Below are 56,080 nucleotides of genomic sequence, written 5' to 3'. Positions count from 1 at the left end.
GGACGGCAAAGTGAATCACGGAGCCTCTTGGCGCTTCGTTGCCGATTTGAGTGATCTGACCGGAGCCTATCATATCGTTGGACCAGGGCTTAGCGGACATATGAAATCGGATTTCTACCATAACCAAGTGGATGACTGGGCAGAAGGCGACTATCATAGAACGGAAATCGAAGAGAAAGCAAAAGGAACAGAGTTAATTTTAACCGCCGATTAAGCTATACTGAAGAAAAACGATGCGAGGCGGTTGGAGTGAAAAGGTTTTTTGCAGTAGGCGTTGGCGGAATGCTCGGGGCGATGGCGCGTGCCGGGGTTTTCGAAGCCATTTCGTCAATGGCTGGACTATGGGCAGTCAACTTAATGGGAAGTTTTATCATAGGATACGCAGCTGCTCGTTTCCAAAAAAAATCTGCTGAATTCCGGCTGTTCCTTTCAACCGGTTTCGTTGGCTCTTTTACCACATTTTCAGCTTTTTCAGCCGAGTGGTTTAGCCTGCTCGAAAAACAGTACTTGCTTGGGATAGGATTTGCCCTCGTGATGACGGGAGCTTCTGTCTTGATGGCAGCAGGCGGACTGCTTGTTGGAAGGCGGGCGGTGGCGAATTGATCTCCATTGCAGCGGGCGGCTTTTTTGGAGCCATTGCCCGGTATGTTTTTTACCTTGCAGCAGAAAGCCATTCCAAACATCCAAAATGGGCGACATGGGCCGTCAACAGCCTTGGGTCTTTTTTGATCGGTTGGCTGCTCGGAAACGGCAGTTCATCCGCTTTTTGGCTCACCGGTTTTCTCGGGGCCTTCACGACATTTTCAACGATGGCACTCGATGCCGTTAAGGATATGGAAGATGGGAAGTGGCTGAGAGCTCTCGCGTATTTAAGCGCAACGTTGATCAGTGGGATTTTGCTGTTCAGCCTCGGCTATTTATTTTTATAGAAAAAAGGTCTTTCCGACTCAAAACCGGAAAGACCTTTTTCTTATTTCACGATGATGACAGGAGCTTGGACGCGTTTGGCCACTTTATGGCTGACGCTGCCGAGTACCATTTCCTGCAAGGCATTTAAACCGCGGCTGCCGATAAAAACGACATCATAGCCGGTTTCGTTGGCATGCTTTACGATGGTCGGCCCTGGCGTTCCGTGCAAAGTTTTCGTTTCGAACTGGACACCCGTGGAACGGAAAATATCTTCTAACGGCTGCAAATGTTTGCGGCGTTCGAGATGAAGTTCGTCCGGGCTCTGGGTATGGAGGATTTCATTGCGTGCTTTTCCGTAGTCGACGACATAGAGAAGCGTCACTTTTGCTCCCGGATTTGTTTTGGCCATTTTCACCGCTTCTTGCACGGCACGTTTTGAATGGTCCGAGCCGTCAGCGGCTACGAGAATTTTCTCATACATGTAAGATCCCCCCTTAATGCTGGCTGGCATTTCCTCTTGAATTTGCATAGGTAGCCAAGGTCTTAACCAATTTTTCACTGGATGGATTCAAACCGGTGATCTCAATCGATTTCGCTTTTGATTGAAGCCTGCCCATGACCCGGTCGATGGCGCCTACTCCGGAATCGTCCCAAATGGCAGCATCCGAGAAGTCGATGATGATGCGTTCAGCAGGTTCGATGGCATCAAAGGCTGAAACAAAATCCTGGGAAGAAGCAAAGAACAATTGGCCGTGTACGGTATAAACATTCGACGCGTCGGCATTCAATCCTTTATTTCGGACTTCAACCTTTGAAATTTTAGCAGCGAATAAAATCGCGCTTAATAGAACGCCGGCGAGTACCCCTTTGGATAAATCGTGTGTGTAGACAACAACAACCACCGTCAGCAGCATGACAATCGCGTCTGATTTTGGAGCAGTGACCATGTATTTAAACGAACCCCAATCAAAGGTTCCGATGCATACCATCACCATGATGCCGGCAAGCACGGGCATCGGAATTTGGACGACCCAATTGCCAAGGACGATGATCAGGAAAATCAGGACGACACCTGCAGTAAAAGTGGAAAGGCGTCCACGTCCGCCAGACTGGACATTAATGCCAGACTGGCCGATCATTGCACAGCCCGCCATCCCGCCGAAAAAGCCGGTGATGAAGTTAGCAATGCCTTGCCCGCGGGCTTCCTGGTTCTTATCGGAATCGGTTTCCGTTGCATCATCTAATATAGATGCCGTCAACAGCGATTCGAGCAGGCCGATAATCGACAATGCCAGGGCCGTCGGGAAAATGATCTGCAAAGTTTCAAGATTAAAAGGGACATCCGGGATAAAGAATGTTGGCAGGGATTGTGTGATCGTCCCTAAACTGCCGACATTCTGCATGTCGATTCCGGTATACATAACGATGCCGGACAATACCAATATGGCGATTAACGGTGCCGGAATGGCAGTGAAGAAACGAGGCAGGATATAAACGATTGCCAAAGTGACTCCAACAAAAATATAGGTGGTCATATTAATGCCGAAAATGAACGGCACTTGTGCCATGAAGATGAGGATAGCGAGCGAATTCACGAAACCGATCATTACGGCCCTCGGGATAAACTTCATGAAGCGGGCGATCTTCAAAAAGCCGAAGATTACTTGCAGCACGCCGGTTAAAATAGTCGCGGCCAGTAAATAGTCGAGGCCGTGGTCACGGACGAGCGTGACCATGGCGAGGGCCATCGCACCCGTGGCTGCAGAAATCATGGCAGGCCTGCCGCCGACAAAAGCGATAATGACCGCAATCGAGAACGAAGCATAGAGGCCGACCATCGGATCGACACCAGCGATGATGGAGAAGGCGATGGCTTCAGGTATTAAAGCAAGGGCAACGACAATGCCGGAAAGAATATCTGCGCGGATATTGCCGAACCACTGCTCTTTATAAGACATGGTTTTCAAAATTCCACTTCCTTTATAAAATTCGTTTAGCATCTGCAAACAATAGCATTTTTTCGAAAAACCGTAAATAGGAGTCATTCAAATATTCGTTTGATTATTATTGTCCGAAGATTTATACTACAAGTAACAATCAAAGCAAGATTTGAATGAAGGTGGGATCGCGATGAAAGAAATTTGTGAAGTGACAAAAGTCCATCCGGAAGTGGTGGACAATGTTCAAAAATACATGCCGGATTTATCCGAAGTCGTCAATCTATTTAAAGCGTTGGCCGATGAAACACGCTTGAATATCGCCTATGCCTTAACGATCGAAGAAGAAATGTGCGTCTGCGATATTGCAGCAGTCATCGGCTCTTCAACAGCGACTGCTTCCCACCATCTAAGATATTTGAGAGAACGGGGATTGGCGAAATCCTTGCGCAAAGGCAAGCAAGTCTATTATTCCTTGTCGGACCGCCACGTTCACCAACTCGTGACCATTGCCCATGAACATGCGAAAGAAGGTGCAGAGCATGCAGAAGACATACCGTCTTGAAAACTTATCGTGCACAAGCTGCGCTGCCAAATTCGAAAAAAATGTACGGGAACTTCCTGATATTAAAAATGTCACTTTAAACTTTGGCGCTTCTAAATTGACGGTGGATGGCAATGTTTCCATTGAAGCATTGGAAAAAGCGGGTGCATTCGACCATATCCGTGTTTTTCCGGAAAAAGAGAAAGCCGTGCATACGCCATTCTATAAACGGCGCCAAACTATCGAAGCCGCTATTTCCTTTATCTTGCTAATCATTGGAACAGTGATTTCTTTCCAGGCTTCTGAAACACATCCGGCAGCGATCGGATTGTTCGGTGCTTCTATTTTAGTCGGAGGCTATCAGATGTTCTGGACAGGATTGCAAAATTTAACGAAATTGCAATTTGATATGAAAACATTAATGACCATAGCGATCATTGGTGCCGTAATCATTGGCGAATGGCGGGAAGGGGCGGTCGTAGTCTTCTTGTTTGCAGTCAGTGAAGCATTAGAAGCCTTTTCCATGAATAAAGCCCGCCAGTCGATTCGAGGATTGATGGATTTGGCACCGGCAAGAGCGTTGATCCAGCGCCAAGGCGAGCTGCTTGAACTGGATACGGAAGATATTCGCATCGGCGATATCCTGATCGTCAAACCAGGGCAGAAAATTGCCATGGATGGAACTGTGCTCCGCGGCACCAGTTCTGTGAATCAGGCAGCCATTACAGGAGAATCGATTCCAGCGGATAAGCAGCCGGGAGACGAAGTGTTTGCAGGAACCTTAAATGAAGAAGGTGCACTGGAAGTTACGGTGACCAAACGGGTGGAAGATACCACGATTGCTAAAATCATTCATTTAGTGGAAGAAGCGCAGGCAGAAAAAGCGCCTTCCCAAAAGTTCGTCGACCGTTTTGCGAAATATTATACGCCGGCCATCATTGCCATCGCTTTTTTAGTGGCGATCATTCCAAGCCTCCTCACGGGCAACTGGGAGTTGTGGGTTTACCAAGGGCTTGCAGTCCTTGTGGTCGGCTGCCCGTGTGCATTAGTTGTTTCGACGCCAGTAGCCATCGTTACGGCTATCGGGAATGCTGCACGGCAAGGTGTTCTCGTAAAAGGCGGCATCCACTTGGAAGAGACCGGCCATATCAAGGCCATTGCATTTGATAAAACGGGCACGTTGACGAAAGGCTATCCGGAAGTGACGGATGTCTTTGCAAAAGAATCGTATTCAAAGGAAGAAGTCTTGAAAATCGCGGCCGCAGTTGAAACGATGTCGCAGCATCCTTTAGCGCGTGCCATCCTTGATGAAGCGGGCGAAGCCTATCCTTCCGAAGGGTTTGGGTCGGTGACAGGGAAAGGTGCTCATGCAGTCGTTAAGGGAGTGCGAGTCCACGTAGGAAGCTTTACTTGGACAGAAGAATTCGGCTTTAAGATTCCTTCGAGTTACCGAAAGTTGCAGGAATCTGGAAAATCAGTCGTTGCGGTCTTTTCGGAAAAAGAATTGATCGGTGCGGTGGCTGTGGCGGACGCTATCCGAAACGAAAGCCCGGAAATCATCCGCCAGTTGAACGCAATGGGCATTGAGAGAACCATCATGCTGACAGGCGATCATCCTGCAACAGCCGAAGCGATCGCAGCTCAAATCGGTGTCACGGATGTACGTGCCGGATTAATGCCGGAAGATAAATTAGCTGCCATCAAAGAACTCCAGCTAACTCATGGCCGGGTTGCCATGGTCGGAGATGGAGTCAATGATGCACCTGCGCTAGCAGCCTCGACGATCGGCATTGCCATGGGCGGCGCCGGGACAGATGCGGCTTTGGAAACAGCTGATATTGCTTTAATGGCCGATGATTTAGAAAAACTGCCCTATACAATTCGACTCAGCCGAAAGACTTTGCGTATAATAAAGGAAAATATTATTTTTGCATTAGGTTTAAAAATTATTGCTTTGCTTTTAATCATTCCAGGGTGGCTGACATTATGGATTGCCATCTTTGCAGACATGGGCGCGACGCTTCTCGTTATCCTCAATGCGCTGCGTTTAGTCAAGATTCAAAAGTAAACGAACATGGGGGACAAAGTGTTGAAGCTGACAGAATGGACGATGGAAGAACAAGAACAATTAATTGAATTTATGACCACTAACTCATGGCCGTTCCACGGCATTGAACATCCTGTCCGGGAATTGATCGAGAAGACGATTGAAGAAGGCGGATATAAATCAGACCAAGTCAGAACGTTCTGGATTGAAAATGATGAGGGGCAGCAAGTGGGGGTCGTGAAGATTTTCGATTTGCAGGATGACATTCCGCTATTCGATTTGCGGATTGCTGATCCATATCGCGGGAAAGGCTATGGCCCAAAGGCCTTGAAATTGATTGCTGATTTCGTCTTCTCTTTGCCTGAAAAGAAAATCCGTCTGGAAGGCAACACGCGCCATGATAACTTTGCGATGAGAAAAGCATTTGAGCGGACCGGTTTCGTAAAAGAGGCGCATATTCGCCAAACCTGGTTTTCGCCGAGAGAAAACCGCTATTACGATGCGGTGACTTACGGCATGACGAGAGAAGATTGGGAAGCGGGCATCACGACGCCAGTCCATTGGGATGATGCACTCGTAGAAGAAAAGAAATCTCAATTCAATCCGGTTCTGTTTCAATTTCCAGACCAATTCGAGTCGGAACGCTTAATCATCCGTAAGCCGAAAAGAGAAGATGCGGCGCTCAGCTATGAAGCGGTCATGCGCTCGCTTGCTTCACTGCGGCCGTGGATGCCATTTGCCCAGAAAAAGCCGGTACTTTCTGAAATGGAAGCAAACTTGGTGGAAGCAGAAGCGGACTTTATGCTCCGCAAAGATTTACGCCTGCATTTCTTTTCGAAAGAAACGGGCGAATTCATCGGTTCGTCAGGGCTTCACCGCATCAATTGGGATGTCCGCAAATTTGAAATCGGCTATTGGGTTGATAATCGCTTCGAAGGCAAAGGCTATGTAACAGAAGCGGTAGAGCGCATTACCCGTTTTGCTTTTGAAGAGTTGGAAGCCAATCGCGTCGAGATTCGCTGCGATCCTGACAATGTCCGGAGCCGTGCAGTCGCTGAACGTTTGAACTTCGAACTTGAAGGCATCCTTCGCAACGACACCCTTTCAAAAGTGAGCAACAAATTGCGCGACACATGCGTTTATGCAAAAATCCGGAAACAATAAAAAAAGCTGAGGACAATTGTCCTCAGCTTTTTTTATTCACTTAGGCTATATGCCTTTTCTTCCAGAAATCAAGTTAATGACTAAAATGATAGCTGCGATGATAAGAAGAATGTGGATCAATCCACCAGCGACGTCCATTAAGAATCCAACTAACCAAATTACAATAATAACTGCTAAAATAATCCAAAGAATACGTCCCATGTTCCTCACCTAACCTTTCTATGTCGATAGTATTAAGTACCCCCAAAATACACAGCCCAAACATGCAGAAAATTGAATTACTACTGGATTGCCGGAAGCTCAGTTGTTTAGCGGGTTGGGGTATAGTAAACTGAAGAGAGTCATGTTAGGGAGGAACGAATTTTGCCTACTCCAAGTATGGAAGACCACATTGAAATCATTTATTCATTAATAGAACAAAAAGGATATGCCCGAGTGTCGGATATTGCAGAAGCTTTGTCAGTTTTGCCTTCATCTGTCACCAAGATGGTGCAAAAACTTGATAAAGATGGGTACTTAATTTATGAGCGTTACCGGGGGCTTATGTTGACGCCGCGCGGCCAGAAACTTGGAAAACGACTTGTGAAGCGCCATGATTTATTGGAACAGTTCCTTCGGTTGATCGGAGTCGAGGAAGAACGGATCTACGGCGATGTAGAAGGCATCGAGCATCACTTAAGCTGGAATTCCATTAATCGAATCGCTGATTTGGTTCAAGTGCTGGAAGAAGATCCGGCATTGCTCCAGAAACTTGAAAAACTAAAAAACGACCAAAAAGAAAACTAAGTTGAATTTAAGGAGGCTGCATGATGGCATTGCATCCAGGAGAAAAAACCACATTACGCATTATTGACCGTTCAAGCTCCCAGTGGGTCTTGACGAATAGTTCGGGTGATGAGGTATTGATGAACGCATCAGAGATCGAAGAAGGGCAAGAAATCGGTGAGGAAATTGAGGTATTCCTTTTCCGCAACCGGCAAGGCGGTGTTTCCGCTACTCCGATGATTCCCCATATTTTACCGAGCATTTACGGCTGGGCGAAAGTATTGAAAGTATCGAGACGTGAAGGACTGGTCGTTGATATCGGGACTTCCCGGGAAGTTTACGTGCTTCCGGAAGACCTTCCACAAATCGAAGAATTGTGGCCGCAGCAAGGTGACCATATCTTCATGACCTTGCGTACGGACCGCTATGGCGATTTATACGGACGTTTGGCAACAGAAGAGAAAATCGGCGAATTATACGTACCGGCTCCAACTTCTGTTTTCAATGAAAACATTCAAGCACGTGCTTATCGTTTGTTGCCAGTCGGCACATTCATGCTTTCAGTGCCTGAAATGTATCGGATTTTCGTCCATGAATCGGAAAGAGAAGAAGAACCGCGTTTAGGCGAAGAAAAAACCGTGCGCATCATCGGCATAAAAGACGATGCGACATTGAACGGTTCATTGCTTCCGCGTAAACAAGAGCGCCTATCAGACGATGCACAGAAAATTATGGATTTCCTAGATGAGTCTGGCGGGCAAATGCCGTTCACAGATAAATCGACTCCAGATGAAATCCAGGAAATTTTCGGCATGAGCAAAGCGGCATTCAAACGCGCGCTCGGCAGACTGTACAAAGAACGCAAAATCATCCAGGAAGACGGATGGACCAAATTAATACGTTAACGCAACCTTTTCAAATTAAAAGCGTATTAATTTGTGGAAGGGGGCAATAAATTATGAAGAAAATAATTCCAGTACTATCATCTATATTAGCACTGTCACTTATGCTGCCAAGCATCGGTTCTGCGAATGTCGGCATCAACGAAAAATTCGGTTTGCCGATCGTCGTCTATGGAGGCAATCTATCTGAAGCTGAAAAAGAAAGTGTCGCGGAAAGCCTGGATGTAGCCGGTGAAGCAGACGTGGAAGAAATCGAAGTGACCGGCCAAGACCTGATTACTTACATTAAAGACGGGGATTCACGTGCGAATATGTATTCTTCGGCAAAAATCACCCGCAAAGATGCTGGGGAAGGTTTGGTTATCCAAATCGTTACGCCGGATAATATCACACAAGTAACAACAGAAATGTACGCGAATGCCATGCTGACTGCAGGCATTGAAGATGCAACAGTTGAAGTTGCTGCTCCAAAAGCGGTGACGGGCCATTCAGCGCTCGTCGGCATTTATAAAGCTTACGAAGTGAACGGCGAAGAATTGGATCCTGAACGGACAGATGTTGCTAATGATGAATTGACAGTAGCGACAGAACTTGCTGATAGCGGAGTTGAAGACGCAAAAGTAAGTGAGCTTTTGACAGAGATCAAAAAACAGATCGCTGAACAAAATCCGGCTACCCGTGAAGAAGTGGAAAAAATTGTCGAAGATCAATTGACGAAGCTTCAAATCGAGTTAAGCCCGGAAGACCGCAAATTGTTGACGGATCTAATGGATCGCATCCGTAAACTGGATATCGACTTTTCCAAATGGTCGACTCAATTGGAAGACTTGAGCAAAACCATTGAAGACAAAATTGGCACAATCGTCAATGACGAAGGTTTTTGGCAAAGCGTGAAAAGCTTCTTTCAAAAACTGGCGGATTCTGTCCGTGGATGGTTTAACTAATTCAAACGAACAGCCAGGCAGTAAATTGCCTGGCTGTTTTTATTTTGAGCCGGTTCAGTTGCAGCTCAGAAGAAGCGGTGATAGAATAAATTAAATATCTCGAATTCAAGATAATTAAAGGAGGAAGAAATAATGAAACTAGAAGGCATTCACCACGTTTCCGCAATTACCGCAAATGCGGATAAGAACCATGATTTCTTTACACGGATTTTAGGCATGCGTTTAGTGAAGAAGAGTGTTAATCAGGATTCGACTTCGTCTTATCATTTGTTTTATGCCGATGCAGTAGGGACTCCTGGAACTGATATGACGTACTTTGATATTCCGATGGCAGGCCGCACCTATCCTGGTGTTTCTTCCATCAGCAATACTGCCTTGCGAATCAAGAATGAAGCGGCGCTCACGTATTGGGTCGAACGTTTTGATCGCTACGGCGTCCCGCATGGCGAAGTGGAAGAAATTTTTGGACGGCCATCCCTGACTTTCCAAGACTTTGAAGGATCCCGTCTGATGCTGGTAGTGGATGACGGAAAAGGAATCGAATACGGCATTCCTTGGACGAAAGCGGGAATTCCGGAAGAATATGCGATTGTCGGTTTAGGGCATGTTCGGTTGACTGTCCGCAAAAATGGCAAGACAGCAGCTGTGTTAAGCGACATCTTAGGATTTGAGCAAATTGGCTCTTATCCGTCAAAAATAGAAGGAATGAAAGATATTTTGGTGTTTTCAACAGGAAAAGGAGGGCCGGCTGGCGAAGTACACTTAGAGGAACGGACAGATTTGCCGCCTGAACGTCCTGGGAGAGGAAGCGTCCATCACGTCGCTTTCCGTGTGAAAACGTATGAAGAGTACAGCAAGTGGAACGCTTACTTGCGCTCAAATGGCTTTATGACTTCAGGTGAAGTAGATCGCTATTATTTCAAAGCCATCTATTTCCGTGAGCCGAATGGCATTCTTTTTGAATTGTCGACGGATGAACCGGGCTTTGCTACAGATGAGCCATTGGAAACTTTGGGAGAGACGCTTGCTTTGCCGCCGTTTCTTGAGCCCAAACGGGCTGAAATCGAAGCATCGTTGCGTCCGTTGTCTATCAATCAATAAGTAGGGGGAGAAAAATATGGAATTTCAGCTAGTAGAATTGGGAAATGATGAATTCGCTTATCGCCAGGAAGAAGCGGGAATGCTTAAGGCGGAAATTACATGGACGGAACTGGCGAATGTCATGGTGATTGAGCATACTTTTGTAGATGAATCGATGCGCAACCAAGGCATTGCGAAAAAATTGCTTGATCGCGCGGCCGACTATGCCCGTGAACATAATTACAAAATGGAGCCGGTTTGTTCGTATGCAGTTGTTGCATTCGACCGCTATAAAGACTACGATGATGTGAAAATTTAAGCATACAAAAAGCAATCCTCTTCGATTTCGAGTGGATTGCTTTTGCTATGTTGCCAATATGTAGTTTTCCATCCTCATCCTCCGTATTATAGGCTTGTCATAAAGAAAACAATAGCAGTTAAAACAGAAGCGCCGCCAATTCCATACATAAAGTCTGCTTGATTAAAAATTAACTTCTTTTCCATTAATTTCATCTCCTTTAAAATCTTTGTTAATAATTAACTACCCCTATCACAAAAGCTTAAACAGGTTTTATTAATATTAATCAGGGAAACTGTTTAAAGAGGGCTTTCAACCAAGCCAGAAGAAAAGTGAGAAAGAGGTGCATGAAATGAACAATGGAGTTGTCAGCAGAGGTGCAGAAAAAACATTAGGTGTAATAGGCATTATCTTTAATCTTTTAACCATCGCCCTATTGGTAATCGGTATCCTTAGTTTCGACAGTGTGCAAAACACGACAGAATTCCAGGATTTTGAACAAGAAATCTTGAATGATTCAACATTTGCAAGTCCGCAAGACGCCCAAGCCTTTTTGGATACTTTTATTTCCAGCTTTAGCATCATTGGCTGGATAATCGTCGCACTGCTTGCGATCAGTACCATTTTAGCGATTTTAGCTATCGCGAATCTGCGAAATAATCGCAATCCTAAAGCAGCAGGAGTGCTTTTCATCATTGCAGGGCTATTTGCAGGGTTGCTTTCGTTAACATCGATCTTATTCTACATTGCGGCAATTATGTGCTTTGTACGGAAAGGGACCAAACGTGACGATTTCTCGTCAGGACGCGATGACTTTAATGGACGCAATGATGATGTGAAGCTAAAAGAAGAACAGCGAATTCGTGAAGAAGAACGGATCCGCCAAGAAGAGCGCCTTCGCCAGGAAGAACAGCGGAGACAAAACGATACGACCAATAATCCGCTTCATAAAGATGACGATACGTATCGTCCGCTATAAACAAAAAACACCCGTTCTTTTAAAGAACGGGTGTTTTTAAGTAATAAATATATTTGGCAGTCTGTAAAGGGTAGCCTTCAAAGACTTCTTCGAATTCTTCTACTAATTCAAAGCCATTGCGTTCATAGAACTTCCGGCCTTTTTCATTTTTGCATTCCACATAAACGAATAATTGCGAGCCATCTTTTAACTGGGATAGTCCGCTCGACAACAATTGTTTGCCGTAGCCATTGCGTTGAAATTCAGGTTTCAAGTAAAGCGCAATCAGCTCAGCATCGCCGTCTTCGTCTACTCGGGTGAAGTTGGCAAATCCAACGGGTTCGCTACCATGAAAAGCAAGCAAAACAATGGTTCTCTCGAGTCTCATTTCCATCATTGGCGTAGAGTACGATTTATCTAAAAATTGTTTTTGGACAGTTGGAGGAATAATGCCTTCATAAGTATCAACCCAGCTAACGTGTGCGATTTCCTGGACAGATGCAATATCATCAATCGTGCCTGCACGAATCATTTGCTCACCTCTAAAATTCTTTCCGTTATCATATCAAAAATACATCCAAATAGCCACTAATGTGAAATAATGAAAAGAGAGAGGGAGGCGAAGAATTTGGAGTGGAATACCTATCATTTTGATGAATTGACTGCCCGAAAGTTATACGAATTTTTGAAATTACGGGTGGATGTATTTGTAGTGGAGCAGAATTGCCCGTATCCTGAGTTGGATGATTTAGATCAAGAATCCATTCACATCGCCTATAGCGAGAATGGAAAAACATTGGCGTACGCTAGGCTGGTTCCGGCGGGGGTGAAGTATGAAATCCCTTCTATCGGACGGGTCATCGTCCGTGCCGAAGCAAGAAACCGGGGGCTCGCTAAACAATTGATGATTCAGGCAATGGACTATATCTTGAACGAATGGCAATCCAATGAAATTCAATTGCAAGGGCAAGTATACTTGCAAGAGTTTTATGAGTCTTTCGGTTTTCTGCCGATTTCAGAAGCGTACGATGAAGATGGAATTCCACATGTGGATATGAAATTCACCAACAATAAAATGTAATGCTTTTGACATGTGAATGTTGCATAAGTTTAGTAAAATAGGGTAAACAAGTTTTAATAGAGAATAGGAGTGAAGTAAATGGCAAAAAGAAGAGGGATATTATTGGCAGGTTTAGCTGCCGGCGCATATGCATACTTCAAGAAACCAGAAAATCGTGAAAAAGCCACTGTAGCTTTTAATAATGCGAAAACGAAGGTGAATTCATTTATGGAATCTCAAAACTTGGACAAACTAAACAAAACATCAACTGACGGACAAGAATCGACAAAAGACCGCGAAAAAGAAATGGTCAATGAAGGCGGAGAGCCAGGCGTCCAATATTATAATGAAGATAAAAAAGCAGATGAAAATGCGAAGTTATCTTCAAACGATACGAGCGAAGAAAAATCAGAGAACACGAAGACCGTATCGCCGGAGCCGCGCATTGGCACCGATAATATCTAAATGAGTGGCCGAAAAAGAAGGATGGTTAAAAACCATCCTTCTTTCCTGCGTTTTATCTTCTAGCCACTATTCCATTCAGCCCTGCTATGATGAGCAGCAAACTTCCACTTAAGATAAATCCTTCATTTGCGGATAATTCCAGAGCTCCAGTAACACTGGATCCGGCAACCACACCAAAAGAAAAGAATGCATAGAAATAGCCATAAGCTCTTCCACGCGATTGCAGATTCGTCGAATCGATCAAGAGCGAGTTGATGGAAGGAAAAAGAAGGGCAAAACCGATTCCATAGCTTGCCATGGCGATATACATAAGTGCTGCAAGAGAAACCGCACTTAAAAGAAAAAGGGAAAGCGCCATACACGTAAAGCCGGCGATTAATGTATAGACAGGTTTTACACGGTCGAATAAGCGATTGACTGGCAGCAGAAATACCAAAATGGCAGCAATGCCGAAAGTACTTAACAGCAAGCCGCTCATTTCGGAAGGCAATTGAAGCGCATCGATTTTAAGGGGCAGCATGTAAGCAAGCACCCCTTGAGAAAACATTAAGAAAAAAGCGCCGATAAATGCCTGAAATAAGCCGCGGTTGCGAATGGCGACCATAAATGGAATGTTAGCAGCTTGGACAGATTCTTGCTTGGCAGGTTCTTTCTTCAGCAAAAAGTAAGAGATGGTCCCCAGCAACAGAAGAATGGTACCTGTAACTCCCATCATTTCCGGGACACTTGTACGGCTCGCGTAAATGGCACCGAAAGCTGGGCCAATAATGGCGGCTAATCCGACAAAGGCTCCGGAAACTGCAGCCCCTTTTCCTCGCCGGTTCTGCTCGGTTTTATTGGCCAGAAAAGTGAAAGCGGCGGGCACCGTGAAGCCGGCAGCCAATCCGTGGAAAAAGCGGATGATCAGCAAACTGTACGGACCGGCTGCTAAATGATAAGAAAACAAAATTACACCTGTGGAAACGAGGCCGAAAATCAGTATGGCTAAAGGCCCGCGGCGGTCAGCGAATATTCCTGAAATCACATTGCCTACCACATTCGACAACGAATACATGCCTACAGCAAGCCCGGCTAAAAAAGGCGTGGCTCCTAAATCGACGGCAAATGGGCTCATGATTGGCAGCTGGGCAAACAAGTCAAAAAACGCGAAGAAAATAATCAAATAAATAAAAATGCGCATTGTCACCCTCACTTTCAGTAATTGAAGAACAGTGGGATTAACTTGACCCTAAGAGAGGGTAAAGATAAATATGGTTATATCATACCACCGGAGGTAACTAAATGAAAAAAGCGATGTTTATCTTGAATCCATCTGCAGGAAAAGAGAAAGCGGCCCAATATCGTGCCCAAGTAGAACAAACATTAGTAGATATGAGCTATAGTGTAGACACAAGGACCACAGAAAAACAGCATGACGCCACAAATTTTGCCCGTGAAGCCTGTGAATTAAAATATGATTTCGTCGTAGCGATGGGGGGCGACGGAACCATCAACGAAGCTGTTTCCGGTTTAGCGGAACAGCCTCACCAACCGCTGTTTTCCTTGATCCCGCTTGGAACCGTCAATGATTTTGCCCGGGCACTGGGGATTTCATTGGATCCGCCTGAAGCGATTGAAGCTTTAAAAACAGGATATGAAAAAAGAGTGGATATCGCAAAAGTGGGCGATCATTATTTCATGAATATCTTGGCGCTCGGACAAATTGCCGAATCGACTTATGAAGTGTCACCGGAACAGAAAACTCGATTAGGGGCCTTGGCTTATTTCATAGAAGGAGTTAAGGCGATTACTTCGGATGCGGAACAATATTTTAAAATCAAACATGACCACGGTGAGTGGGAAGGCGAAGCAAAATTGGTGTTGGTCGCTTTGACCAATTCGGTTGGCGGATTTGAAAAGCTGGCGCCAGAAGCCTTAACGGACGATGGGCTACTGCATGTCTATATTGTGAAAAATGCAGCTTTGCCTGCTTTTATCCGAATAGCAGGTGCAATGTTAAGAGGGAAGCTTGAAAAAGACCCGGCAGTAGAAGTGGTTCATACCACCCAAGTCTCAATTGACACAAGTGAGCCAATTTCATGCAATATCGACGGCGATGAAGGTTCACCGACTCCTTTTACAATTGAAGTTCTTCCGCGGCATATACGTGCTTTGATCCCGCCGGATAAAGAATAGAAACGAGAGAGCAAAAGCCAGCCTTTCTTGGGAAAGACTGGCTTTTAGTCATGAATTTTAAAATATTGGAAATTTATTAGTTTCCAGAGAAACCCTTTTGACAGATATTCGTCATTTGTAGTATAGTTTTAGGGAAAATATTTCCTTTAATAAGGTATTAAAGGTAAAATGGTAATAAACCATATTACATAAAAAATTTAATAAGTTCTACTTTGAGCTATGTTCATCTTGAGCGATTCAGTATATAGTTGAAGTAACTGCTTAAAATTTAGAACTTAGAAAGACGGGGAAAAAATGAATATACTAGCTGCGCCATCGATTCAAGAAACAATTTCCAAGATTTTTATGAATGAAAGTGAAAATCTGAATCAATATGAGGGAATTGAGAAGTTTTTTGAAATCGAAACACAATTAATTTATGAAATCCACCATCTTGAAAAAGACCGGGCGAAGCAAACTTTGCGCCTTTTGATCGATTTAATCGGTATTAAAGCAGGCAAAGATACCATTCGCCAAGTCCGCAACTATTACATAGTCCTCTCATCTGTAATGGCTCGTAAACTTTATGAAATGCGCGTGCCGCCTAAAAAAGCGTTTGCTTTCAATACGGCTTGCATCGAATTGGTTGAAAAGCATATGAACGATTCAGAGTTTCTTTACGTAGCGGATGAGTTGATCGAGTTCTTTGTGTCGGTCATTTCTGAACGCAAACAGCCTTCTTTTGGCCATCAAACCGTAAACAAAGTAGTCATGTTCATCAATGATGAAGTCGAACGAGATTTGTCAGTAGAGGACATTGCGAAGCATTTCCATATCTCAACAAGCCATTTGTCCCGTATTTTCAGAGAGCATGCCGGCATTACACTCGTTGAGTATTTGAATGTGCGCCGTGTAGAAGAATCTCAATATTATTTACGCCACTCGGACAAAGGGATTTCAGAGATTTCGAAGCAATTCCATTTCTGCAACCAAAGTTATTTCACGCGCATCTTCAAAAAATACACAACTGTCACACCAAAACAATTCCGCGACAGCCAGCACATTCCGTATTTCCGCTACAATCTGCCAAACTCGAATTAAGGAGAATTTTTTCTCCTTTTTTTCTTGCCTGAAAACTTTTATAGCATTCGCTATTTTGTCACACAATGCAATAAAGTTTGCTAATTCAGAGTCACTGATTGAAATTTATCAATCATATAGGTATACTTCTTTATAGTTGAAAAAGGTGAAGGTGACTAAATTGAAAAAGAAAATGATATTGCTGTCCTTTCTGGCAATGGCGGTTCTCGTATTAAGCGGCTGTTCGGCTGTTGAGAATCAAGAAGGGTTTTTCTATAGTGTTTTTGTAAAGCCATTTGCTAGTTCGTTAATTTACTTGGGTGACTTGTTCGGTGGAAGCTATGGTTTAGCGATTGTAGCGATTACTGTAGTAATTCGTCTAGTCTTGATGCCATTTATGCTGCGTACGTATAAGCGCCAGCAAGGCATGAAAGTCAAAATGGATAAATTGCGCCCGGAAATGGAAGACATTCAAAAGCGCTTAAAAGAAACAAAAGACAAAGAGGAACAAATGAAAATCCAGCAGGAAATGATGGGTCTATACAAAAAGCATGACGTTAACCCGTTGAATATGGGCTGTCTGCCAGTTGTCATTCAAATGCCAATCATTATGGGTCTTTACTTTGCGATTCTCTACGCCCCGGATTATGTAAAAGATCATGAGTTCCTATGGTTCACATTAGGCTCGCCGGATATTTTAATGACTTTGATCGCTGGAGCAGTTTACTTCTTCCAAGCAAAAGTCTCATTATGGACAATGCCGGAACAGCAGCAAAAGCAAATGAAACTTTTCGTTTATATCTCACCAGTGATGATCATGTTCGTATCATTTTCATCCATGGCTGCATTGCCAGTATACTGGGCAGTCGGCGGGATCTTGCTGATCATCCAAACGTTTATCGGACGCAAGTTCTATTCTGAACATCCCGAAAAAGCATTGGAAGCTGTAGAAGATAAAAAATAAAAACAAAAAGCCGGCATACTTTGCCGGCTTTCTTTTTTAGGAGTGAAAAAAGATGAATTCGAAATGGGTACAAGGAATTGCGATGGCTGTATTAAGTCTAGCAGCGCTCGCTTTTCTCGTTATGGGAAATTTAGAAATCACTGTATTATTCATGACCTTGCTGTTTGTGTTGACTAATTCGTTCCGTTATCGCCAGATGAAAGCAAAAGGCATGGACCGCGAAGCAAAATGGATGCGTGGGATGGCCATTATTTTTGCCGTACTGTTTGTCATCGTGTTGGTTACAATTCTCGTATAATCCAGTAGTTAAAAACAGCAGCAGCCTAATTGGCCGCTGCTGTTTTTTTGTATTGGTATTTTTCTTTTTGGCGTTCTTCAAGTAAGGTATCTAAGCGTTCCATTAAGCTTGCGATATCCTTTTGTGAAATTCGTTTCAATATACCCAGCTCCCTGTGACAGTTGATACTCATTTATTCGCAGTCATCTCGAAGATTATGGGGGTAGTTTGTAGGAATTTTTATTTAATAAGAAAATCTTCTTCTAGTGAGCAATACCAACAAAATTGCCGGGCCGGAGAATAGAACCATTCCAAGGAATGAAAGGCCGGGAGAGATTTCGTAAAGAAAACCTCCGAGAATGGTCAAAGCCGCAACGCTTAAACTCATGGCAATGGCTGCATACATTCCTTGGGCAGCTGGAATGTGCAAAGGATCAAGCTTTTGGAAAATATAGCGGATGAATGCGAAATGCGCCAGCCCGAAAGACAAGGCGTGGAAAACTTGGCTGAAGATGAACACCCAAACAGATGGAAAAAGGAAAATCAACACCCATCGCAATGTGGAGCCGATACCAGCGGCTAAGAACATCGACGAAACGGACCAATTGGCGAACCATGAATCGGCTTTTGCAAATATCAGGATTTCAAAAAGGATCGCTACATTCAAGATAAGGCCGATGTAAAAGCTGTTGACGCCGACGTCCTGCAAATAAATAAAGCCGTAATTATAGTAAGCTGCGTGTGCTCCCTGCAGCAAAGTCGTGATCAACAACATGAGCATGAACGGTTTTGAACGCAGCAATTCTTTCATGACGCTTCCGGAATTCGTTTTTTTGGATTCAGGTTTAGATTGTAAGGGAATAGGTGAAGTAGCTGATTGGGTGAAAGCCATGAATAGCAACCCGCCAAGCATTACCCAGTAAATTGCGCTTTCCTGCCATATTGCCGTAGCACCGCCGACAATCAATAATGCAATGGTATAACCGACAGATCCATAAGAACGGCTTTTCCCGTAATGGATATGGTCTGTTTTCATCAATACGGTTGCGCCGCTCTCCATCGCCGGCAGCAAGTTCGGATAGACAAAGCTGAAAGCGAAAGTTAAGATGAATAGCCACACATAAGAGTTAGCGGGCATATGTAGGAGCATGAGGACAAAAGATAGAATGGCCAGTAGCTGCATAAGCTTCCCTAACGAAAAGATGCGCGTCATGAGCGGGAAGAAAATCAGGGTGGAAAGCGATCGGGCGAACATGCCGGCACCCATGATGAGGCTCGCTGCTGAAACGCTGATGCCTTTATCGTTGGTCAACCATCCTGTCCAATAAGGCAGAAAGACTCCCCATGTGAAAAAGAAAGCGAAAAAATTAAGTGAAAGCCATTTTTGATTGTTCATATTCTTCCCTCATATCTTGTAAAAAATTCTATTTAAAGTATACCGAATGTTCATTTGTTTAGGGAGAAATTATGCGAGAGTAATGGTAGAATAAAAAAGAACTTTAGAGAAAGAAGGAGAACCATGCAATCGCGGTATTCGATGAATCAGAAAAATAAGAAGCCTTATATAAAGTGGATCCTCATTAGCCTTGGAATTGTAGTCGTTTTAGCTGGAGGGGTTTCTGCTTACTGGATGTCTCTCCACAATTGGGATATAGAAGAAAGTTTAGAGGCTTTATCGCCATCTGAAACAGATATCAAAACAGTTGAACCGAATGAAGATGTCTCATCACAAAAAGGGGAAACGCCTATGCCTGAAGAGCCGCAAACTCCGGTAGAATCAGAAAAGCCGACTGAACCGGAAACGCCGGAAAAAACGGAAACCCCGCCAGCAGAAGTTCCTTCCGCTGATAAAGAAGAGAAAGCGCCGGAGCAAGAAAAGGCGCCTCCCGCAAAAGAACAACCAGTAAAAGACGCAACGAAATATCAGGACAATTTAAAATTGCCGGCTAAACCGACAGTCATTAACAATGTCTTGATCGCCAATAAACAGCATCCGCTGCCGCAATCATACGCGCCGGGTGAAAGCAAAGAAGCAAGAGCCGCTTTTGAATCCATGCGGACAGAAGCGTTAAAAGCGAAAATCGATTTGACGGCATTCAGTACGTATCGTGATTTTGCACGCCAGAAAGTTTTATACGAAGGCTATGTTGCAAAAGATGGCCAGCAAGCGGCAGACCGCTATAGCGCACGCCCGGGATATTCGGAACATCAGACAGGACTTGCCTTCGATATCGGAGAAACGGGGCAAGAGCAGCATTGGGCTTCCGCTAGCTTTGGTGACACGAAAGGCGGCAAATGGCTGATGGAGAACGCGCATCGCTACGGCTTTATTCTTCGCTACCCACAAGGAGCGGAAAAGATTACCGGCTATATGCACGAATCCTGGCATTACCGTTATGTCGGCAAAGAAGTAGCTGCTGATATCCATGCTAAAGGTGTGACATTAGAAGAATATCTGGATGTACATTAAAAAAGCGTTTCCTTCCAACTAAGGAGGGAAACGCTTTTTGTATATTTTCTGTTAGGTCGCAGTCTTATAGAATAGGCGCCAACAGCCGAGCAATTGATTCTTTTGTTTTAATCATTTTGGTTCTGGATAGATAGATGTCTACTGTCAGTTCCGTAGAGAGCTCCACATCTTGGTGGAACAATTCTGCAAGGTCCGAGGAAACTTTTTCATCATAGATGAAGGCGTTTATTTCAAAGTTTAATTTAAAGCTCCGTACATCGATATTAGCAGTCCCGACGGTAGATGCTTTTCCATCGATCACAATCATTTTCGTATGGATAAATCCATTATCGTAAATATAGACCCGCGCGCCTGCTTTTAATAACTGTCCGGCATACGAATAAGTCGCCCAATAGACGAAAGGGTGGTCCGGTTTGTTTGGAATCATGACGCGTACATCGATGCCGGATAAGGCGGCAATCCGAATAGCATCATAGAAGCTTGCATCAGGTATGAAATACGGCGTCTGAATATAAATCGATTCTTTCGCCATATTGATCAGTTTCAGGTAACCGTCTTTAATCTGTTCCCATTCTTCGTCAGGACCACTCGAGACAATTTGCATCGTTGTTTTGCCTTTTTCAGGAATGGCAGGGAAGAAGATTTCATCGTATTCAATATCATGGCGTGCAGAGGCTTGATTCCAGTCCAAGATGAAACGGGTTTGCAGCGGGTGTACCGCACTGCCTTCTACACGCAGATGGGTGTCTCGCCAGTAGCCGAATTTCCGGCTTAAGCCGATGTATTCATCTCCAACGTTAAATCCGCCAACATACCCAACCCGGCCATCGATGACTACAATTTTTCGGTGATTCCGGTAGTTGAGGCGTGGATTGATAATCGGCAAGATGGACGGGAAGAAAGTTTCAACTTCTCCGCCCGCATCGATGAATTCTTTAAAATGTCTCTTGCTGAGCCGTCGTGACCCCATGTCGTCATAAAGCAGCCTAACTTTGACGCCTTGTTTCGCTTTGGCGGTTAAAGTCTTTAAAAGACGGGTGCCTAGGCCGTCCAAGCGGAAAATATAGTATTGGATATGTATATGGTCTTTTGCTTGCTCCATATCGGCAATCAATGCATCGAATTTCTGGCGGCCGTCATTGAAAATTTGGACAGCATTGTCCTGAGTCAGCACGGCGCCGTTATTTCGTAAGTGAAGGTAAACTAAATCCTTGTAGTCGTGGGCATTATCGTCGCGAAAATGAAAATCGTCCTCGTCCAAAGCGTGTAATTGATGTTTGATCAAACTATCAATACCGATTTTTTTTCGGCCTTCCCATTTGAACAAGGTTTTCTTACGAAGTTGGCGGCCGAGAAGAAGATAAACAAAGAAGCCGAATATCGGAATGAAAAAAAGAACCAACAGCCATGCCCATGTCGAAGAAGCATCCCGGCGCTCTAAAAAGACAAGCGCTGCAGCTAGAAAAATATTGAGTACGAAAGTGGCTGCGGTCAATACACTAATAATGGAAATCGTCATTTTTCTCCCCCGTTTATAGTTGCTTCGCTTTTTTAAGTATAGCCTATTTGGTCGAAAGGAAGAAGGGAAGTGAAGCCGAAAGTAAGTATCTTTTCCTATAACAGCCCATACAAAAAAGACGCATTTGATAAGCCATCAAATGCGTCCATTGCCTAATTGATCTGTTCTTCTTGCTTGAGCTGTTCCACGATTCCTTCAACTTCAGACCGTGTAATCTTCTCTTTTCCAGATTTCAATGCTTTCAACGTACTGTGCGCTAAAGCCAACGGCACTTTGCAGAACATCAAAATTCGTTTGTTTTTAATCGATTTTACGTATTGGTTGGCTTGTTCCAAATTGCCGTTTGCGTAATTGAACATGTCTTCACGCGTCCAACCATCTGGTACAAAAGTGACACCGCGTTCCAAGTCTTCATCGTAATTGCGGAGCATATTTACAGCCTGTAGGCCCCGTCCAAAAGCGATGGCCAGTTCCGGATCAGTTTCCGTATTGTCATGCCATTTCCATAAGTCGGAAAGCATCGTACCGACAAGCCCAGCCACGTAATACGTGTAATCATCCAGATCTTCCTTCGTTTCGATAATCCACTTTTTCTCCACCCATTTTGCCATTCCGGCTGCCATGATGGAAGTGGATTCTTTCACTTTTTCCACGATTTCCGGAGGACAGACGCTGATCCAATCGGCTAAACGTTTTGTAACCGGCGGCAGAAAGTTGTCGTAAGGTTTGATCATAGCTTCGTAAGCAAAGCGGTCGAATGGAGCTTTCAATAATTCACTGGTTGTTGACAAAAGGTGGATTTTCACTTCATCATCCAATTCCGGATGATCTTCAATTTCATCAATTGCCCGCATGCATAAATAGGCAGAAGCAACCGTCTTTTTCAAATTAGATTCTAAAAAATTGATTGGGATGAAAAAAGTCCGGCTCGTTTCCTTCAACATGACCATGGACTCTTTTTGCAAATTCGCGACTTTACTCATCTCAATTTCCTCCTGTTCATAGGCAAATCTGTTTTTTTCATCTTGAAATACGCAAACATCTTTGGAAATCACGAAACTGCCTTTCCTTTAAATATAAACGAATTGGCTAAAAAAACAAATGTTTGCTTGAATGCGCATAAAGTATGTATAAAAATAGCCTTCCAAGGCCGTAGAAGCGGCTAGAAGGCTATTTGGAGTGGAAGTGTTTCCAGGCTTCCTGAATTCCGCCTGCATATCCTTTAGTGGCGCGGAAAATGAGTGGGTGTTCTTCACTTTCCAACAGTTCCGGAAGGGCATTGCCGACAATGACAGAAGGAAAACCAAGTGTCAGCATTTCCAGGTCGTTTCCGGAATCTCCAGCTACTAAAAGTTTTGCGTCGCGAATATTGTATTTATCCAATAGATATTGCAAAGCTTGTCCCTTGCCACTTGGCAACGGCACGATATCGACATCGCGTCCACCGCTAAATATCAATTTATACGGAATGCCTGAGGCTTCCAGCTTAGTTTGGAATTCTTCGACAGGTTGTTTTTCTTCAACATAATAGGAACAGCGATTTTCAAGCAAAAGCGGCTGTTTCGTCAAACCGGAAACAGTGGCGGCAATTGCGTCAATCGCATCTGGGTCCCAAGTTTCCAGCATTCGGGCTTCCCAGTCCTTGTCTTGTTCGAAATTTTCGCCAATGTGGATGGTCGTACCGACATCTGTCACTAAAATATCCGGCACTGGCAGGTTCTCGCTTTCAATTAATGACAAAGCCGAATCAAAATATCGGCCCGTAATATAGATAAGCGAGACATCGTAAATTTGTTCATCGTAGAATTTCAGCAATTGCTGAAGACCTTCGGAATCACCAACCAGTGTTCCATCCAGGTCTGTTGCTAATATATGCTTTGCTTCGTGCACTGCTAATCACCTCATACATAGAATCAATGCGTTCGGAAATTGAATCCCAATCGAAATCTTTCTTTGCAATTCTGACGGCTTGACGGCTCAAGCGTTCAACCAATAACGAATTGATTGATAAGACTTCCATGGCAATTCCTAAATCGATTTCGTTTTTTGTTTCGACAAGCAATCCGGTGATGCCATCTTGGACGACGTTTTTCAAACCGCCAACATCCGATGCGATAACAGGGCTGCCGCATGCTTGCGCTTCTGCAGCCACCATACCGAACGATTCGTAATAACTAGGAACGATGGTGGCAGTGGCAATATTAAACAACCTTGCCAGCTGTTCCTGTGATTGCGGCCCAAGAAATTCCACATATTTTTCAATGCCTTTGACAGCTTCACGCAGTTTAGGGTCGAGCGGCAAGCGCGTTGCGTGATCGATTCCATCTTGTTCTCCGCCAGCAATCAAAAGTCGAGGCTTAAATTTGGCTTCGGTCTTATTGACCAATAGCTGAAATGCATTCAGCAGCGTGAAGATTCCCTTGGTTTCTTCCAACCTTCCGGCAAAAACGAAGAGAGGAGCCTCAAAGCCGGATTTTTTTCTGAGATGTGAACGGATTCCATGCACGGTAAATGCCTCGTCCACCCCGATGGGGATCACTTTGATAGGAGAAGGCGACTCAAGGTTTTCCTGAATCAATTGTTTCTCATTATTTGTAGTAGCGATTACTTGATCTGCTGTTTTTAAAATAGACTTTTCAGCTTTGATACGCCGTGCATCTGTGACGCCGGTCGCTTTTGCTTTTGCCCATCCGAGAGAATGGGAAGTATGGATAAGGGGGAGTCCGAATTCTTCCTTCAGTTTTTTCCCGATTAAGCCGGAAAGCCAGTAATGTGTGTGAACTAAATCATATGAGGAAAGGTTCAGCGCACTTTTCATCTCTTTGTAGAAAGCTGGAAGCATCGTAAACATCTCATCTTTAGATACAAATCCTTTATGGCCAGCTTCGACCCGGATGACGCGGCAAGCAGTTCCGAATTTCTCGATTCTTGGCGCTGAAGCGTCGCACCAATGGGTGACAACATCTATTTGCCAACCTCTTTTTTCAAGGGCAAGGGCTAATTGTTTAACGTAATTATTTTGACCGCCGGCTTGTTTACCTCCTAATTTTGCTAAAGGATCGCCGTGGTCTGAAACAAAAAGCGCTCTTTTAATCATTGTGCTCATCTCCATTCGATGTCATTTCAGTTTCTATAAAAAAACGGAACTGGACTATTTTTATACCCGTTTTCTGAAATATTAAAACATATTTTTGAATTATTCGGTTAAATCGTATTTATTTGCGTTGCCCATAGAAAACCTCTTGGAAAAAACTTTTCCAAGAGGTTTTTTGTTTAAGGGTGCAGTGTATCGATAAACTTCCCGTATTTTGGAACTGCGAGATCCGGAAAGTTCTCAGCTAATTCCACTAAACCTTTTGCTAAAACGGAACCTCTTATCGGCTTGCCATGTCCTGTAGCTGCTACAGAAGGACGAAGGTCAGCAAGTTTTACGACGGATTCCCAAGCGGCTCGCCAGTCTGGCGTCAAATATACGGGTGGACCGTACACACCCTTCTTTTGCGTCAGGACCCGGTAAAGCGAATCTTGCTTGACTGTTACAAAAGCGTCTCCCGCAATAAGAATGCGTCCATGTTCCCGGAACAGAGAAACGTGGCCTTCTGTGTGGCCTGGCGTATGAATCCAGCGCCATCCAGGCATATCCGGCACTGTGCCGTCCTCAGGCAATGCATGAAGGCGAGTTGAGATATCAATGGCTTTCACGGGGAATTCTTTTGACATTTTGACGATCCATCCGCCTTCTGCTTCAAAATCCGGTTCAGGATAGTCAGTGATTCCTTTTAAATAAGAGAATTCCAATGGGTGGGCATAGACCGGCACATCATGCGTTTCCAAAATTTCAATCAAACCGCCGACATGGTCGAAATGGCCATGCGTTAAAATAATGGACTTTAATTTATGGCCGGGGCCAAAATGATTTTCCGCTTCTTTTAAAATACGTTGTCCAGAAGCCGGCATGCCTGCATCAACGAGTACCCATTCATTGCTGACGGCAGGATTTCCGATAAAATACACGTTTGCCACTTGAATGGTATAGCAGTATATATCAGGTGCGACTTCATAACCGGATCCGCTTCTGAATGAGGTCACCGGCAATACTTTTTCAGTGGAAGAACTTTTTTCCATAAAAACGCCTCCTTGATTTCCAGATAAATTTTCTTTCTAATCTCTACCCTCATCCCGAGCTTTTAAATCCATGGAAAGACAGAGGCATTTGAGTATGATTGCCAACTCCAGTAAAATGAAGATAAGAAATTATAGAGACTGGGTGTTTAAATGAAGTCAGTAATTATTATCGGCTCCGGAATTCTAGGGGCTTCTACTGCATACGAAGCTGCGAAGCGCGGTGCAGAAGTGACGTTGATCGATCGAGGTGATGCAGGGCAAGCAACTGGTGCAGCAGCGGGAATTGTTTGTCCCTGGATTTCACAGCGAAGAAATAAAGCTTGGTATGGACTTGCAAAAAACGGAGCAGCTTACTACCCTGAATTGATCCAAGCATTGGAAGCGCTTGGCCAGCAAGAAACAGGCTATAAGCAAGTCGGCATCGTCAGCATTCACGAAGACAGCAAACTGGATAAAATGGAAGAAAAGGCACGTGAACGCCGGGAAGAAGCGCCGGAAATGGGAGAAGTTAAGAGGCTTTCCCCGGAAGAGACGCAAGAACGGTTCCCTTTCGCAACAGGGCCGTATGGTTCTCTTTACGTCAGCGGCGCAGCAAGAGTGGAAGGGCATTCTGTCCGAGATGCTTTAATCGGAGCGGCAGTGAAATTGGGCGCGAAAAAAGTGCATGGAAATGCAGAATTGATCTTAGAAGGAACGGAAGTGGCAGGAGTAAAAGCAGACGGTAAGGAATTTTATGCAGAGAGTATCGTATCCACAGGGGGGGCTTGGGCAGCTGGACTATTCGAACCGCTCGGTCTGAGATTTAAAGTCGTGCCGCAAAAAGCGCAAATTCTTCACTTGCATTCGGAAGAAACACCGACTGAAGAGTGGCCGGTAGCGATGGTGCCTTATGGGTTGTATATTGTACCGTTTTCAGAAGGGCGCATCGTCGCTGGCGCCACGCATGAAAATGATGCGGGGTATGACACTAAACTGACCGCGGGCGGCATCCATCACATCCTGGATAAAACACTCGATGCAGCTCCTGGGCTTGCGGCGGCTGAGTTGACGGGAGCCGCGACCGGTTTTCGCCCCTCGACTCAAAGTGCACTGCCGGTCATCGGGCCGGTGCCAGGCTATGCCAATCTCTTTGCAGCGAACGGCTTAGGGTCCTCAGGGCTGACAGCAGGCCCGTATTTAGGCATGCAATTAGCGAAGCTAGCAATAGGGGAACCTCTGGATATTGATTTGAGTCTCTATGAAATAGAAGAGATTTTCGAACGCGAATAGAAGGGGGAATAGCTGTGTACTGGTGCAAAATTGCCCGAAGCGAGGAAGAGTTCCAAGCGATTGCCCAATTGAATTATGAGACCTTTGTCGAGGAGATTCCCCAGCACGAAGCAGACGGTTCAGGGGTAAGGGTAGATTCTTTTCATGCACAGAATACGTACTTGATTGTTTTAGCGGATACGCTCCTCGTGGGTATGATTGCGCTGCGATCTGAACGTCCTTTTTCATTGGATCTGAAAATCGGTGAGGTAGAGCAGTATTTGCCGAATTCCCGCAAAATCTGCGAAATCAGATTGATGGCGGTCCGGAAACAGCATCGGAACGGCCGGGTGTTTTTCCTGATGGCCCGGGCACTTTCGGATTATTGCTACGCCGAAGGGTTCGATGCCGCCGTCATTTCAGGGACCACACGGCAATTGAAATTATATGGCCAGTTGGGCTTTAAAGCCATCGCAGATCCTGTAGGAACAGGGGATGCGGTGTTCGTGCCAATGGCTACGACGCGCAGCCAATATGCTGAGTCTGTAGCTGCGCGCCTCCAAACCGGACGGAAATTATTTTTGCCGGGACCCGTAAAGTTAACGGGGCCGCTTTCGGCACCTTTTACGGAAGACCCGGTTTCCCATCGCTCGTCCACTTTCCAGGCAGTATTGGAAGAAACGAAAGAAAAGCTAAAAGAGATGACCGGATCTTGTCCGCATTTTTTATTCGGCAGCGGAACGCTTGCCAATGAAGCGATGCTTGCCCAAATAAGCCGGCTTCAAAGCCGCGGCTTAATCTTAGTGAATGGTGAATTTGGCAGACGGCTAAAAGATCAGGCAAGCAAGTGGAAACTGGATTTTGAAGTAGAGGAGCAGGAATGGGGCAGCGCTTTTTCGCTGGCTTCCATTCAAAAGCGTCTCCAGCAGCAAAGTTTTGGCTGGCTTTTAATGGTGCACGGTGAAACTTCGACAGGCATGCTGAACGATATCGGAAGTTTTGCATCAATCTGCGATCAGCTGCAAGTGAAACTTTGCGTCGATGCCGTCAGCAGTTTTGGGGCGGTTCCGCTTTCCTTTGAAAATATTTGGCTTGCGACGGCCGTAAGCGGAAAAGCAATCGGAACAAGCAGTGGACTCGCCATCGTTTTTGCCAACCGGAACATATTGCCGGATCCAAAGCTGCCTGCGTACCTCGACTTGGGCCATTATAGCAATCAAGTGCCGTTTACTTTGTCCTATTCATTGTTAAAAAGCTTCAAAATTGCGCTGGATGCTTATCCGGAGCGGTATGAACGATTGGCCGAACGTCTAGAAAAGTTGAAACGGGACACCGCAAGTTGGCCAAAGCTCGCAGAAGGCTTTCCGACAGCGATTACCTTTAAAGGTGAGCGCGATTACAAACATTTCGCACTGGATGCGCATTTGTCCGGATTGGAGCTTCATAGTACAAGCGCTTACCTCCAGGAAAGAGAACTGTTCCAAGTGTCTTGTATCCAGCCGGATTTTGAGGCGGACTGGCAGCAGCTCATGAAATTCCATGAAGGCTATTTTAAGCACCTAGCTAAATAAAAGCCTGGCCGAATTTTTATTCGGCCAGGCTTTTATCTTTTTATCGGACGATTTGCTGATGCACGTCCAGGATGAATTTTTTATAAGGTAAATCCAACAGCGGTAAAATATTGTTTTTGGCGATGTCCGCATGCTTTACCGCCAGCTCGTGTTGGCCTTGCTGCTCGTATATCAAAGCGATATAAGCGTCTTTTTCATAATTCATCGCGAGGTCATACGGGTGGTGAAGAAATTCCCAAATCTTATGGCGCTTCAACCAGTCGAGCGCTTCCTCGAGGCGGCCTTGTCCGTATAGAGCTTTTCCTTTCTCAAGGAAAAATTGAGAAATCTCATCTTCTTTATATTTCTCCAGATTTTTATCGACAATCGCTTCCGCTTTTTCATATTCATGGACAAAAGAATTTAAATAATGGGCTTCCAGCAAATCCAACGTGATGTCAATTTTTTCGTCATCTGAAAACTCGGCAAACAGCCGGAGCTTATGGACGTAATAGTTTTTCATTTCCTGATTGTTTTTTAAAATGGCATGGAAACTCATGACACGGTAAAGATCGTTCATCTTATAAAAAATTTGGTGCTCTTTTGAATATTCGACCGCTTCATTAATAATGCGTACGGCATCCTCATCATTGCCGATAGCAAAATACAAGATTGCTTCTACAAAATCAAAATCCAATTTTTTCAGCGAATCAAGAACAGCATCCCGGGCTTCAAAAGATTTCCGTGATTCTTGAAGCATAGAAAGGGCATCGCTGTAAAGGTGTTCATTGAATTTAAGGGTTGCACGGAACATATGGATTTCGGCGCTGTTGTTCATCAAATGCAAGCCTTCATACATTTCTTCTGCTTGCGAAAGAGGGGCTTGCCAGCCTTCTTTTTTAGCGTAATACAGACTGCGGCTATAAAGCTCAAGCAACCGGGCAGATTCATAGCGATAAGGCAATGAATCGACATAGGGTTCAATCTTTTCAGCGATTTTTGGAAAGCCTTCACTGAAATTCTCTGCTTCGATCCGGTACATCTTCTCAACTTCCTGCAACAGTTCCCGTAATTCACTCGTCGGTATTTCCGCTAATAATTCATTCTTATCGATGCCTAACTGCTCCGCTATATAAGACAAGCTTTCCATGGATGGATTGGCTTTATTGTTTTCGATTAAACTCAGCATTCCTTTAGTCAGGCCGCTGCCGGCGAGTGTCTGCAGCGTTAGGCCTTGTTCTTTGCGCAATTTCTTGATGCGTTCTCCTAAAGTCTCCACTTCATTCACCTCATTTTAAAATTAGTTTAATTATATTAAACTTTCTCTTGCAATGCCAATTTAACCGTGATATATTTTGTTTAATTAAATTAAACTTTTTTCTAAGGGGATGGAAAAAATGTCAGAAGCAGCAAAGATGAAACGGGCCGGCTACCATTTATACACCTTCACGATCAGCAAGCTCATTTCTACATTCGGCAGCAGCGTGTACGCGTTCGGAATCAGTTTATATGTGTTGGCACTCACAGGGTCCGCTGCCAGTTTCGCTGTCAATTTGATTTGCAGTATTTTGCCGCGCACAATTCTAGCGCCGTTTGCGGGATATGCCGCAGACAATTATTCGAAGAAGAAATTGATCATCTTATCCCAGCTCGGCGGAATTTTAACAGTCAGCGGATTGTTGGTGTATAGCTTGGTTATCGGTTTATCGTTGCCTGCAATTTATGCAGCGACTGCCTTAGTATCGGTATTCTCGATGTTCAACGGCGTCACTTTTTCCGCATCGATTGCGAATTTAATTGATCCGGACCGCATTCAAAAAGCGATGGGCTTCAATCAGTCGGCGGTTTCGATTGCTGCCATCGGAGGGCCTGTCATTGGCGGTATGCTGTTCGGCTTCGTATCGATGAATGTTTTTCTCGCAATTGAAATTGTAGCTTACGCCATTGCCCTTGTTCTCGAAGCGACGATGAATTTCAGGCTCTTCACGACCGCTGCAGCGAAAACAGCGGATGAACCGAAACAATCGGTCATGCAGGGAATGAAAGAAGGGATCGCTTATCTTCGGACGAACCGGGTCATTATGGTGATTGTCACGACGGCCATCGGTTTGAATTTCTTTTTCTCCGCTTTGATGATCGGTTTGCCGTTCATTGCAGTACAGCAATTAAAAGTAGAAGCGACGCATTTCGGCATTATCGAATCAATGATTGCAGTAGGCATGCTCGCAGCATCTGTTTATTTCTCGATTCGAAAAGAAGTCAAGTTTCCATTATTGTTTTCAAAAAGGGCGATTCTCGCCATGTCCATTATTTTGGCAGCACTTGCGTTGCCTTTGGTTTTGAATATGTCCTATACCATGAATGTCTTGTACTTCATTATCTTAATGCTGGCTTTCGGCTTGTCGAATGTTTGTGTCAATACCCCTATCGGAGTCATGATGCAAAAAGACGTGGCCGAAGAATACCGGGGCCGCATATTCGGTATCTTGGAATCGATGGCCATGGCGATGATGCCGCTTGGCTACTTATTATTCGGCTTATTATACGATTTCGTGCCTGCGCAGTATGTCATATGGGGATGCAGCATCTGCCTCGTGCTTTTGACAGCCTATATGATGCGTGCAAGTATTTTGAAAGAAGCTTATCCAGAACTTGCCGGCACCCCGCCGGCTAAACCGGTCATTTAAACTGAAATGCCGCACACCTGAGGAGGATTCGGGTGTGCGGCATTTTACTTATTGAGGATGTTTAGGGAAGAAAAGAACGGGAAAAGTCTAGAACACGAAACCAAATCTGAAAGGATGACGAGACGATGGAAAAAGACAAGCCAGAAAACTTACCCGCACAAGAGCAGGAGCGCCAACCAGGATTTGAATCAGAAATGACCCCAGAACCGGACTTTACTGGAAACCTTGCAGGCAAAGCGCAGCGGCTTCCAGGAAAAACGGCATTAATAACAGGCGGCGACAGCGGAATTGGACGGGCGATAGCCGTTGCTTTTGCAAAAGAAGGAGCAGACGTTGCGATTGCGTATTTGGATGAACATGAAGATGCCGAAGAAACGAAAAAACATGTGGAGCAGGAAGGGAAGCGCTGCTTGTTGATTTCGGGAGATATCGGGGATGAAGCTTTTTGCCAGGAAGCCATACAAAAAGTGATTTCTGAATTTGGAAAGCTGGACGTATTGGTCAATAATGCTGGCGAGCAGCATCTTCAAAATTCATTGAAAGATATTACAGCGGAGCAATTAGAGCGGACGTTCCGGACCAATGTCTTTGGAATGTTCCATTTAACAAAGGCGGCACTTGACCATTTGAAGCCAGGAAGTTCAATTATCAATACGACTTCCATCACCGCTTATCAAGGAATGCCGACATTGATCGATTATTCATCCACAAAAGGCGCCATCCTTTCGTTTACGCGCGCCCTTTCAGGATCGCTCGCTGAAGAAGGGATCCGGGTAAACGCAGTAGCGCCAGGCCCAATCTGGACACCGCTCATTCCGGCTTCATTCCCTGCGGACCAAGTAGCGGAATTCGGCAAAAATACGCCGCTTGGCCGTGCCGGGCAGCCGGATGAATTAGCGCCGGGCTATGTCTACTTGGCGTCTGATGATTCTTCTTATGTCACCGGGCAAGTCATTCACATCAATGGCGGTACGCCTCTTTAAACTGTATAAGATATCAAAAAAGCAAGCACCTCATGAAGAGGTGCTTGCTTTTCAAATTGTCGTGAAACTGGTTGAAACAAACCCGTGCTCCTGCGCAAGCTCGTCGCAAAGCCATTGACCTCGCAAGCGTCGGTCAACAAACCCGTGCTCCTGCGCAAGCTCGTCGCAAAGCCATTGACCTCGCAAGCGTCGGTCAATGGCTTCGCAATGTTTTAGCGGAGCTGCGGTAAATAACGATAAGCAAAATACTGAGCAGCGCTATAGCTGCGGATAGATAATACACAGAGCCGGATTGGATGGTCAATAGCCATGTGAAAAAGAGGGGGCCGATGATGCGCCCCATATTATCCATGGAGTAAGTCATACCGGCTGCTGTGCCGTACTTCCCGCCGGATTCTTTGGAAGTCAGCGAGACGAGCACGGTTCTGGCCAATGCGTTGCCGGCAGTGAACACGCTCAGTGCAACACCTGCAAAGATAAGGCTGCTCGTGAATGGCAGCATCAAGAGGCCAATTGCCGTCACAATTTGAGCGCCGATAATCCACTTGGTTTCAGACCCGTCTTTGACTCTGCGCACCACGCCTCCTTGTATCGCTGCATCTACGAGCCCACTTGCCATGAAGAGGTAGCCTAACTGCAGCGGCGTGATTTCGATCTGGTCAATTTGGAACAATTGGAACGTCGATTCAAGTCCCGCCAATAAAAATGTGACGGCAAATGAAAAGAGGAATAGATAGCGGATCCGGTATTGCCAAAGAATGCTGCCGCCTTTCGGCAAAAGTTTCCGCTTTACGGCTTCGCCTTGGCGTGCCGGCTCTTTTAAAACGAGGCTCGCATAGACCATCAACAGCAACACTAAAATAGCGGAAGCTGTAAAAGGAAGCGACAGGGAAACCGCACCAAGCAGTCCGCCGATTGCCGGTCCGAAGATGAAGCCGAGCCCGATTGACATGCCGAGCAGCCCCATGTATTTATTGCGTTCATCGTCTGTTGTAATATCCGCGACACAGCCGGTGACGGCCGTGTAAAGTGCCCCGGAGAACAACCCGCCGATAATCCGCGATGCATAAAGCAAAACGAGATGATCAAGAAACAGGGAAAAAAGAAAAAAACTTAGGCTAAAACCAGCCAAGCCGATTAAAATCAGTTTTTTTCGGCCGGTCTGGTCAGACAAACGGCCCCATAATGGTGCTGTGAAAAAAGAGGAAAGCGCATAAATAGTAATGAGTCCACCGACATGGATATCGGAATAACCTTGCTGCACTACGACTTCCGGCAATACGGGGATGATGATGCCAAAACCCAAATAAACAAAAAATTGCACGGACATCAGTAATAAAATGGTTTTCTTCATAAATAAAACTCCTGCTTTCTAAATAAAGGCTTTGGTGCCATTTTACCCTTGTTTTAATGCCGCGACAAACGAATTTGTAAAGAGTTGTGGAGTGCACGTGGGAGCTATTTGAAAGATGGATGAGGTCCGTAAATAGAGTAAACTCTTTTCTTCACAAATTATTTACTTTGTCATCAAAATGATAAGTTTAAAATCTTGAAATGATGGTATTATAACAGAGACACAGAAAAGTCAAACATTATGTAATTTAAACGAAACTAGACAAACTGGCCAACGTCTTAATAAATATCTAACACATAAAGAGGTGATCTGGATGGCGAAAAAAGTAGAAGTTCGCAAAATCGTTTCAAACTTATCGAAACTGGGAATCCAAGCAAAAATCACAAAACCGCGCGTAGAACTCTTTAGAGCATTAGCATTGCCGCAAACACAATCGCAAACATAAAAACTCCGGCGCAGGGCGTCGGAGTTTTTATGTGGAAAATATAATCGATAGTTCGTTATTCGGATTCTTTCTCGTTTCCGAACATATAGGTCTTGTGGTGGAATTTCATACTGAAGACGATGCCGAGTGCGAGCATATTCCCGATCAGCGAGCTTCCTCCGTAGCTGATGAACGGAAGAGGAATCCCGGTTATCGGCAAAATCTGGATGGTCATGCCGATATTCTGAAAAACGTGGAACGTGATCATGGCGATGATCCCGGCACATACATAGGTGCTGAATGTGTCTTTCAGCTCCAGCGTAATTTTAGTCAAATGATAAATCAGCATGAAGAATAAGATAATGACGGCACTTGCACCGATGAAACCGAAATCTTCTGAAATGACCGTAAAGATAAAATCTGTGTGGTTTTCTGGTACGTACACTTCGCGCCCTTGAAACCCTTTGCCGAAAACTTCGCCAGAACCGATGGCATTCATGGCTGCAATCAGGTTATAGCCCTCGCCCTCAGCGTAAGAATAGGGGTCGAGCCACGTATAGATCCGGGCAAGCGCATAAGGCTTGATCCCTAATACATTGGAAAGGAAGTCCTGCATGTAGACGGCCATCCATAAAAGGGTTCCTCCAACGACCGCTACTCCGCCAAAGCTTGGCACAATGATCTTCCAAGAGATGCCGGCAACGACAATCAAGGCGAGCGTAATTGCGATAAATACAAGGGCGGTCCCGAGATCGGGCTGTGTCATGATAAAAGCCAGCGGAATAAACAGCATGACGCCGATCTTGCCAAGAAGGACAAAATCAGTTTTTAAGGTTTTTAACGGATTTTTTTCATGGTGTGCAGAAATCATCTTGGCCATCGCGAGTATATAGAAGGTTTTCATGAATTCAGCAGGCTGAAGATTGACAACGGGTGTATGGAACCAGGCTTTCGCTCCGTTGACCGGCTCGGCAATCTGGCCAGGGCCGCCTGGGGAAATCATCAAAACAAACAATAGGAAAATCCCGAAACCATATAGATAATAAGACATTTTTTTATATTGGTCCGAATCAAAATACATAAGAACAGAAATCATGCCAATCGAAACAACGTAGAAAACTGCTTGGCGCGGAACAAAGTTCGTTGGGTATATGCCAGCGGTTTGAGCGGAAGATATAGCCAATAAACTGACGACGAAAAATAGAAATAATATGAAAGCTAACGGCCAATCAACGCGATCGGCGAAGCCTTTATTTGTTTGCATGAGCGTTCACCTGTACTTTTTTATTATTATAAGCCGGATTACATTATAACGTATTCCCTTCGAATATGCCTATACCAAAAGTAATGACGCAAATAGAGCTAGGATGTTTCATATTTCAGTGGAATGGTCGTATAATAGTTGAGAAGAATGGAGTGGGGAATATGGTGAAAAAACCGTTAAACGCGGATTATTATATACAGCACTTATATATTTATTTAAATGACGCGGATCAATTCGCTCTTTTCAGCGGACTCACCTTTGCTCATTTTATCGATGCGATGAAAATGCCAAAGAATCTTTTATTATTAAAGCATTCTTATGACGATGCTTCGTTCAATATGCATACTTATATGGAGTTTGTTGCAGAGGAAGAATATGCGCAGCTTCGGAAAGCCTGGCTCAATAAGAAAAGTGAGTTTTGCTGGATCGATTTTAGGAGCGAGAAGCAGTTAAATTCATTGACGCCGCAAGAACAGGCGGAGCTTCTCTACATCGGACATAAAAAGGAAACCGTGCGTCCTCCTTTTTATTCGACGCTGCAAAACGAATTTGTTTATCTATCCAGTGAGGAAGAGCAGACCACGAAGATTTACTTCCGCCATTTGGAAAGGCTGAACGAATTAGTCGGAAATTATTTTACTCAAGTGATCCGCAGAGAAACATCGGGCCAGAACTTCTGGCGCCGCAAGACGCGTGACTTGGTGCCGGAATTGCCGAGGGAAATTCTGGAGTCGCTGAAACGCGACTACCGTGAAGGCGCTTTAATTTCTTTGGCCGATCCTGAAAAAACGAAAAACACGATTGAATTGCATATTCGATCTGTTGAGGAAATTTCGTTTCTGGATGAATTCTGGTCAGATATCAAACATTATACAAAACAGGACGTTAGCCGGAAAATTGTGTTTGACCGCAAAACAAAGCAATGGAAATAACGCTCGGAAACGAGGGTTATTTTTTTTGAAAAGGCTCAGAACTGAATAGCGTTGAATGAGGAAGGAATGTGTGGAAAATATGGCGTGGATTTATTTAACGATTGCCGGATTGACAGAAATCATCTGGGCAATCGGTTTGAAGTTTGCGGACGGCTTTACAAATGTCGGGCCATCGATTGTCACTTTGCTATTTATCGTGGTCAGCTTTCTATTGTTCGCAAAAGCGATGGCTGTCATTCCGATTGGCACCGCTTATGCTGTTTTCACAGGAATCGGAGCGGCAGGCACTGCCGTGCTCGGAATTTCACTGTTTGGCGAAAATGCCAGCTTTGAAAAAATCGCGTTTTTAGGGCTGTTGATTTTCGGGATTATCGGATTGAAAGTCGTGGACGGCAAAGAAACGGCGAATGAAGGAGGCGATTCTTGATGGCATGGCTGACCTTAATAATTGCCGGATTTTTTGAAGTGGCTTTTGTAACGACCATGAAATTATCAGAAGGCTTTAAAGTGAAGAAGTATACGGCCTTGACCGTTTTAAGCGGAGCGCTCAGTTTCTATTTGCTGTCACTAGCTTTGACGGAAATTGCTGTTGGCACCGGTTATGCAGTTTGGACGGGAATCGGTGCAGCCGGCAGTGTAGTCGTCGGGATGCTGTTTTTTAAAGAAAGCAGACAGCCGGCAAAATTATTTTTCTTGACGTGTATAATTGCAGGTGTAGTTGGATTGAAAATCTTCGGCGGTTGACAGAAAAAAATTTTCGTCTTCCGTGGTTCGTGATAAACTAGTCATTATGCAAAAAGAATTCAACAAAATGAAAAAGCCGGAATTTCGGGCTTACATACTAGCGGAGGTTTTTCAAAATGAAAAAACGAATCGGTTTATTATATGGTGGCAAGTCAGCGGAACATGAAGTCTCGCTATCCACTGCGCAAGCCGTGACTCAAGCATTGAACTTCGAGAAATACGAAGTTTTTCCTATTTATATCACCCATGAAGGCGAATGGAAAAAAGGTGCGATGCTTGAAGGGCCTGTCCAAAGCATCGAGCAGCTTCAATTGAGCGAAAAGAGCTCTTCTCCAAATGACATTTCAGGGTTTCTTCCATCTGAACAAGAGCAGAATCTGGAAGTCATTATCCCGCTTCTTCACGGGCCAAACGGTGAAGACGGTACCGTACAAGGTTTGCTTGAAGTTTTGAATCTACCTTATGTCGGAAATGGAGTACTTGCTTCATCAGCGGGTATGGATAAAGTAGTCATGAAGCAATTATTCGAAATCGCTGGATTAAAACAAACGCCTTATGTTTATTTTATTCGCAGGGATTGGATGGCTGATCAGAACTATTGGGTAAACAAAGTGGAGAGCGAATTGCAATGGCCGGTATTTGTCAAACCGGCGAATCTCGGATCAAGCGTAGGCATCAGCCGGGCAGAAAACACGGAGGAATTGATGGCAGCTGTTGAAGAGGCCTTGAAATTCGACCGCAAAATCGTCGTGGAACAAGGCGTCGTGGCCAGAGAAATCGAAATCGGCGTACTCGGCAACGATGTTCCTGAATGTTCGGTTGCCGGAGAAATCAAGCCGCTAAAAGCCTTCTATGATTACCAGGCGAAATACAAAGATGGCAATACGGCCATGATCATTCCGGCTGAACTGGACGCAGAAGTCTATGAAGAATTAGTGATTGCAGCTAAAAAAGCGTTTAAAATTCTGGATTGTTCCGGCCTTGTCCGTGCGGATTTCTTCGTTACCGCTGAAAATGAAATATTGATCAATGAAGTTAACACATTGCCAGGGTTTACGCCTTACAGCATGTTCCCGCTATTATGGGAAAATACAGGATTGCCTTATCCAGAGCTGATTGAACGCTTGATTAAACTTGCGGTCGAACGCCATGAGGAAAAGCAATTACTACAAGTTAAAATAGATTGAGTGGAGAAGCCGAATGAAAAAAAAGATTGAACAAATTGCCAAATGGCTTGGAGTTAAGACGAGTTTTAAAGGCATCGAAGTGACAGGGGCCTCGATCAATACGAGAACGCTTAAACCGGGAGATCTGTTTATCCCGTTCCGCGGCGAAAATGTCAACGGACATAAATATGTGGTGCAAGCATTTGAGGCGGGAGCCGCTGCAGCCTTGTGGCAGCGCGACGAACCAAATCCGCCTGAAGATCTTCCGCTATTGCTAGTGGACGATTGTGAAGTCGCTTTGCAGGAAATGGCCAGAGCCTATCGCGACGAATTGTCCGTCACGGTCATCGGCATCACTGGCTCAAACGGGAAAACTTCGACAAAAGACTTAGTGGCGAGTGTCTTGAAGCCCTATTTCAAAGTCCAGAAGACCCAGGGCAATTATAATAATGAAATCGGTTTGCCGCTTACGATTCTGTCGCTTGACGAAGATACGAAATTCGCTGTCCTGGAAATGGGCATGAGCGGATTTGGGCAGATTGAGTTCTTGTCGGAACTTGCGCGCCCGGATTATGCCATCATCACCAATATTGGTGAAGCGCATATGCAGGATCTTGGATCAAGAGAAGGAATTGCACAGGCGAAGTTTGAAATCACTGCAGGGCTGGAAAGCCATGGCAAGCTTTTTTATGACGGCGATGAGCCGCTGCTGCTTCCGTTCGTGGAGAATTTCCCGCAAGCCGTGTCTTTCGGTTTTGACGATAATAACGAATTGACCGTAACCGACATCAAAGCAACCGAGAATGGCAGCAGCTTCCTCGTCAGTGGAATTATTGATGCAGCATTCACCATTCCGGTGCTGGGCGAGCATCAAGTGAAGAACACCTTGTCAGCGATTTTAGTGGCACTTGAAGCCGGCCTTTCGGAAGAAGATATCCGCAAGTCGCTGAAAGATGCAGCGCTGACTGATATGCGCATGCAAATCATTAAAACCGAACAAGGCGCTACATTCATCAATGACGCTTATAACGCTGCACCGTCTTCGATGAATGCGGCTTTGAATTTTATCCGTGAAACCACGATGAAAGACGATAAGTGGGTAGTCTTAGGGGACATGCTGGAGCTTGGAGAAAATGAACAATCCTATCACGAAGCTTTAGTGAAAAACATTTCAGACGATATTGCAGGTGTTTGCTTGTATGGACCGCGCATGAAATGGCTTTACGATAAAATGCTTCCTTCTTTTAAAGGGGAGCTTTTATGGAGCGAAGACGATTATGTACCTATCGTTTCATTGCTCAAAGAAAAAATCACGCCGGATTCCATCATCTTGGTCAAAGGTTCACGCGGCATGGCCTTGGAAAACATCATCGAGCCTTTTACTGGGCAATAATAGACTCTGCTTGGCGGGAAGCTTTTCCCGCTGAGTAGAGTTTCTGTTTATCTTGAAGCGAAAGTGGGGAGCGGTTTTGAAGACAGGCGTTTTATGCATCCATGGCTTTACAGGCGGCCCTTTTGAAGTGCAGCCGTTTGCCGATTATATAAAAGAACATACCGACTGGATTGTGGAAGTGCCGACATTACCGGGGCATGGCGAAAAACTCAACCTGAAAAAAATGACTGCGGAGCATTGGATGATGGAAGCTGAGCTTGCAATGCGCAAGTTGAAAAAAAGAGTCGACCGCGTCATCGTTGTCGGATTTTCCATGGGCGGTTTGATTGCGATGTATTTGTCGCTGCGCTATAAAATAGAACGCCTTGTTCTGTTGAGCGCTGCTGTTAAATACATCAGTGCTGCCCAGATGTTAAAAGAAGTCAAAGAAGCGGCAGCGGATACCATTAACGGCCGGCTGGCTCAAAATCCATTGTTTCATCTTTATGAATACAAGTTGACGCATACCCCTATCGGTTCAGCTATTGAATTTCTGCGGGTGGTTAAAATGGTGGAGCCGTATTATAAAACCATCAAAATCCCGGTTTGCATCGTCCAAGGCAAAGAAGACGGAATCGTTCCGGTTACTGCTGCAGACTTCATTTACGAGAATATTGGCTCTCTTGATAAACAGATCATCCATTCGGATTCAGGGAAGCATTTGATTTGCTACAGCGACGATTGCGAAGACTGGTTTAGCGAAGCGCTGTATTTCATGAAGCAGCAAAAAGAGTAAACTGATTATTAGAACCTTTGCGTATTGATTGCAAGTAGGGGGAAATCGTGTTATTCTGTTGAAAGCAATGGATACATTTTTGAAGCACTCTTCCCTGTGAAGAGTATTTTTTTGAGCAAAACGGTTTGTTCTACTTACAGGGTTTCAAACACCCGCCGATCAGACCGCTCGGCAAAGCCCGAGCTTTTCCTGTTCACACATCCCCTCTGACTTAAAACTACAGAGTATGATTTTCGACGTGAAAGTTCCTCATAAAGGCTCGACCTTGTCACGAATTCATCTAAAATGTACACCATTTGTAAATCAGATGAAGACAAAAGGAGATTGAAAAAATTTGGTAAAATTTTCAGAATTAAATCTTAGTGAAACAACTTTGAAGTCCGTACGACGCATGGGGTTTGAAGAAGCAACACCAATCCAAGAAGGTACGATCCGTCTTGGAATGGAAGGCAAAGACATTATCGGACAAGCACAAACGGGTACAGGTAAAACAACTGCATTCGGTATTCCTTTGATTGAAAAAATCGACACTAAAGACGGTAATGTCCAAGGATTGATCATCGCGCCAACCCGCGAATTGGCAATCCAGGTCTCTGAAGAGCTTTACAGACTGGGCCAAGACAAAAACGTGCGCATCCTTTCAGTATATGGAGGCCAAGAAATCGGCCGTCAAATCCGTGCACTTAAAAACCGCCCACAAATTATCGTTGGTACACCAGGACGTCTATTAGACCACATTAACCGCCGTACGCTTAAATTGGACAATGTAAACACATTGATCCTTGACGAAGCAGACGAAATGTTGAACATGGGCTTCATCGAAGACATCCAAACAATCATGGCCACTGTCCCTGAAAGTCGCCAAACCCTGTTGTTCTCAGCAACTATGCCGGATGCAATCCGCCGCATTGCAGAGAAGTTCATGAAGACTCCAGAGATCGTTAAGATTAAATCGAAAGAAATGACTGTTGAAAACATCGAGCAGTTCTATGTGAAATCAGTAGAACGCGAGAAATTCGACATCCTTTCACGTCTTTTGAATGTTCAACAGCCAGAACTTGCAATCATCTTCGGCCGTACAAAACGCCGGGTTGACGAATTGGCTAAAGCTTTGAATATCCGCGGCTACGTAGCTGAAGGAATTCATGGTGACCTTAGCCAAGCAAAACGTATGTCTGTATTGAAACAATTCAAAGCAGGCAAAGTCGACATCTTAGTTGCAACTGACGTAGCAGCTCGCGGACTTGATATCTCAGGCGTATCACACGTATACAACTTTGATATTCCACAAGATCCTGAAAGCTATGTTCACCGTATCGGCCGTACTGGCCGTGCTGGTAAAAAAGGAGTCGCAGTCACGTTTGTAACACCGCGTGAAATGGGCTACTTGGGCATCGTTGAACGTACAACGAAGAAGAAAATGGAAGCATTGGTTCCTCCAACTGCTGACGAGGCTGTACTTGGCCAAAAACGCGTTGCAATGGAACAATTGATCGAAATGACAGAGAAAAACAACTTAGGCGATTACCGTGCATTTGCTACGGAAATGCTTGAGAAGTTCGACGCTGTTGATTTGATTGCTGCTGCACTTAAAACAATGACGAAAGAGCCGGAAGATATTCCAGTTCAAATTTCTGAAGAGCGCCCACTTCCTTCACGTGGAGGCGGCGGATACAAAGGCAAAGGCGGACGCAGCGGAGGCGGCGGTGGCTATAAAGGCAACCGTTCATCTGGTTCAGGCCGTCCATCATCATCAAGCCGTCCATCTTCAGGCGCAAGCCGTCGCCGCGAAGGCGGAAGCGGTTCAGGCCGTCCAGGACGTACACGTCGTCACGAATCTTAAGATTTCTTAAATAGAAGGCGGATGCGGAAACAGGAAACTGTTGCCGCATCCGCCTTTTTTGCTTATTCAATTTGCGTTACAATAGAATGAAACATTTACCGCTTTAAATCGTATTAAGAGTTACTATATAGAAACGGGGAGAGGCAAATGGATAGTCAACCAAAAAACCAAATTTCTGTAAAAGGATTAAAGGTCTGGCGCTTATACGGAATGATTGAAACCTTAGTCATTGCCTTGCTTGCGATTGGGGCGGGAGTGCTTACATACTTTTTTGAATGGCCGTCTTGGCTTTATGCAATTTACATAGCGTTTCCAGTGCTTTTCGGCTTTCTCTTCATTTATTTATTTCCGAAAATCCGTTGGCAGCGCTGGCGCTACGAAGTGCGGGAGCAGGAAATCGAACTTCAGCATGGGCTTTTTATCATCAAGCGCACTTTAGTGCCGATGGTGCGTGTGCAGCATGTCGATACAGAACAAGGACCTATTCTAAGAAAATATAATTTAGCAGAGATATCCATCTCCACAGCGGCAACCACTCATACCATTCCTGCTTTGATCACAGAGGAAGCGGATGATTTGAGAGCCCGCATCTCTGTACTTGCAAGGGTGGCGGAAGATGATGTCTGAAACCTACTATAAATTGCATCCGATCTCAGCGCTTATCAATTTTCTGAAAGGCTTAAAAGAATTGCTGATTCCTTTTCTGGTCATTTTCGGAGTGAATTTATTCAGGGATGGCGGCATTAGCGGCATGTTTTCAAATGGCTGGCAAGGATTGATTCCGCTGATAATTGGTGGGGCGGTCCTGTTATTCATCTTGGTGGGCGGGATCATCAAATGGAAGCGGTTCGTCTACTGGTTTGAAGATGGAGAACTCCGCATCGAGTACGGATTGTTCGTTAAGAAAAAGCGTTATATTCCATTTGACCGAATCCAGAGCCTGAATTATACGGAAGGCATCTTCCACCGTCCGCTCGGTTTGGTCAAAGTGAAAGTGGAAACTGCAGGAACCGGCAAAACTGGTGAAGCGGAAGCGGAACTGACTGCGATCTCACGTGAAGATGCTGACCGGATCGAAGAGAAGATGGAAGAAGCGAAACGCGGGTTCCATAAAAGAGAAACGGTAGATTTAGAAGATGGTGTCGAGCGTGAAATAGCTGTGCCGGAACCCGAAATGGCCGAAAAAAAGATCCTTCATACAAAATACCGGATGAGCATGAAAGAGTTATTGGTTTTGGCCACCACTTCCGGCGGGATTGGCGTTGTCCTTTCAGCGGTAGCCGTGTTCTTTTCGCAGTTCTCGGAGTTGATCCCTTACGACGCGATCTATGAAGAAGTCATGATTTTCCTTCGCTTTGGTTATTTGATTGTCGCGTTGACGATCTTTATGGGATTGCTGGCGGCCTGGGTCATTTCGGTCATTTTAACGATTTTGGCCAACTATCAATTCACGATCCAGACAGATGATGACCATATTTATTTGACCCGCGGGTTATTGGAGAAAAAGAAGGTGTCCGTGCCATTTAAGCGGGTGCAAGGAATTAAAATTTCCCAAAATCCTTTGCGGGAATGGTTCGGATATGCCACAGTGACGGTAGAAAGTGCGGGAGGTTCTTTAGGGGACAAGGATGAAAAAATAAGGCTATTTCCTTTAGCTAAGAAAGAGACACTCATTCCAATTTTAGAAGAGCTGTTCCCTGAGATGGAATGGCGGCCGGAAATGGTCAAAGCCCCGAAACGAAGCGTCCATTTCTTTTATCGTTTGGACTTTATCTGGATGATTCCTGTAATTGGATCGCTGAGCTATTTCTTTTATCCGTACGGGCTTTTGTCGCTTATCATTGTGCCATTAACTATTGCGCTAGGTGTCTGGCAGCACCGGACGGTCGGCTATTCCTTGGCAGATCGGCAATTGACGATGGAGTTTAGAGGCATCAGCAAGCATACATTCTTCATGATGAAAAAGAGAATTCAAGCCGTGGAAATTTCGAGCAGCTATTTCCAGCGGCGCAAAGGCTTGGCTTCAGCGCAAGCGACAATCATGTCGGGCTTGCTCGGAGCCACTGCCCGAGTGGAACATATGGAGCGGGAAGACGCGAGCCGCATCCTTGCTTGGTATGAGCCTTCCAACCGAAAGGCGGAAGAAAATGAAAAAAGTCAGCCGGAATTATCCGGCTGACCTTATTTTTTTGTTTTCCAACTGACAATCCGTTTTGGATGGAAATAGCTCATTCCGATCAAGAAACCGGTGATCATTCCCGCAATATGCGCGGTAGCATTCACGTTAGGCGTCAAAAACGTCATAACGATGCTAATTACGATAATTGGGAGTATAATTTGTCTCAACTGTGGCAGTGAGCGACGGCCGTAGTACAGCAACGCGCCAAATGCGCCGAAAATCCCGAAGATGGCACCGCTTGCGCCTACATGGAGATAATCCAAAGGCTGAAGGAAATAAGTTGCCGCTGTTCCGAACAATCCGGCCAATAGATAAATGGTGATAAACCGAACCTTACCGGTCAATCTCTCCAGTTCAGGCCCGAATAGGAATAGCGAGAACATATTGAAGAGAAGGTGCATCAATCCGCCGTGAAGGAACATAGGTGTGATGAAGCGCCACCATTCTCCCGCTTCAATCAGGAAATTGGAACCCACTCCATAATAATAGAGAAGATCGCCGATGCCAGGAATCCAAGTCAGGATATAGACGATGAGGTTCAAGGCAATTAAAGTGGATACTACAGGATAAAGACGTAAGTATTGCGAAAAACTTTCAGTACGTAAGAACATTTGGTCACCTCTATTTCATAAATCCATTATACCTTTTTCAGGTTTACTATTGAAAGGAGAACGTCTATGATAAATGGAATCGGCTTGGATATCGTGGAACTGCACCGCATCCGGAAGTTAGACGCGCGGTCAAGCAAATTCCGATGCCGCATTTTGACAGAGCGGGAAATGAGCGAATACGAAAAACTGTCGGCAGCCCGAAAAACGGAATTTTTAGCAGGGCGTTTTGCTGCGAAAGAAGCCTTCGCAAAAGCGAATGGCACTGGGATTGGCAGCGCCTGTTCGTTCCAGGAAATTGAAATCCGCAAAGATGAAAAAGGAAAACCGAGTGTTTTCTTTCGGCAGCAAGAAATCGGGCTTGTATCAATAACACATACAAAAGAATATGCAGCAGCACAAGTTCTTTTGCAATCCTAAAGTAAGTGGTGATGACAAATGGTAACCTACCGTCCAACAAAAGCGATAATCGATTTAGCGGCAATTGAAAAGAATCTGGAAGTGTTTAAGGAACAAGCAGGAAAAGCAGAAGTTATTGCTGTAGTGAAAGCAGATGCCTATGGACATGGAGTTTTAGAAATTTCTCGGCGTGCAATCGCTTCGGGCATCCGTTTCCTTGCAGTAGCTACGCCGGATGAGGCGTTATTTTTGCGGCAGCAAGGCATTAAAACTCGACTGCTTGTTCTCGGAGCTGCGCCGGAAGCTTTCATCCCGGTAGCGCAGCAGGAAGAAATTACGCTGGCGGCTATCTCGCTTGCTTGGCTTGATATGGCGTCAAAAGCTGCCAATCCTGAACTTACACCTTTGAAGATTCATTTGAAAATCGACAGCGGCATGAGAAGAGTGGGAGTATTTCCAGAAGATGCAAAGCGGGCAATCGATTTTATCCGCCGGCACCATTTTTCATTTGACGGCTTATTCACACATTTTGCAACAGCCGACGAAGAAAGCGGGGAGTTATTCCAAAAGCAAGTGAAAGAAATGAAAGCTGTTATTGAATCGGCAGCGGATTCCGCTTTGATGGTCCATGTATCCAACAGCGCTGCGGCCATTATGCATCAGGACCTTGCTTATGACGGCGTCCGCATCGGGATTTCTTTATACGGCATCGCACCTTCTGCCTATGTGGAAAATGAAATGTCCATCGCATTGTCGCCGGCTATGAGTTTAGAGACCGAAATCGTTCATGTGAAAAAAGTGAGAGCAGGCGAAGCTTTGAGCTACGGAGCAACTTATCGTGCCGAAGAAGATGAATGGATTGCCACTTTGCCGATTGGCTATGCGGATGGCATGCTGCGCGGGCTGCAAGGGCAGGAAGTTCTTGTGCGCGGGATGCGGATGCCAGTCGTGGGGCGGATTTGTATGGATCAATGCATGGTCAAGCTGCCTGAAGAATTGCCGATCGGAGAAAAAGTGACTTTAATCGGCAAGCAGGGAAATGAGCAGATCCGCATGGAAGAATGGGCGGAGAAATTGGATACCATACCGTACGAAATCCCGTGTATTTTAACAAAAAGAGTCCCTCGAATTTATTGTTAAATAATGCTAGCCCTTTTTTCACCTTTTCAATAGGGCACTTCGATGTTAAGATGAAGGGGTGAGAATAGAGAGAACGGTATTTTGGAGGTGTCGGCTGTGTACGGGAAGTCAAAGACAAAAGAAGTGGTTGTGAAACTGCCGAAGCAAATGATCTCAGAATTGACTGCGCATTCAGATGAACAAATTCAAGAACGTGGTGATTATGTTTATGTTTCGACCCAACGGGTAACCAAGAACATATACGATTCACATCATATTCGGGAAGCAATGATCAAAGGCTACGTGGAGATGTCACAAATCAATCTTTCAATCGCTTGTGAATGTTCTCATGCAGAATACGAAGCGGAGCACACGACCGTGCGACTCGTAAGCGGGGGTTAACAATTTGATTGTAAAACGTGGTGACGTTTTTTTTGCAGAACTATCACCAGTTGTCGGGTCCGAACAAGGCGGGACCCGTCCGGTGCTAGTGATTCAAAACGATATAGGAAATCGCTTTAGTCCCACTGTCATCATCGCGGCGATTACTGCACAGATTCAAAAAGCAAAATTACCGACTCACGTTGAAATCAACGCTAAGAAATATGGCTTTGAGCGTGATTCTGTCATCTTGCTGGAACAATTGCGCACGATTGATAAGTCGCGGCTGACAGATAAGATTACACAGTTGGATGAAATCTTGATGGAAAAAGTGGATGAAGCTTTGGAAATCAGTGTGGGTCTTGTGAAGTTTTAAGCATACATACTCCGAAATAAGCTCGAAGCTCCTATGCTTCGGGCTTTTTTTCATGTACTTTGCCCCTTTTCCGCAAGCAACTGACAAAATAGATGTGAAAAAACATATTTTCCGATACAATAAAAGATAAGCTATTTTAAATACAATATAAGGTCAAGTGTTATATAGAGCAATAGGGAGGGTTTTTCAAAAAAATGAATAGACAAATGGCGGGATATATCCAGGATAATTTCAACGAAATTATCTCAAGTTGGCAGGAGCTTATGAAAAATGAGAAGAATGAACGTTCTTTTCAAGTAATGCCGACGGATTTGATGAATCAAACCAGCAAAGAATTTGCTGATCTTATGGTTTCAAATTTGTTAGAAAGCCATCAAGCCTATGAAAATCGCTTGAATGATTTTGCGGAGAAAGTGGTCCGTCTAGGGTGGTCGATGACATTTGTAACAAAAGCGATCACTCATTTTTCAGAAGTGGTATTCGATGGCATGGAAAATGCGGGAATCATCAATGAAAACAATTTCCGGGCTTTCTCGAAAGAATTTACGAATTGGATCAATCCAATCCGGGATAGCACGATCGATACATACTCGAAAACGTGGGAGCGGACAGTCAGTCTGCAGAAAATTGCTTTGCAGGAGTTATCAGCCTCATTGATACCTGTTTTTGATAAAGTGTCTGTTATGCCTCTGGTCGGAACGATTGATACGGAGCGTGCAAAACTGATTATGGAGAATTTGCTTGAAGGTGTAGTCAAACATCGGGCGGAAGTTGTGCTGCTGGATATTACAGGAGTGCCGGTTGTCGATACGATGGTCGCACACCATATTATTCAAGCAGCTGATGCAGTCCGTCTTGTCGGCGCGAAGTGCATGCTGGTCGGAATCCGTCCGGAAATCGCACAGACAATCGTGACGCTTGGGATTAATCTCAATGAATTCACCACTACCAGTACTTTGCAGCGCGGAGTAGAGCAGGCGATGGCATGGACAAATCGTAAAATAGTGGAGGTTGATGAACAATGAATTTTCGAATTCCAATTTTAAAGCTTAGAGATACATTGATTGTTTCGATCCAATGGGAGCTTGATGATCAGACAGCCATTCAATTTCAAGAAGATTTATTGACGAAATTGCACGAAACTAGCGCTCGTGGAGTAGTCATCGATTTGACATCCATCGATTTTATCGATTCATTTATCGCAAAAGTCTTAGGGGACGTCATTAGCATGTCAAGCCTAATGGGAGCGCGAGTGGTTATTACCGGTATCCAACCAGCAGTTGCTATCACTTTAATCGAGTTAGGAATTCGACTAGAAGATGTTATGACAGCACTGGATCTAGAAAATGGTTTGGATAAACTTCAACTGGAATTGGAGGCTTAAGAATGAGCAACCAGTCTTCGGTGGAAATTTTAACGGAATGGGATATTGTCGCTGCAAGACAACTTGGGCGCAATGTGGCAAAAGAACTTGGCTTCGGAACTGTCGATCAAGCGCGGATCACGACAGCCATCAGCGAACTTGCCCGCAATATCTACTTGTATGCTGGACAAGGAAGAATTGAAATCCAGCAATTAACAGAGAACGGCCTGAAAGGGATTTTAATTATCGCCGCCGACCAAGGACCAGGAATTCCGGATATCAGAAAAGTGATGGAAGATGGTTTCTCAACGTCGGGAGGGCTTGGTGCCGGGCTGCCGGGTGTCAAACGTTTAATGGATGAGTTCAGAATCGAAACGATTCCAGGCGAAGGGACAGATATAAGAGCAACAAAATGGCTTCGATAGGAGGAGCGCATAATGGTTCAAAAGATTGAAAATCAATACAAAGAAATTTTAAACCAATATATGCAAAGACAGTCGGAGCAAAATCTCTACGTTGGCCAGAATTTTAGCCGTCAATTGATTTCTGAGAACATTTCGCCAGAAGAAGTAATCAGTGTGCACAAAGCGGCCATGCAGGAAATATACGGGGAATTGCCAGAGTTTGTATGGCATTCCTTTGATTTTCTGATTGAAATGATGATTAACTATGGATTAGCGCTTCAAGAAAGGCAAAGTCTTTTGCAGCGGCAAGAAGAACTGGGAGTGGAAATGGATTTAGCTGCTAACGTGCAGGAAACCTTATTGAAAACACCGATGCCTGCTTTAGCGGGACTTGATATCGGATTGCTTTCGATTCCAGCGCGCAAGATGAACGGCGATTACATATACTTCATCAGTGATTCAGAGGGCCATGCAGGGATTGCGGTTGCGGATGTCATCGGCAAAGGTTTGCCGGCTGCACTTTGTATGTCCATGGTGAAATTTGGGATGGATAGCTTGAATAATTCTCCGGCCGATCCAAAAGAAGTGCTTGGGGTCATCAACCGGGTAGTCGAAAAGAGCATTGACGATTCCATGTTCGTTTCCATGTTCTACGGGAAATACGATTCGAATGACTCGACGCTTACCTATGGTTCAGCTGGGCATGAGCCGGCTATCTTATACCGTGCAAAATCGAATAGTTTTGAAGAATTGTATGCCAAAGGGCTCTTGCTGGGTGTTTCCCCAGCAGCTTCATATGAACAGCATACCGTCAAATTGGAAAAGAATGATCTTGTGATCATGATGACCGATGGGGTAACGGAAGGCCGGACGGATGAAGGGTTTATCGAGCGGGAAGTCATTTTCGCATTGATTGACCAGAAAAAAGATGAACCTGCCCAGCGGATTGTGCAATTTGTCTACGATGAACTCGAACGCATGCAAAATGCGGAATTAAGAGATGATTTCACATTAGTCATTTACAAAAAAGTCTAATCAGGTTTACATGAAGAGTCATTGTGGTAAATACACTTACGATGGCTTTTTTAAATGCCTGTGAATTATAGAAAAACGGGGTGTCAAAAAAAGATGAATATTCAAGTTAACTTAGAGGAAATAGATAATAACCTGACTGGCTTTATCCGCGGAGAAATCGATGCGCATACAGCGCCAGTATTACGGGAGAAATTAGAAGCATTTCAAACCCAAGAAGGATTGAAAGCAGTGTTGGATCTTTCCGACGTTGATTATATGGATAGTACTGGGCTTGGAGTTTTTGTAGCATTTTATAAATCTGTGAACGCTAAAGGCGGACACGTTAAGCTAAAAGGGCTCTCGTCTCGGCTAAAACGGCTATTCGATATTACGGGGCTAGGCGAAATCATGGATATCGAATCCGCTGGAAAAGGTGGTAATTAATATGCGTCCTTTCGATTATGTTGAAATGAGAGTGCCGGCTAAGTCTCAATATGTTGGTGTAGCACGTTTGACAATCTCTGGTTTGGCAAGCCGCATCGGTTTTTCATTTGACGATATTGAAGATTTGAAGATTGCTTCAAGTGAAGCGGTAACGAATGCTGTTCAACATGCTTATACAGAAGGTGAAGAAGGCGAAGTAGTCATTGGCTGCGCTTTGTACAGCGATAAAATCGAAATCATGGTTGCAGATCATGGGCAAAGTTTCGATTTTGAAGAAACAAAGGCGAAAGTGGGCCCTTATCATGATCAAGAAGAAGGCGCGTTTCTCCGTGAAGGAGGTCTTGGCCTGTACTTGATCGAAACCTTAATGGATGAAGTAAAAGTCCATCATCAAGAAGGCGTTACAGTCTTCATGACAAAGTATGTTGGAGGAGAGCAGGTGGAAGAGGATGTCGAAACGATCTCATCCTAATCAGCCGACCAAAGAGCAGGTGCTTGAATGGATCGAGGCTTATCAGAAGACGGAAGATGAAGAAGCCCAAACAAATCTTGTATTGAATTACAAACGTTTAGTCGAATCAATTGCACGTAAATATTCAAATGGTAAATCTTACCATGAGGATATAGCGCAAGTAGGTATGCTTGGCCTTTTAGGAGCCATTCGGCGCTATGATCCTTCATTTGGCAGAAGTTTTGAAGCTTTTGCCGTACCGACTATCATCGGTGAAATCAAACGGTTCTTGCGCGATAAGACATGGGCAATCCATGTGCCTCGCCGCATCAAGGAATTGGGGCCACGGATTAAATCGACAGTTGAAGTGTTGACCCGGGAACTCCAGCGTTCCCCACAAGTTTGGGAAATCGCGGAATACTTGGATGTCGAGGAAGATGACGTGCTAGAAGCGATGGAAATGGGGAAAAGCTATCAGGCCTTATCCATGGATCATTCGCTGGAAGCCGATTCCGACGGCAGCACAGTCACTTTATTTGACGTGGTTGGACAAGAGGACGATGGCTATGAAAAAGTAGATCAGCGCATGCTTGTAGCAAATGCGATGAATGTGCTTTCGGAACGTGAAAAGCAAATCATCCAATACACCTACATAGAGCAGCTGAGTCAAAAAGAAGCCGGAGACAAATTAGGAATTTCGCAGATGCACGTTTCCCGATTGCAGCGAAAAGCCATTAAGAAGTTGCAGGAAGCGATTTTAGCAGCTGGTGGAGTTTCATAGTGGAGAAAATTCAGCATAGTTTCGTGGAGGCCTGTATCTTCAATGAAGCAAAAAAAGGGAATTATGAGTCTGGAGACAGTTACCATACTGTTTTAACGGATGAATATTTCATTTGCTCCATAGCCGATGGATTGGGGAATGGCCCTGTGGCACGCGAATCGTCACAAGTCATTCCGCAGATTTTAAAAGATTACCATCATGAAACCATTGATGAGCTCATGCAGCGATTCAATAAATTGATGGTGCAAAAACGTGGGGCTGCCGTAGCGATTTTCAAAGTCGATTTCAAGAAAAAGACTTTGGAATACAGTTGCGTAGGGAATATCCGTTTCTACCTTTACCGAAAAGGGACAAACGAGATGATTTATCCGTTGCCGGTAATGGGTTATTTATCCGGCCGCCCACAAAAATTGCGTACGCAGCTCTATACGTATGTAGAAGATGATTTATTCTTGATTCATTCTGACGGAGTGGAGTTAAGAAACCCAAAAGCGATGATGCGCCAAGCCGGAATTCCGGAGCGCCTATATTACGACATTTTGCGGTCAATCGAAACTGGAGACGACGCAACGTTTATAGCAGGAAGCCTACTCAAATGAGGAGGCTTCTTTTTTCTATGTTAAAATAGAGAAGAGCAAACGGCGGTCGATATGCTGATGAAAGCAACAATATGGACTGGCTTTTTACGAAATGAAAGGAAGTGTCTGGAATGGAAATGCAGCAAATCCATGCATTGATTGCAAAAGAAACAGGGGTACGCCCTCATCAGGTCGGCCAAGTTATCGACTTGATCGAAGACGGCAATACCGTGCCGTTTATCGCACGTTACCGAAAAGAAGCGACAGGGTCACTTGATGAAGTGCAGATTAAAGCGATCGATGACCGTTATACATATATCCAAAACCTGGAGCAGCGAAAAGTTGAAGTTATCCGTTCGATTACCGAGCAAGAGAAAATGACCGAGGAATTGGAAAAAGCGATTCTGCAAGCGACAGTTCTGCAGCGTGTAGAAGATTTATATCGTCCTTTCAAACAGAAACGCCGTACGAAAGCGACCATTGCAAAAGAAAAGGGGCTGCAGCCGCTAGGGGATTGGCTAATGGCTTTTTCCCGCGAAGATGCGATGAAGAAAGCGAAAGAATTCGTCAGCGAAGAAGCGGGAGTGGCGACTGCGGAAGAAGCGATTCAAGGCGCGCAGGATATTCTAGCGGAGCTATTTGCAGATGATGCCGATATTCGCGAAAAAGTCCGCTACATGACGAGGAAAGATGGAACGATTTCGACAGCTGCTAAAAAGAACCATGCAGACGAAAAGCAAGTTTTTGAAATGTATTATGAATATGAAGAAGCCATTCAAAAAATTGTACCGCATCGCATCTTGGCGATTAACCGCGGAGAAAAAGAAGATGTGCTGAGAGTAGCGGTCAATCCACCTGTGGACCGAATCATTACATTGATGAAAAACAAATGGATCAAAGCGTCGGGTCCATCTTCTGAAATTGTAGAAGCGGCGATTGAAGATAGCTACAAACGCCTGATCCAACCGTCAGCAGAACGTGAAATCAGAACGGAGCTAAGTGAAAAAGGGGAAGCGCAAGCGATTCATATTTTCGCTGAAAACTTGCGGAATTTATTGCTGCAGCCCCCAATGAAAAACAAAATGGTGCTCGGCGTCGACCCGGCATACCGCACAGGCTGTAAGTTGGCTGTAATTGATGAAACCGGAAAGTTGCTTGAAGTTGCCGTGATTTATCCGCATGCGCCAAAGAATGATCAAGCGCGCGCTAAAAAAACGATGCAGCGGCTGGCTTCAAAGTACCCGATTGAAATTATGGCGATTGGAAATGGAACTGCTTCACGCGAAACAGAACAATTCGTAGCGGATTTCATCTCCGAAACCGGAGCGGACATTTCTTATGTGATTGTCAATGAGGCAGGGGCAAGTGTTTATTCGGCTTCAGATATTGCCCGTGCTGAATTTCCGGATCTTCAAGTAGAAGAAAGAAGTGCTGCGTCAATTGCACGCCGTCTGCAAGATCCTTTATCGGAACTGGTGAAGATTGACCCGAAAGCAGTAGGCGTCGGACAATACCAGCATGACGTTTCGCAAAAGAAATTAGCGGATCAATTAACTTTTGTAGTCGAGACCGCGGTTAACCAAGTTGGAGTAAACGTCAATTCAGCTTCTTCGTCTTTATTGCAGTACGTAGCAGGGTTGAGCAAAACCGTGGCGGAGAACGTCATCAAAATGCGCGACGAAAATGGCCGCTTCCAATCACGTGCGCAATTGAAGAAAATTCCGCGTTTAGGTGCCAAAACCTATGAACAGGCAATCGGCTTCCTGCGGATCCCGGAAGGAAAGAATCCTTTGGATGCAACTGGAATCCACCCGGAAAGCTATAGCGTTGCCGAAAAACTTTTGGAATTGGTCGGCGAAGACAAGAAATCGGTCGGCAATCCAGGAATATCCGAGAAGTTGGAAAAGCTTCAATTGAATGAACTCAGTGAAGAATGGGGAGTCGGCGAAATTACGCTGAAAGATATTTTGGACGCGTTGAAGAAACCGAACCGCGATCCGCGCGATGAATTCCCCCAGCCTTTATTGAAAAATGATATTTTGAAAATGGAAGATCTGCTGCCAGGCATGGAAGTCCAAGGGACCGTCCGAAATGTCGTGGACTTCGGGGCTTTTGTTGATATCGGCGTAAAGCAAGATGGCCTTGTCCATATTTCAAAATTGAAAAAAGGGTTCGTAAAGCATCCGCTTGATGTAGTCGCGGTCGGAGATATTGTTACGGCCTGGGTCGACAAAGTGGAGAAAGACAAAGGGCGCATTGCTTTAACGATGCTTCCTCCGGCAGACCAAACCGAGTAAGGTTAAGAAATACTCATGTACAAACAGCCGCTTCCTGTTAAAATGGAAGCGGCTGTTTTATTTGAATAAACGAAATAGGGGAGTTACGATGACCAACAAAGAACTGACAGAACTGATCAAAGAAATCTCAGATACCGTCTTTCGGAAGCCATTTGTCCATGAAGGAAGTTTTAATGCGCGATTAAGAACAACAGGCGGGCGTTATTTGCTGCGGTCCCACAATATCGAGATCAATCCCAATTCCTACGAAACATTCGGCTTTGCAGAGTTGGAAGGAATCATCAAACACGAACTTTGCCATTATCATTTACATATAGAAGGAAAGGGATACAAGCATCGCGATGCGGATTTCCGAGAGTTGTTGCAGCAAACCGGCGCTCCGCGTTTTTGTTCAACCATTCAACGCCCGCCAGCCGCTCGCTCAAGCAAACGCTATGTATACGAATGCATTTCATGCAATACGAATTACGTTCGGAAAATTCGGATGAATGTGGAAAGGTACCGCTGCGGCAGATGTTCTGGAAAGCTTTCTCTGAAATAATAAAAGAAATGAAAAAAAGTGTTGACGATTCTCCAAGACCTCTTTATAATAAGAAAAGTCGACAAGTACTTAAACAGTTCTTGCAACACTATTCCGAAGTAGCTCAGTGGTAGAGCACCGCACTGTTAATGCGATGGTCGTAGGTTCGAGTCCTACCTTCGGAGCCATTAAGGCCCCTTGGTCAAGCGGTTAAGACACCGCCCTTTCACGGCGGTAACACGGGTTCGAATCCCGTAGGGGTCACCATTTATTTTAAAATATCTTACATAGAATGTTATTGTGAAATACATACTTAATGAGAAGTTTTGAAAGAATGACTTTAATAAAGAATGAAATATTATTGTCGCGGGGTAGAGCAGTTCGGTAGCTCGTCGGGCTCATAACCCGGAGGTCGCAGGTTCAAATCCTGCCCCCGCAACCAAATGGTCCCGTGGTGTAGCGGTTAACATGCCTGCCTGTCACGCAGGAGATCGCCGGTTCGATCCCGGTCGGGACCGCCATTTTATTGGGGTATAGCCAAGCGGTAAGGCAACGGGTTTTGATCCCGTCATGCCCTGGTTCGAATCCAGGTACCCCAGCCATTTTAATCAACCGAATCAATCCAAATGAGATTATTATCTACGGCGAATTAGTTAAGAAAAAAGTTATTGACTTCGAGTTAGTAATGTATTATAATAGAATTTGTCCCTAAAATAATTTTAGGCGGTCGTGGCGGAATGGCAGACGCGCTAGGTTGAGGGCCTAGTGGGAGAAATCCCGTGGAAGTTCGACTCTTCTCGGCCGCACCATATCGCATTGCGCCCGTAGCTCAATTGGATAGAGTACTTGACTACGAATCAAGCGGTTAGAGGTTCGAGTCCTCTCGGGCGCGCCATACTTTCTTGATTAAAATAAAAATACGATATGCGGGTGTAGTTTAGTGGTAAAACCTCAGCCTTCCAAGCTGATGATGAGGGTTCGATTCCCTTCACCCGCTCCATAATTTTAAATCTTTGAACCTTGAAAACTGAACAGCAAAACGTCAACGAATACTCGATACGAGCGTTTATCGCGAGTACGAGAATTTGCGAAGGCTGCGCAAGCAGTCGAGCAAAAGATTACTGATCAGGCTTTTGCCAGA

The 56,080-nt window shown here is 44.8% G+C and carries 62 protein-coding genes and 8 tRNA genes (1 of these 70 cut by a window edge); 55 read left to right on the top strand and 15 right to left on the bottom strand.

Annotated features, from left to right (window positions below; translation table 11 throughout):
- The 3 genes in view from NFU07_RS09575 to NFU07_RS09565 are tightly spaced (at most 35 nt apart) and all read left to right on the top strand, a layout consistent with a single transcriptional unit that may run on beyond the window.
- Positions 1-214, top strand: the 3' end of a protein-coding gene (locus NFU07_RS09575) for a penicillin acylase family protein (RefSeq protein ID WP_251477369.1). Its footprint begins 2,144 nt before the window's first position; 214 of the gene's 2,358 nt are visible here — the last part of the coding sequence; its start codon lies beyond the left edge, outside the window; its stop codon occupies positions 212-214.
- Between the two features lie 35 nt (positions 215-249).
- Positions 250-603, top strand: coding sequence for a fluoride efflux transporter FluC (locus tag NFU07_RS09570; protein ID WP_251477366.1), 354 nt, complete (start codon positions 250-252; stop codon positions 601-603).
- Complete coding sequence (locus NFU07_RS09565; RefSeq protein WP_251477363.1) at positions 600-929, top strand: fluoride efflux transporter FluC; 330 nt, start codon at positions 600-602, stop codon at positions 927-929. Before NFU07_RS09570 ends, NFU07_RS09565 begins: the two co-directional genes overlap by 4 nt.
- A gap of 41 nt (positions 930-970) precedes the next feature.
- Here NFU07_RS09565 and NFU07_RS09560 read toward each other — a convergent pair whose 3' ends face one another.
- Together NFU07_RS09560 and NFU07_RS09555 are read right to left on the bottom strand one after the other, a co-directional pair.
- The gene (locus NFU07_RS09560; protein WP_251477360.1) at positions 971-1,390 is read right to left on the bottom strand and encodes a universal stress protein; all 420 of its coding nucleotides are present in this window, start codon (positions 1,388-1,390) and stop codon (positions 971-973) included.
- A gap of 13 nt (positions 1,391-1,403) precedes the next feature.
- On the bottom strand, positions 1,404-2,867 hold the full coding sequence (locus NFU07_RS09555) for a SulP family inorganic anion transporter (protein WP_251478223.1): 1,464 nt from the start codon (positions 2,865-2,867) through the stop codon (positions 1,404-1,406).
- A gap of 172 nt (positions 2,868-3,039) precedes the next feature.
- Here NFU07_RS09555 and NFU07_RS09550 point away from each other — a divergent pair, with 172 nt between their 5' ends.
- From NFU07_RS09550 to NFU07_RS09540, 3 genes are read left to right on the top strand one after another with little or no spacing between them, the layout of a single operon-like run.
- On the top strand, positions 3,040-3,411 hold the full coding sequence (locus NFU07_RS09550; RefSeq protein ID WP_251477357.1) for an ArsR/SmtB family transcription factor: 372 nt from the start codon (positions 3,040-3,042) through the stop codon (positions 3,409-3,411).
- A complete protein-coding gene (locus NFU07_RS09545) occupies positions 3,389-5,458 on the top strand; it encodes a heavy metal translocating P-type ATPase (RefSeq protein ID WP_285835951.1) in 2,070 nt (689 codons plus the stop codon). The genes NFU07_RS09550 and NFU07_RS09545 overlap by 23 nt, the downstream gene beginning before the upstream one ends.
- A 21-nt stretch (positions 5,459-5,479) precedes the next feature.
- On the top strand, positions 5,480-6,601 hold the full coding sequence (locus NFU07_RS09540) for a GNAT family N-acetyltransferase (protein WP_251477354.1): 1,122 nt from the start codon (positions 5,480-5,482) through the stop codon (positions 6,599-6,601).
- 45 nt (positions 6,602-6,646) lie between these two features.
- On the opposite strand, the gene NFU07_RS09535 is transcribed toward NFU07_RS09540, so the two are convergent.
- On the bottom strand, positions 6,647-6,802 hold the full coding sequence (locus tag NFU07_RS09535) for a lmo0937 family membrane protein (RefSeq protein WP_235198156.1): 156 nt from the start codon (positions 6,800-6,802) through the stop codon (positions 6,647-6,649).
- A 162-nt stretch (positions 6,803-6,964) separates the two neighbouring features.
- Here NFU07_RS09535 and mntR point away from each other — a divergent pair, with 162 nt between their 5' ends.
- From mntR to NFU07_RS09505, 6 genes are all read left to right on the top strand, one after another.
- On the top strand, positions 6,965-7,387 hold the full coding sequence (gene mntR / locus NFU07_RS09530) for a transcriptional regulator MntR (protein ID WP_235198157.1): 423 nt from the start codon (positions 6,965-6,967) through the stop codon (positions 7,385-7,387).
- A 23-nt stretch (positions 7,388-7,410) separates the two neighbouring features.
- Complete coding sequence (locus NFU07_RS09525; protein ID WP_251477350.1) at positions 7,411-8,271, top strand: CvfB family protein; 861 nt, start codon at positions 7,411-7,413, stop codon at positions 8,269-8,271.
- Positions 8,272-8,324: 53 nt separating this feature from the next.
- Positions 8,325-9,212 carry a DUF1002 domain-containing protein gene (locus tag NFU07_RS09520; protein ID WP_251477347.1) on the top strand — a complete coding sequence of 296 codons (888 nt, stop codon included), beginning with the start codon at positions 8,325-8,327 and terminating at the stop codon, positions 9,210-9,212.
- A 132-nt stretch (positions 9,213-9,344) separates the two neighbouring features.
- Positions 9,345-10,313, top strand: a complete 969-nt coding sequence (locus tag NFU07_RS09515) for a ring-cleaving dioxygenase (RefSeq protein ID WP_251477343.1) — start codon at positions 9,345-9,347, stop codon at positions 10,311-10,313.
- Positions 10,314-10,329: 16 nt separating this feature from the next.
- Positions 10,330-10,611: a GNAT family N-acetyltransferase gene (locus NFU07_RS09510; protein ID WP_251477340.1), complete on the top strand. Its 282-nt coding sequence runs from the start codon at positions 10,330-10,332 to the stop codon at positions 10,609-10,611.
- A 331-nt stretch (positions 10,612-10,942) separates the two neighbouring features.
- Positions 10,943-11,569: a DUF4064 domain-containing protein gene (locus NFU07_RS09505; protein ID WP_251477337.1), complete on the top strand. Its 627-nt coding sequence runs from the start codon at positions 10,943-10,945 to the stop codon at positions 11,567-11,569.
- Between the two features lie 19 nt (positions 11,570-11,588).
- Here the strand turns inward: NFU07_RS09505 and NFU07_RS09500 are convergent, their stop codons facing one another.
- Entirely contained in the window at positions 11,589-12,080 is a 492-nt protein-coding gene (locus NFU07_RS09500) for a GNAT family N-acetyltransferase (protein ID WP_251477334.1), read from the bottom strand.
- Between the two features lie 96 nt (positions 12,081-12,176).
- Here NFU07_RS09500 and NFU07_RS09495 point away from each other — a divergent pair, with 96 nt between their 5' ends.
- Positions 12,177-12,629 (top strand): GNAT family N-acetyltransferase, encoded by a 453-nt coding sequence (locus NFU07_RS09495; protein WP_251477331.1) that lies wholly within the window; start codon positions 12,177-12,179, stop codon positions 12,627-12,629.
- A gap of 78 nt (positions 12,630-12,707) precedes the next feature.
- On the top strand, positions 12,708-13,073 hold the full coding sequence (locus NFU07_RS09490; protein ID WP_235198165.1) for a hypothetical protein: 366 nt from the start codon (positions 12,708-12,710) through the stop codon (positions 13,071-13,073).
- Between the two features lie 52 nt (positions 13,074-13,125).
- Here NFU07_RS09490 and NFU07_RS09485 read toward each other — a convergent pair whose 3' ends face one another.
- The gene (locus tag NFU07_RS09485) at positions 13,126-14,253 is read right to left on the bottom strand and encodes an MFS transporter (RefSeq protein WP_251477328.1); all 1,128 of its coding nucleotides are present in this window, start codon (positions 14,251-14,253) and stop codon (positions 13,126-13,128) included.
- 101 nt (positions 14,254-14,354) lie between these two features.
- On the opposite strand from NFU07_RS09485, the gene NFU07_RS09480 reads away from it, so the two are divergent.
- The 4 genes from NFU07_RS09480 to NFU07_RS09465 all read left to right on the top strand — a co-directional run bounded on the left by NFU07_RS09480 (position 14,355) and on the right by NFU07_RS09465 (position 17,569).
- Positions 14,355-15,248, top strand: a complete 894-nt coding sequence (locus NFU07_RS09480) for a diacylglycerol/lipid kinase family protein (protein WP_251477324.1) — start codon at positions 14,355-14,357, stop codon at positions 15,246-15,248.
- 294 nt (positions 15,249-15,542) lie between these two features.
- A complete protein-coding gene (locus NFU07_RS09475) occupies positions 15,543-16,328 on the top strand; it encodes a helix-turn-helix domain-containing protein (RefSeq protein ID WP_052653177.1) in 786 nt (261 codons plus the stop codon).
- A 160-nt stretch (positions 16,329-16,488) separates the two neighbouring features.
- A complete protein-coding gene (gene yidC, locus NFU07_RS09470) occupies positions 16,489-17,271 on the top strand; it encodes a membrane protein insertase YidC (RefSeq protein WP_251477322.1) in 783 nt (260 codons plus the stop codon).
- Between the two features lie 52 nt (positions 17,272-17,323).
- The gene (locus tag NFU07_RS09465; RefSeq protein ID WP_251477319.1) at positions 17,324-17,569 is read left to right on the top strand and encodes a hypothetical protein; all 246 of its coding nucleotides are present in this window, start codon (positions 17,324-17,326) and stop codon (positions 17,567-17,569) included.
- Positions 17,570-17,792: 223 nt separating this feature from the next.
- On the opposite strand, the gene NFU07_RS09460 is transcribed toward NFU07_RS09465, so the two are convergent.
- Positions 17,793-18,944 carry a 3-phenylpropionate MFS transporter gene (locus tag NFU07_RS09460; protein WP_251477315.1) on the bottom strand — a complete coding sequence of 384 codons (1,152 nt, stop codon included), beginning with the start codon at positions 18,942-18,944 and terminating at the stop codon, positions 17,793-17,795.
- A gap of 123 nt (positions 18,945-19,067) precedes the next feature.
- Here NFU07_RS09460 and NFU07_RS09455 point away from each other — a divergent pair, with 123 nt between their 5' ends.
- On the top strand, positions 19,068-20,018 hold the full coding sequence (locus tag NFU07_RS09455) for a M15 family metallopeptidase (protein ID WP_251477312.1): 951 nt from the start codon (positions 19,068-19,070) through the stop codon (positions 20,016-20,018).
- A gap of 64 nt (positions 20,019-20,082) precedes the next feature.
- Here NFU07_RS09455 and cls read toward each other — a convergent pair whose 3' ends face one another.
- The 5 genes from cls to NFU07_RS09430 all read right to left on the bottom strand — a co-directional run bounded on the left by cls (position 20,083) and on the right by NFU07_RS09430 (position 25,662).
- On the bottom strand, positions 20,083-21,537 hold the full coding sequence (cls, locus tag NFU07_RS09450; RefSeq protein ID WP_251477310.1) for a cardiolipin synthase: 1,455 nt from the start codon (positions 21,535-21,537) through the stop codon (positions 20,083-20,085).
- Between the two features lie 152 nt (positions 21,538-21,689).
- Positions 21,690-22,520 carry a squalene/phytoene synthase family protein gene (locus tag NFU07_RS09445; RefSeq protein ID WP_251477307.1) on the bottom strand — a complete coding sequence of 277 codons (831 nt, stop codon included), beginning with the start codon at positions 22,518-22,520 and terminating at the stop codon, positions 21,690-21,692.
- Between the two features lie 187 nt (positions 22,521-22,707).
- On the bottom strand, positions 22,708-23,427 hold the full coding sequence (locus NFU07_RS09440; RefSeq protein ID WP_251477304.1) for an HAD-IIB family hydrolase: 720 nt from the start codon (positions 23,425-23,427) through the stop codon (positions 22,708-22,710).
- Entirely contained in the window at positions 23,372-24,634 is a 1,263-nt protein-coding gene (locus tag NFU07_RS09435) for a glycosyltransferase (protein ID WP_251477300.1), read from the bottom strand. Before NFU07_RS09435 ends, NFU07_RS09440 begins: the two co-directional genes overlap by 56 nt.
- A 176-nt stretch (positions 24,635-24,810) precedes the next feature.
- Positions 24,811-25,662, bottom strand: a complete 852-nt coding sequence (locus NFU07_RS09430) for an MBL fold metallo-hydrolase (RefSeq protein WP_251477297.1) — start codon at positions 25,660-25,662, stop codon at positions 24,811-24,813.
- 150 nt (positions 25,663-25,812) lie between these two features.
- Here NFU07_RS09430 and NFU07_RS09425 point away from each other — a divergent pair, with 150 nt between their 5' ends.
- Positions 25,813-26,931: an NAD(P)/FAD-dependent oxidoreductase gene (locus NFU07_RS09425; RefSeq protein ID WP_251477294.1), complete on the top strand. Its 1,119-nt coding sequence runs from the start codon at positions 25,813-25,815 to the stop codon at positions 26,929-26,931.
- 14 nt (positions 26,932-26,945) lie between these two features.
- Positions 26,946-28,481 (top strand): aminotransferase class V-fold PLP-dependent enzyme, encoded by a 1,536-nt coding sequence (locus NFU07_RS09420; protein WP_251477291.1) that lies wholly within the window; start codon positions 26,946-26,948, stop codon positions 28,479-28,481.
- A gap of 40 nt (positions 28,482-28,521) precedes the next feature.
- Here the strand turns inward: NFU07_RS09420 and NFU07_RS09415 are convergent, their stop codons facing one another.
- The gene (locus tag NFU07_RS09415) at positions 28,522-29,739 is read right to left on the bottom strand and encodes a helix-turn-helix domain-containing protein (protein WP_251477287.1); all 1,218 of its coding nucleotides are present in this window, start codon (positions 29,737-29,739) and stop codon (positions 28,522-28,524) included.
- A 118-nt stretch (positions 29,740-29,857) separates the two neighbouring features.
- Between NFU07_RS09415 and NFU07_RS09410 the strand changes: the two genes are divergently transcribed.
- Entirely contained in the window at positions 29,858-31,147 is a 1,290-nt protein-coding gene (locus tag NFU07_RS09410) for an MFS transporter (protein WP_251477283.1), read from the top strand.
- 125 nt (positions 31,148-31,272) lie between these two features.
- On the top strand, positions 31,273-32,130 hold the full coding sequence (locus NFU07_RS09405) for an SDR family oxidoreductase (protein WP_251477280.1): 858 nt from the start codon (positions 31,273-31,275) through the stop codon (positions 32,128-32,130).
- 193 nt (positions 32,131-32,323) lie between these two features.
- On the opposite strand, the gene NFU07_RS09400 is transcribed toward NFU07_RS09405, so the two are convergent.
- Positions 32,324-33,484 carry an MFS transporter gene (locus tag NFU07_RS09400; protein WP_251477277.1) on the bottom strand — a complete coding sequence of 387 codons (1,161 nt, stop codon included), beginning with the start codon at positions 33,482-33,484 and terminating at the stop codon, positions 32,324-32,326.
- Between the two features lie 313 nt (positions 33,485-33,797).
- Here NFU07_RS09400 and NFU07_RS09395 point away from each other — a divergent pair, with 313 nt between their 5' ends.
- Positions 33,798-33,929 (top strand): Lmo0850 family protein, encoded by a 132-nt coding sequence (locus NFU07_RS09395; protein ID WP_251477275.1) that lies wholly within the window; start codon positions 33,798-33,800, stop codon positions 33,927-33,929.
- 55 nt (positions 33,930-33,984) lie between these two features.
- Here NFU07_RS09395 and NFU07_RS09390 read toward each other — a convergent pair whose 3' ends face one another.
- Positions 33,985-35,172: an FtsW/RodA/SpoVE family cell cycle protein gene (locus tag NFU07_RS09390; RefSeq protein ID WP_251477272.1), complete on the bottom strand. Its 1,188-nt coding sequence runs from the start codon at positions 35,170-35,172 to the stop codon at positions 33,985-33,987.
- A 161-nt stretch (positions 35,173-35,333) separates the two neighbouring features.
- On the opposite strand from NFU07_RS09390, the gene NFU07_RS09385 reads away from it, so the two are divergent.
- From NFU07_RS09385 to NFU07_RS09345, 9 genes are all read left to right on the top strand, one after another.
- A complete protein-coding gene (locus NFU07_RS09385; RefSeq protein ID WP_251477269.1) occupies positions 35,334-36,104 on the top strand; it encodes a hypothetical protein in 771 nt (256 codons plus the stop codon).
- A 79-nt stretch (positions 36,105-36,183) separates the two neighbouring features.
- Positions 36,184-36,531, top strand: coding sequence for a DMT family transporter (locus NFU07_RS09380; protein WP_251478216.1), 348 nt, complete (start codon positions 36,184-36,186; stop codon positions 36,529-36,531).
- A complete protein-coding gene (locus tag NFU07_RS09375; protein WP_251477266.1) occupies positions 36,531-36,848 on the top strand; it encodes a DMT family transporter in 318 nt (105 codons plus the stop codon). Before NFU07_RS09380 ends, NFU07_RS09375 begins: the two co-directional genes overlap by 1 nt.
- Before the next feature lie 116 nt (positions 36,849-36,964).
- The gene (locus tag NFU07_RS09370) at positions 36,965-38,035 is read left to right on the top strand and encodes a D-alanine--D-alanine ligase (protein WP_251477263.1); all 1,071 of its coding nucleotides are present in this window, start codon (positions 36,965-36,967) and stop codon (positions 38,033-38,035) included.
- Positions 38,036-38,048: 13 nt separating this feature from the next.
- Positions 38,049-39,407 carry a UDP-N-acetylmuramoyl-tripeptide--D-alanyl-D-alanine ligase gene (locus NFU07_RS09365; RefSeq protein ID WP_251477260.1) on the top strand — a complete coding sequence of 453 codons (1,359 nt, stop codon included), beginning with the start codon at positions 38,049-38,051 and terminating at the stop codon, positions 39,405-39,407.
- 76 nt (positions 39,408-39,483) lie between these two features.
- Entirely contained in the window at positions 39,484-40,182 is a 699-nt protein-coding gene (locus NFU07_RS09360; RefSeq protein WP_251477257.1) for an alpha/beta hydrolase, read from the top strand.
- 334 nt (positions 40,183-40,516) lie between these two features.
- The gene (gene cshA, locus NFU07_RS09355; protein WP_251477254.1) at positions 40,517-42,025 is read left to right on the top strand and encodes a degradosome RNA helicase CshA; all 1,509 of its coding nucleotides are present in this window, start codon (positions 40,517-40,519) and stop codon (positions 42,023-42,025) included.
- A 147-nt stretch (positions 42,026-42,172) separates the two neighbouring features.
- Positions 42,173-42,652 (top strand): PH domain-containing protein, encoded by a 480-nt coding sequence (locus NFU07_RS09350; RefSeq protein ID WP_251477251.1) that lies wholly within the window; start codon positions 42,173-42,175, stop codon positions 42,650-42,652.
- Positions 42,645-44,204, top strand: a complete 1,560-nt coding sequence (locus NFU07_RS09345; protein WP_251477248.1) for a PH domain-containing protein — start codon at positions 42,645-42,647, stop codon at positions 44,202-44,204. Before NFU07_RS09350 ends, NFU07_RS09345 begins: the two co-directional genes overlap by 8 nt.
- Before the next feature lie 2 nt (positions 44,205-44,206).
- On the opposite strand, the gene NFU07_RS09340 is transcribed toward NFU07_RS09345, so the two are convergent.
- Entirely contained in the window at positions 44,207-44,815 is a 609-nt protein-coding gene (locus NFU07_RS09340) for a rhomboid family intramembrane serine protease (protein WP_251477245.1), read from the bottom strand.
- Between the two features lie 66 nt (positions 44,816-44,881).
- Here NFU07_RS09340 and acpS point away from each other — a divergent pair, with 66 nt between their 5' ends.
- The 22 genes from acpS (at position 44,882) to NFU07_RS09230 (ending at position 55,939) form a co-directional block, all read left to right on the top strand.
- Positions 44,882-45,232 carry a holo-ACP synthase gene (acpS, locus tag NFU07_RS09335; RefSeq protein WP_251477242.1) on the top strand — a complete coding sequence of 117 codons (351 nt, stop codon included), beginning with the start codon at positions 44,882-44,884 and terminating at the stop codon, positions 45,230-45,232.
- 18 nt (positions 45,233-45,250) lie between these two features.
- Positions 45,251-46,351, top strand: coding sequence for an alanine racemase (gene alr / locus NFU07_RS09330; RefSeq protein WP_251477239.1), 1,101 nt, complete (start codon positions 45,251-45,253; stop codon positions 46,349-46,351).
- Between the two features lie 96 nt (positions 46,352-46,447).
- On the top strand, positions 46,448-46,732 hold the full coding sequence (locus NFU07_RS09325; RefSeq protein WP_110925660.1) for a transcriptional regulator: 285 nt from the start codon (positions 46,448-46,450) through the stop codon (positions 46,730-46,732).
- Positions 46,733-46,736: 4 nt separating this feature from the next.
- Positions 46,737-47,087, top strand: a complete 351-nt coding sequence (locus NFU07_RS09320) for a type II toxin-antitoxin system PemK/MazF family toxin (RefSeq protein WP_251477236.1) — start codon at positions 46,737-46,739, stop codon at positions 47,085-47,087.
- A 194-nt stretch (positions 47,088-47,281) separates the two neighbouring features.
- A complete protein-coding gene (locus tag NFU07_RS09315) occupies positions 47,282-48,112 on the top strand; it encodes an RsbT co-antagonist protein RsbRA (protein WP_235198188.1) in 831 nt (276 codons plus the stop codon).
- Positions 48,109-48,471, top strand: a complete 363-nt coding sequence (locus NFU07_RS09310) for an STAS domain-containing protein (RefSeq protein ID WP_036807366.1) — start codon at positions 48,109-48,111, stop codon at positions 48,469-48,471. Before NFU07_RS09315 ends, NFU07_RS09310 begins: the two co-directional genes overlap by 4 nt.
- Positions 48,472-48,473: 2 nt before the next feature.
- Positions 48,474-48,875: an anti-sigma regulatory factor gene (locus NFU07_RS09305; protein WP_235198189.1), complete on the top strand. Its 402-nt coding sequence runs from the start codon at positions 48,474-48,476 to the stop codon at positions 48,873-48,875.
- Positions 48,876-48,887: 12 nt separating this feature from the next.
- A complete protein-coding gene (locus NFU07_RS09300) occupies positions 48,888-49,889 on the top strand; it encodes a PP2C family protein-serine/threonine phosphatase (protein WP_251477233.1) in 1,002 nt (333 codons plus the stop codon).
- A 93-nt stretch (positions 49,890-49,982) separates the two neighbouring features.
- Positions 49,983-50,312, top strand: coding sequence for an anti-sigma factor antagonist (locus NFU07_RS09295; RefSeq protein ID WP_251477230.1), 330 nt, complete (start codon positions 49,983-49,985; stop codon positions 50,310-50,312).
- Between the two features lies 1 nt (position 50,313).
- On the top strand, positions 50,314-50,784 hold the full coding sequence (gene rsbW / locus NFU07_RS09290) for an anti-sigma B factor RsbW (RefSeq protein ID WP_052653113.1): 471 nt from the start codon (positions 50,314-50,316) through the stop codon (positions 50,782-50,784).
- The gene (sigB, locus tag NFU07_RS09285) at positions 50,762-51,544 is read left to right on the top strand and encodes an RNA polymerase sigma factor SigB (protein ID WP_251477226.1); all 783 of its coding nucleotides are present in this window, start codon (positions 50,762-50,764) and stop codon (positions 51,542-51,544) included. Before rsbW ends, sigB begins: the two co-directional genes overlap by 23 nt.
- Positions 51,544-52,143, top strand: a complete 600-nt coding sequence (locus NFU07_RS09280; RefSeq protein WP_235198192.1) for a PP2C family serine/threonine-protein phosphatase — start codon at positions 51,544-51,546, stop codon at positions 52,141-52,143. The genes sigB and NFU07_RS09280 overlap by 1 nt, the downstream gene beginning before the upstream one ends.
- 110 nt (positions 52,144-52,253) lie before the next feature.
- Positions 52,254-54,419 carry a Tex family protein gene (locus NFU07_RS09275; RefSeq protein WP_285835950.1) on the top strand — a complete coding sequence of 722 codons (2,166 nt, stop codon included), beginning with the start codon at positions 52,254-52,256 and terminating at the stop codon, positions 54,417-54,419.
- 88 nt (positions 54,420-54,507) lie between these two features.
- A complete protein-coding gene (locus tag NFU07_RS09270) occupies positions 54,508-54,960 on the top strand; it encodes a SprT family protein (RefSeq protein WP_251477222.1) in 453 nt (150 codons plus the stop codon).
- 92 nt (positions 54,961-55,052) lie between these two features.
- Positions 55,053-55,127 (top strand) — tRNA-Asn (locus NFU07_RS09265).
- Positions 55,128-55,131: 4 nt separating this feature from the next.
- Positions 55,132-55,206, top strand: a tRNA-Glu gene (locus NFU07_RS09260).
- A gap of 98 nt (positions 55,207-55,304) precedes the next feature.
- A tRNA-Met gene (locus NFU07_RS09255) sits at positions 55,305-55,381 on the top strand.
- 3 nt (positions 55,382-55,384) lie between these two features.
- A tRNA-Asp gene (locus NFU07_RS09250) sits at positions 55,385-55,460 on the top strand.
- 6 nt (positions 55,461-55,466) lie between these two features.
- Positions 55,467-55,541 (top strand) — tRNA-Gln (locus NFU07_RS09245).
- Positions 55,542-55,662: 121 nt separating this feature from the next.
- A tRNA-Leu gene (locus tag NFU07_RS09240) sits at positions 55,663-55,748 on the top strand.
- A gap of 9 nt (positions 55,749-55,757) precedes the next feature.
- A tRNA-Arg gene (locus NFU07_RS09235) sits at positions 55,758-55,834 on the top strand.
- A gap of 31 nt (positions 55,835-55,865) precedes the next feature.
- Positions 55,866-55,939: transfer RNA gene (locus NFU07_RS09230), tRNA-Gly, on the top strand.
- Positions 55,940-56,080: the final 141 nt, after the last annotated feature.

The sequence above is a fragment of the Planococcus sp. NCCP-2050 genome (genome assembly GCF_023708025.1).
In the GTDB taxonomy this organism is placed as follows: Bacteria; Bacillota; Bacilli; order Bacillales_A; family Planococcaceae; genus Planococcus.
The sequence above is the reverse complement of the archived record's forward strand: the minus strand, read 5'-3'. Positions and strand labels throughout refer to the sequence as shown.

What these genes read in the sequence shown, in the direction of transcription:
- NFU07_RS09560 (WP_251477360.1), bottom strand. Translation starts at nt 1,390, where the DNA reads ATGTATGAGAAAATTCTCGTAGCCGCTGACGGCTCGGACCATTCAAAA.
- NFU07_RS09555 (WP_251478223.1), bottom strand. Translation starts at nt 2,867, where the DNA reads ATGTCTTATAAAGAGCAGTGGTTCGGCAATATCCGCGCAGATATTCTT.
- NFU07_RS09550 (WP_251477357.1), top strand. Translation starts at nt 3,040, where the DNA reads ATGAAAGAAATTTGTGAAGTGACAAAAGTCCATCCGGAAGTGGTGGAC.
- NFU07_RS09545 (WP_285835951.1), top strand. Translation starts at nt 3,389, where the DNA reads ATGCAGAAGACATACCGTCTTGAAAACTTATCGTGCACAAGCTGCGCT.
- NFU07_RS09535 (WP_235198156.1), bottom strand. Translation starts at nt 6,802, where the DNA reads ATGGGACGTATTCTTTGGATTATTTTAGCAGTTATTATTGTAATTTGG.
- NFU07_RS09525 (WP_251477350.1), top strand. Translation starts at nt 7,411, where the DNA reads ATGGCATTGCATCCAGGAGAAAAAACCACATTACGCATTATTGACCGT.
- NFU07_RS09520 (WP_251477347.1), top strand. Translation starts at nt 8,325, where the DNA reads ATGAAGAAAATAATTCCAGTACTATCATCTATATTAGCACTGTCACTT.
- NFU07_RS09515 (WP_251477343.1), top strand. Translation starts at nt 9,345, where the DNA reads ATGAAACTAGAAGGCATTCACCACGTTTCCGCAATTACCGCAAATGCG.
- NFU07_RS09510 (WP_251477340.1), top strand. Translation starts at nt 10,330, where the DNA reads ATGGAATTTCAGCTAGTAGAATTGGGAAATGATGAATTCGCTTATCGC.
- NFU07_RS09505 (WP_251477337.1), top strand. Translation starts at nt 10,943, where the DNA reads ATGAACAATGGAGTTGTCAGCAGAGGTGCAGAAAAAACATTAGGTGTA.
- NFU07_RS09500 (WP_251477334.1), bottom strand. Translation starts at nt 12,080, where the DNA reads ATGATTCGTGCAGGCACGATTGATGATATTGCATCTGTCCAGGAAATC.
- NFU07_RS09490 (WP_235198165.1), top strand. Translation starts at nt 12,708, where the DNA reads ATGGCAAAAAGAAGAGGGATATTATTGGCAGGTTTAGCTGCCGGCGCA.
- NFU07_RS09485 (WP_251477328.1), bottom strand. Translation starts at nt 14,253, where the DNA reads ATGCGCATTTTTATTTATTTGATTATTTTCTTCGCGTTTTTTGACTTG.
- NFU07_RS09480 (WP_251477324.1), top strand. Translation starts at nt 14,355, where the DNA reads ATGAAAAAAGCGATGTTTATCTTGAATCCATCTGCAGGAAAAGAGAAA.
- NFU07_RS09475 (WP_052653177.1), top strand. Translation starts at nt 15,543, where the DNA reads ATGAATATACTAGCTGCGCCATCGATTCAAGAAACAATTTCCAAGATT.
- NFU07_RS09465 (WP_251477319.1), top strand. Translation starts at nt 17,324, where the DNA reads ATGAATTCGAAATGGGTACAAGGAATTGCGATGGCTGTATTAAGTCTA.
- NFU07_RS09460 (WP_251477315.1), bottom strand. Translation starts at nt 18,944, where the DNA reads ATGAACAATCAAAAATGGCTTTCACTTAATTTTTTCGCTTTCTTTTTC.
- NFU07_RS09455 (WP_251477312.1), top strand. Translation starts at nt 19,068, where the DNA reads ATGCAATCGCGGTATTCGATGAATCAGAAAAATAAGAAGCCTTATATA.
- cls (WP_251477310.1), bottom strand. Translation starts at nt 21,537, where the DNA reads ATGACGATTTCCATTATTAGTGTATTGACCGCAGCCACTTTCGTACTC.
- NFU07_RS09445 (WP_251477307.1), bottom strand. Translation starts at nt 22,520, where the DNA reads ATGAGTAAAGTCGCGAATTTGCAAAAAGAGTCCATGGTCATGTTGAAG.
- NFU07_RS09435 (WP_251477300.1), bottom strand. Translation starts at nt 24,634, where the DNA reads ATGATTAAAAGAGCGCTTTTTGTTTCAGACCACGGCGATCCTTTAGCA.
- NFU07_RS09430 (WP_251477297.1), bottom strand. Translation starts at nt 25,662, where the DNA reads ATGGAAAAAAGTTCTTCCACTGAAAAAGTATTGCCGGTGACCTCATTC.
- NFU07_RS09425 (WP_251477294.1), top strand. Translation starts at nt 25,813, where the DNA reads ATGAAGTCAGTAATTATTATCGGCTCCGGAATTCTAGGGGCTTCTACT.
- NFU07_RS09410 (WP_251477283.1), top strand. Translation starts at nt 29,858, where the DNA reads ATGTCAGAAGCAGCAAAGATGAAACGGGCCGGCTACCATTTATACACC.
- NFU07_RS09405 (WP_251477280.1), top strand. Translation starts at nt 31,273, where the DNA reads ATGGAAAAAGACAAGCCAGAAAACTTACCCGCACAAGAGCAGGAGCGC.
- NFU07_RS09400 (WP_251477277.1), bottom strand. Translation starts at nt 33,484, where the DNA reads ATGAAGAAAACCATTTTATTACTGATGTCCGTGCAATTTTTTGTTTAT.
- NFU07_RS09395 (WP_251477275.1), top strand. Translation starts at nt 33,798, where the DNA reads ATGGCGAAAAAAGTAGAAGTTCGCAAAATCGTTTCAAACTTATCGAAA.
- NFU07_RS09390 (WP_251477272.1), bottom strand. Translation starts at nt 35,172, where the DNA reads ATGCAAACAAATAAAGGCTTCGCCGATCGCGTTGATTGGCCGTTAGCT.
- NFU07_RS09385 (WP_251477269.1), top strand. Translation starts at nt 35,334, where the DNA reads ATGGTGAAAAAACCGTTAAACGCGGATTATTATATACAGCACTTATAT.
- NFU07_RS09380 (WP_251478216.1), top strand. Translation starts at nt 36,184, where the DNA reads ATGGCGTGGATTTATTTAACGATTGCCGGATTGACAGAAATCATCTGG.
- NFU07_RS09375 (WP_251477266.1), top strand. Translation starts at nt 36,531, where the DNA reads ATGGCATGGCTGACCTTAATAATTGCCGGATTTTTTGAAGTGGCTTTT.
- NFU07_RS09370 (WP_251477263.1), top strand. Translation starts at nt 36,965, where the DNA reads ATGAAAAAACGAATCGGTTTATTATATGGTGGCAAGTCAGCGGAACAT.
- NFU07_RS09365 (WP_251477260.1), top strand. Translation starts at nt 38,049, where the DNA reads ATGAAAAAAAAGATTGAACAAATTGCCAAATGGCTTGGAGTTAAGACG.
- NFU07_RS09350 (WP_251477251.1), top strand. Translation starts at nt 42,173, where the DNA reads ATGGATAGTCAACCAAAAAACCAAATTTCTGTAAAAGGATTAAAGGTC.
- NFU07_RS09345 (WP_251477248.1), top strand. Translation starts at nt 42,645, where the DNA reads ATGTCTGAAACCTACTATAAATTGCATCCGATCTCAGCGCTTATCAAT.
- NFU07_RS09340 (WP_251477245.1), bottom strand. Translation starts at nt 44,815, where the DNA reads ATGTTCTTACGTACTGAAAGTTTTTCGCAATACTTACGTCTTTATCCT.
- acpS (WP_251477242.1), top strand. Translation starts at nt 44,882, where the DNA reads ATGATAAATGGAATCGGCTTGGATATCGTGGAACTGCACCGCATCCGG.
- alr (WP_251477239.1), top strand. Translation starts at nt 45,251, where the DNA reads ATGGTAACCTACCGTCCAACAAAAGCGATAATCGATTTAGCGGCAATT.
- NFU07_RS09315 (WP_235198188.1), top strand. Translation starts at nt 47,282, where the DNA reads ATGAATAGACAAATGGCGGGATATATCCAGGATAATTTCAACGAAATT.
- NFU07_RS09310 (WP_036807366.1), top strand. Translation starts at nt 48,109, where the DNA reads ATGAATTTTCGAATTCCAATTTTAAAGCTTAGAGATACATTGATTGTT.
- NFU07_RS09305 (WP_235198189.1), top strand. Translation starts at nt 48,474, where the DNA reads ATGAGCAACCAGTCTTCGGTGGAAATTTTAACGGAATGGGATATTGTC.
- NFU07_RS09300 (WP_251477233.1), top strand. Translation starts at nt 48,888, where the DNA reads ATGGTTCAAAAGATTGAAAATCAATACAAAGAAATTTTAAACCAATAT.
- NFU07_RS09295 (WP_251477230.1), top strand. Translation starts at nt 49,983, where the DNA reads ATGAATATTCAAGTTAACTTAGAGGAAATAGATAATAACCTGACTGGC.
- rsbW (WP_052653113.1), top strand. Translation starts at nt 50,314, where the DNA reads ATGCGTCCTTTCGATTATGTTGAAATGAGAGTGCCGGCTAAGTCTCAA.
- sigB (WP_251477226.1), top strand. Translation starts at nt 50,762, where the DNA reads ATGTCGAAACGATCTCATCCTAATCAGCCGACCAAAGAGCAGGTGCTT.
- NFU07_RS09275 (WP_285835950.1), top strand. Translation starts at nt 52,254, where the DNA reads ATGGAAATGCAGCAAATCCATGCATTGATTGCAAAAGAAACAGGGGTA.
- NFU07_RS09270 (WP_251477222.1), top strand. Translation starts at nt 54,508, where the DNA reads ATGACCAACAAAGAACTGACAGAACTGATCAAAGAAATCTCAGATACC.